Here is a 57671-nt window from a genome sequence, read left to right as displayed (position 1 = left end):
CGCTGATTCACTCGAGTGGATTAACGACCAAATCGAAGCACATTTGGCCTCAGGCCAATCCTTGGAACAGGGCGCAGCAGACGTTTTAAAACAAGTGATGGACCAACACGGTGCAGCCGTATTTGGGGGGGATGGTTATTCCGATGCATGGCATCAGGAGGCCACCGAACAAAGGGGATTAGAAAACCTGCGCAACACCGCCAACGCCCTTCCAGTACTGCGACGAGATGACGTCAAGGAACTGTTTCAGAAGCAGGCTGTGATCTCACCTGTGGAATTGGAGAGCCGCTACGAGGTTTACAGCGAGCAATACACGCTGGCAGTAGAAGTTGAAGCCAAGGTTGCACTCTCCATTGTTAGGACACAAATCAGCCCCGCTGTTCAGAAACATCTCGGCTCCTTGGCACGAAGCATCAGCCAACAACAAGCAGTAGGCCTGAATCCCGATCAACGAACTCTGCAACATGCAGCAGAGCTACATCAAAGGATGCAGGATCAAATCAATGCTCTCGACGATGAATTGCAGCAGCTGCATCACGGCGACACCACAGCATCGATGAACCATGCAGCTAACGTCCTGCTTCCACGCCTACTGCAGCTGCGGGATGTCGTAGATGGCTTAGAAGGCCTGGTGGATGACGATCGTTGGCCGCTTCCTTCGTATCGGGAGATGCTGTTCGTCAGTTGAGCGAGGAGTCCGTCATGGCATCAACCACGAAGGCAGTAGGTCGCAGCTTGCTTGTCGGCCTACTAGCGGGTGCAGCCTTACCCATCGTCTTGGCCGCCGAACAAGCCCATCCCACCCAGATCGTCACCGTACTGAAGGTCAACAATGGCCAAGAGGTGCTGGTAGAAATCAATGGAGAGGGAAGGGCGGTTCGACTGGCCTGCATTCAAGCTCCCCTCCACCAGCAAAAACCCTGGTCGCAGCAAGCGAAAACAACGTTGAGCAAGGCACTACCTCAGGGCTCTGTTGTCCAAATGGAGCTACGGGCTCGTGACGTTTATGGGCGTGTTGTAGCCAGGCTCCTGAAGGAGAAAATGGACATTGCTGCCCCACTCGTCAGCAAAGGCCAAGTGTTTGCCTATGACGGTTACCTGGGACGATGCGACGACCTGAACTATCAAAAGTTGGAGCGTGAAGCTCAAAGCAGGAAAGAAGGCGTATGGGCAGTGGAAGGAGGACTGACAAAACCATGGGACTTGATCGAAGCAAGTGGGAAACAGGCAGAACCCTAGATATTTGCAACTTTGTAAAAATTGCCACAACTTTGGTCTTAGCAATCAGGCTTTATGGGTCAATACCTGAAAAAATTACATGAGCTACGAACCTGGAAGTACCGATTGCCGACTCTTGATTGATGCAAAACACCATCTCGAGAAAGCGCTGTTGACCTTATATCCCATGCCACACACCGATCACATTCAAAGACAATTGAAAGCGGTGTATCGTCAGCTCGAAGGAATGCATGATCTCAAACGGGCGGGTGGAACTCAGGTGTCGCTTCAGACTGCAGATTGGTCTTCAGGATCCGTTCAGTCGTAACGCAACAGCAAGTATTCAAAAGAATTCATAATTTACAGCCATTGATCCGCCACAATTAAAGGGTTGCATCATTCACTCCATGTTTGAAAATCGCGATCGCCCCGCCTGGATGAACTGGTTGTTTCTAGCGATTTTTCTATGGAGCTCGTGGCAACTCGCCGGATTTTGGTTTGAACAACTGCATGGCTGAAGCCGCAACGTCTTCAGCCTTCACTTAACGTGAACTATAAATACAAAGATCACTATCAAATCTCAACACAACAATTAGAAGAAAAACTCGAAAACCATTTAAGAGTATATTGCAAACTTAAATGAATCAAAACTGCCAGAACAGTCAACGCTACATTCAGAAGAAGACCATATCTCTTGATAGATCGCTACCATCTTAACAAAAGCATCAATGATTATATAATCCAAGACCTGGATAAAGTGGAAGCAACCCAAAGACTCCATTGATACACTAGATTGTAACCAATAAATAGCTCAAGAGAGATCTGCAAGCATAGCATGAGATTAACAATGAAACAGTATGGCAATTCCTCCAAGAAGTTTCACAATCTCAACCCAAAACGCAAGAGTTGAAGGAGTCAGCAATCAAGCCATAGAAACAAATTCAGAAAATCAATCCGAGAAACTAATCAATGATTGTTACAGGCAAGTATTTTTCCACCTCTTAGAAAATGACAGAGAAGTCTATCTTGAATCACAACTCCGCAATAATTCAATAACTGTACGAGACTTTATTAGAGGACTGTTTTTATCTGACCGATTTCGACGAGGTTATGTCGAATGCAACAACAACTACAGATTAGCAGAACAAGTCGTTGCAAGAGCATTTGGCAGAAAAGTATATAACGGAGCAGAAGGCTTAGCACTATCGATAATCATTGCAGAGAAAGGATTTAATTATTTTATAGACTATGTCCTTGATAGCGACGAGTACATGAAAAGGTTTGGCTACGACATTCCTCCTAGTGAAGTCTCTCGTCTTTTGCCAGGGCGAGCAACAGGGTCAGTGCCCCTATATCAGCAATATCCAAGATACGATTTTGATTGGCAGAAAAAACTCATATCAAATAAATTAATGATGTCAATTGCCGATCATTTACTCTTCAGTAATAAAACATCAATAGAAAAACTACTTTACGACAAACCAACGGGAAGAGCTTTGAAATTATGGTTACTTACACTCGCGACGAGCATAGGAATTTCGATCTGGATAATATTAGCAATTTTCAGATCAACATTTACAATTAATTGATCCAAAGCAAAAATATAGAAGCCCAAACAAAATCAAGGATTATACAAATAAAAACAAAGACTGCATAAAACTACGACATTATTCCAGCAATTGATCAATTCGGGGTAGACCGCACACTTCTGTCTTTAGCATAAGAAGAGCCGATTAACCCAATAGGACCAAAAACCAACCCAGCAATCAACCATATCCAATATTGTTGATTTTTTGATGCTGCCAATGAAGCACTTAAAAACCCACAAGGCAACAACACAAAAAATATAATCATTAGGATGTAGCTATTCATGTTAGCAAGCCAGAGTCATACCTTTTATAGATTAAAATTGGAATAAGAGAAGTAATAAATGACCGAGGAGGTTGTACATCTAATGGTACAAGAAAGTATCATATTCGCTAAGCAATATAAAATGAATTTAGAGCTGCCAACCATCAGCAAATATAAAAAAGCAGAAATGTTTAAGCCAATATCTATTATAGAGAGCCTATAGATCACTGATCGGCCAATAGGACGATTTGCCTTATGGCAAAAAAGACATACTTAGTATTTTTTCTCTCTTTTGATGGTTCCTCGCGCAATCTTCATGCCTCCCATAATCTCAAGCGCCAAAGGCTGTGTATGATTAAACCACCGTTCGATCGCCTCAAGCTCTTCTTCCTGGTACTTACCCAGCAACTCAACTAGACGTAGATCCATCTATTTGCCTAAGAATTAATTCGATTATCTTATTCAAAGGAATGAGCCGGACAAGATTAATAATCACATTCTATAGTGATATATGAAAACAAGAACTGTATCTCAGCCAGAAAGCAGAGCATTGAAGAGAACTCGCACTAGGGCTTCCCTAAGGCGCCAAATAAATCATCAATATCGAAAGGATTTCACTTTGATCATCTGTCCTCTCTTTCCATCTTCATCCTTCCAAGCGCCTTCCTGAATCAGCTTATTTTCATAACCGACAAATAATTTAGCTTTTGGCTCATAATCACAAATACGCGAATTAACTTTGATCAACTTAGTAGGGTGACTAACAAGAAATTTTTGCACCGCTTTATTCCACTCATAGAGCCTATTAGCATATTTTAATTTGGAATATATTGAATCAGAGGAGGCAGATATGGGTACGGGGTGCTCAACAGTAAATTGTGAAGCCTCTTCGGCAATGTTGATATTTGTTTTAGAAACAACTACATTCCCCTTATCTTTCCATTCTTCACATTTCTCAAATGCAACGTTTCTTGATGAATAGAAGTCAGCTTCGTGGTCTAAATCAAAACCAGAAACACCGAAGAGCAACAAAGATGACGTGAAAATTTTCAACCACCTCATGAACGCCAAGCCTAGTTCATTATTAACTATACCTATCAGCACAATCAATGATCTACATCTGAATTTCTGCAATGATTAAGCAGCAGACCCTGATAGGACATTGATCAGGAGAATCTCAACCACGCCAAGGACGAGACCGATGATCTTTACTGCTGGCCTTTGGCTTAAGAGTGGAGTCATACGATATGAGCTAACGAGACCAGATCTTGATTCGGCGAAAAGAAAGCAATCTGCGTCTGAATCGGGATTGAGGCTCCAATGCAGCCCTTACCCAAAGGATGCTGAATGAGTGAAAGGACACTGGTCAGGTTTAAGAGCTAATAAAGACTTTCACATTCCACAAGTAACAACCACCCCCATAGACGTTGCAGACAACTCATTGGTGATAGTATTTATTAAATTAGCTGGAATAAGCAGAAAAAAGGTAAAATAGGCTTATTTAGCTTCTATTAACAACATTGTAAATCCTTATGATCCGAGTATGAATAACTTTGATCAGATCGAGAGAGTGACCCGCAACCAAACCATAAGAATCCCTAAAAAGAAAGCCAAATTCACCCAACTTGAATCGTCTTCTCCGATTGCGTGTGCTTCCTTCATCACTTCTTCAACAACCAGATAGATCAGAGCAGCGGTACCGAAAGCCAGCAAGCCCGTTAAGTAAGGGCCTGTTAGATATTTAGCCAAGATTGTGCTGCTGATGAGACCAACTAGATAGGTCAGTGCCATCAGTCCACCACCAAGACTGCTTCGCCACCGCTCCCCCCCTCGGCGCAGCAGAGTCGCAAGGCCAAGCGATGCAAGGCCCATTTCCAATGCAACAGCTACGGGTATCACCCATCCCTCTGGTCCAACATCAGGGCTAATCCCTACCACTAGTCCATCAATAAGGCTGTCAACTAAAAAAGGAACTAATATTAGGATTATTGGGCGAGCATTGTTTCTTTCAGAAATTTCTTGAGGATCTTCTAAGACGGCGTTTACCACTATTAATAATGAAAAACCGAGGCAGAAACCGATGACTAGTCCCAATGGATGATTGTCACGACTAGCTGCTGGCATCAGATCCGCTGCGGCCATTCCAAACACCAGACCTCCAACTAGGTGGGCAATCAAGCCCCGCAGGCGTAGTCCGGGGCGAAAGCGGCTCCCCAAAATGCCGCCGAGGGCCATACTGATCGCCGGGAGTATCAAAAGCAAAGCGAGCCTGTATCAGATGATTCTCAGCGTATTCTCATTTTTATAGTCAGTGGAGTCATTGCTTCAAATTGTCATCTTTTAGTGGTCAGCGAGGATGACATTTGAAGTGGGATAGTAGTCAGCTGATCCTGCTCAAAAGTGCCTTCCATGTCGTGCATTGATGGCTACAACGAAACGGTCAAAAAAGTAAAAGGGAGTTCTTGAATCTGAACTTTTCAAGGGGAAATGTACAGGGGTGAGGGCCAATGAAGCCTTTCTAAATCCACAAGATACCCATCACAACAGTAGAGGCTGCAGACAACTAATTGATAGCAGAATTGATGCAATTATCTGCTGCAATGCCCCTGGCTGACACCCTTATTTTAGCGATCTCGTTTTATCTAATTTCTGCTCGATTATGCTAAGTAGCGAAGGATAATATGGGCGGTTATCAGAGCTAGATGTTTGACGGTATTAAGGAGTTATTGAATCAATCGAATCCATTAGCTTGGATGGCCCCTTGATCATCAACACTTCCTTTCCCCTCTAATACTTGCTTTACATTTCCCTGTACAGAGCAAACTATATTAAATTCTCTTTTGCCATCAGGTTGTCTAGTAGTGCCAAACACAAAAATACCTTTTGTTTCGCATTCGAAGTCATCACCACCAAATATTATGTCATGCACACGGACATCCCGGTTTCTTGGCGATGATGTTAATGCATTGATCACAGGTTGTTGTTGAACTTCTTTGCGTTGCGCTGTTGTAGATGCACCACCAAAACGTACTTTTAAATCAGCTGAAACTCTTGTCTCGAATGCTTCGTCGTAGGAGATGTTCACTCCTGCTGTTAAGCCATTGCTGATCTCATAAGCAACCCGCCCGAGCACACCAGAACCATCAGCGGATCCAAGATCACCATTTTGGTAGTAGTAACCAACGGAAGCATTCAGCTCAGGAGTGATGAAATAACCAACATCCAGCCCGTAGGTGTTGAGTGCACCGCCTTGATAAAAGGAGTTGAGATCTTGCTCGGTATCACCAATCGGAATTAAGGCATAAGCGTTGAGGTTCCAGTCATTGGAAACAGCTTCCGCATTGACTACCACCTGCTGGAAGAACGCACTCTTCTCTGTGCCGCTGACATTGATGCCAGTATCGGTTCCGCCTGTATTCATCGGGCGGCTGTCGTAACCAGCATTCAGCCCATACATCCAACTGCGGTCACCATTCAGCCAGCGGTAACCAAGCCTTGATGAGGTGCTGATGGTGGTCCCAGCAACATCGGTGTTAATGATGCTGCTGTTGTTCTCGTAATCAGAGAAATTAGCGTTAGCGAGGGCATCAAGAAACCAGACGCTGTTCTCGCCAACAGAGAGAGGCAGGAAGCCACCAATGCCTGCCTGATTCGGAGTACCCGCTCCTTGCAGCGCCCCTTGAAACCCCCAGTTGAACTTGACTGCATCATTGAGACTGATCTCCTGTAGATCAAAGGCATCGTCTTTGCCTTGAGCAGAGCCGCTGATCTGAGCCTCGAGCTGTTCTTTGCGTTGCTTAAGTTGTTCAATTTGCTCAAGAAGCTTGTCGCGTTGCTGCCGCAATAAAGCAGCACCACCATCCTCTTGAGCAATGGCAGGTAGGGAAGCAACAGAGATGGCAGAAGCCAACAGCCCCAAGGAAAGATGACGCAGCATGGGACGTTAAATAGATGCCGCAAGTGTTCCTCACTTGGACTGGTGATGCCAGCTGCAATAGGCAGTTTCAGTTTTGCTGCTGATGAGCAGGCAATAAAAAACCCGTTCGTGGCGGGGCTGCCCGTGATCCAAAGATCCACATCCTCTTTCAGATCGCAGATATGGGTTTCGGCGTAATCCGCTGGGTGAATGCCGATCTGGTGACTCACATCCTGCCGAGGGATCCATAGCAATTATCAGAATCCGCAGTCTGTTGGCATAACAGCGATATCTCGAATACAGATGTGTTGTGGCTGCTGCCAGCAGAAAAGGACAATTTTTGCGAGTTCTGCCGGATCAATGAACGTCGGATTGCCAAGCATGTCGCAGTATTCCTCAAAGCTGATCCCCATCTTCTGATGAATGGCTGTTCGGATCAGTCCGGGCGCAAGGTTGATCACACGAACGTTGTGCTCAGCCTCAGACATATTCAGGCTCTCGCCTAATGAGCGCACGGCGTGTTTGCAAGCGTGATACACAGGTGCTCCAGGCGCAGGCTTTCGATCACCAATGGAGCTGATATTGATGATTGTTCCGCATTTGCGTTTTCGCATGCCTGGCAAAACATGGTGAATGCCATTTGTCACCCCTTTGATCATCGTGTCTACTTCCTCATTGACCTGCTCAAGGCTGAGGCTGTCCAGTCCGCCGATGTGAATCATCCCTGCGTTGTTAATCAGACAGCCTGTGGGCCCGTACTGACTCTCTGCTGATGCGATGGCATCCCCCAGCGCTTTGGCGTCGGCTACATCGAGCTGCCTGTAAATCACTTGCTTATTGGCCAATGTGGAATCCACCTCCTGGTTCCTTGAAATCAGCAAACAGGGGTGACCTGCAGACGAAAAGGCATATGCCAAAGCCTTTCCGATCCCTGCGCCCGCACCTGTAATCACCACCAGTTGTGCTGTCATCGCCTCGACCGACTGACTAATTGTTCACAGCTTGGCAAGAGACCCTTTTTCTTAGTGACTCATTAACTCTGGTGACCAACATCCTGCTGTGAACTCCAGGACAATAAAAAACCCCGCTCGTGGCGGGGCGATGGTCTTTGCTGTCCCCACCAAGCAGGTTGGAACATCCAGCCTTTATGGGTCCATCGCCAATCAGACCAACAGCGCATGGTTTCTAATCAAGCCGATTTAGGCATCAATTCAGAGACGGTTGGCATTGGATCCTGCTTCCCATCAGCAATTGCTCGGGCACGGAGATAAAACCAGCTTTCGGTGTCTCCACTCGCTTCCATCTTTTCTGCGATGGTTTTCCAGTTGTTGATTTCAGCTTGATCCATGGAAACTTTTAATTCCTACCAATTCTGGAAATCAAGAGAAGGTCCCGCGACTTCTCCATGTCGTAATGACCGTTACCCCGCTCCAAACGGATGAAGTGACCTTCGTATCAGATCCCTCCAAGCGTTAAAAGTGAGCAATGAATCAGCTGCTGATCAAGATCCGACTTGCTGTCGGCAGAATTCTTCTAACACCGCAAGAAATTCCGATTCCTCTGGTGGATCATCAAACCGTGTAGCGCATTGCACGCAAAACCTGATCCAAGTATTGGCTGGTGTGTCGCCTGCAGCGATGATCAAAGAATAGGCATTTTCAAACTCAGCACCATCCTTCAGTAGCTCCCCGATGCATTGATAAAGCACCTCCATGCCGCCAATTTGCGGATCAGCAAAAACAGCGCGGATCTCTTCTTTGCTTGCCATTGAAGCGATGACCAGTGAGTGCCATCCAGATTGTGGATGCTACCCGCTGGCTGGCACAACTAATGAGCTGAGGGCGAGTACAGAGCTGCGGTGAGAGTGGTGCGGATCATGTCAAAGGAGCCGATAAAGCTCAATGGTGTAATCGCCTGCATCTTTTCTGAGAGGCTTGATTTTCTGCCGATAAATCGGAGAGTTCCAGAAGTCAATTGCTGCACACTCTGAAGGGAAATTGATCAACAACGTCACATGATTTTGGTCTCGGTTACCTTCAAGAATGCGAAGAGGTCTTGGATCATTTAAGTAATAAGACCCAGCGTGTTGGTGGAGTCCAGATTCCTTAAGTGCTTGCCCATAAATTGTCATCTGCTGGCGATCATTGGTTACCCCATCAACCACCATGACCACTGGATTTTGACTGCAAACCCCAGAGTTATCTGATGCCATGGCTGGAACAGCTAAGGAGCCGAGTGCAAGAGTTGTAGCGGTGAGTGTGGTGCGGATCATGATTTCTTCTGAGAGTCGTTGGTCATATTGATGCGTTCTTGTTCTGCCATCGCTGGGTTCGCTTCTTTGGAGTGAGATCAGTCATATCCTGCTGCAGAAATGAGAGATTGAGTTACCTACGCGTCGGTGAATTTCGGCAGTCTCCAGTGGAGCTTGCAAATAAGCCTTGACCAAAAGAATCATCACGTTGTTCTTGCTGATGGCTTCATCAGCAACTCCAGCCATGGCACACCATCGTCATCAGTGGGAGCCCTATGACACCCATCACAACAGGGTGCATAAAAGGAGACCTTTCAAGGAAGAGGTCGTTACGAGCTACAGGCGTCCTGGCGAGAGAAAAGTTGTCAGAACTTACAGGAGACCTTTCAAGGAAGAGGTCGTTACGAGCTACAGGCGTCCTGGCGAGAGAAAAGTTGTCAGAACTTACAGGAGACCTTTCAAGGAAGAGGTCGTCACGAGCTACAGGCGACCTGGCGAGAGAAAAGTTGTCAGAACTTATAGGAGACCTTTCAAGGAAGAGGTCGTTACGAGCTACAGGCGTCCTAGAGGGAGAAGAGTCATCAGGACTTACGAGCAGCCCTTTGAAAGGGAGATTGTGACCGACTACAGGACACCAATCAGGTCGCCAATTAGCAAGGTTGATACCAACAGTTGTGTTGAGGGAAGCGTTTTGGGCGGCCTAATCGGTGCTGGCTTAGGAGCGGTCTTATCAAGAGGTGAGGGGCGCTGGGTTGGAGTACCTCTTGGTGGAGCTGCAGGCGCACTGGTTGGATGCCAAGTTGATGGAGGCTGAATCGTTAACGCTGGAATAGCTCCAAAGATGGAGTGAGCTAAGGCTTAGCTGACTCTTCGTATCGGTCATTTAACTGATACGAAGAGACTTGGTTAGCAAGATTTATGTTGAGCGACTAAGCAGCCATCAGCAACCAACCCTCAACCAAAACAGCTTGCGATGGCTCTCTTCCGAGCTGCTCGGTACAGAAGATTCGAACCCGGTTCGAGCAAGGTCAGAGACCTATTTGACTGAGGATCCCTTGTCCAGTCAGCAGTTCGGTGCCCAAGCCGATAACGAAGCCCAGCATTGCCAATCGACCATTCCAAGTCTCAGCGAAATTGCTGAAGCCGAATCGGGTTTGAGTTGAGTTAGTCATGTCATTGATTGAGTGGTGAAGCCTCACTCATGTGAGGCATTGATTGGCTGCGATCAGCCAGCTACAGCTGAAATGCTGTACGGAGCTTCAGGGGAGCTGGTGGGCATTGGGTCGAGCTTGCCCAGTGCCAATGCTTTGGCGCGGATGTACATCTCACTTGATGTGGCGCCAGCAGCTTCCATTGCTTTGGCGACGACGTCCCAGTTGCGTACTTCGGTAGACATTTGAAACTGTTTTGAAGATGGGATAACCATCGCCAGCCAAGTCGCTTTCTCGTGACGGTGAAATCCGCATAGTGACCGAACACGCGAAACGAGTCGGTTCTCGATAAGTCACCCGGGGCGAACCAGGTCAAGCTGGCATTCCTACAATTTCATGATTGGTGGGCTGGCGTCGTCGGCCGCTGTGCTGCCAGGGGGATCGCCTTGTTTCCGTAACCAGCGTTCAGCCCATACATCCAAGATTGATAAACATTGAGCCAGCGATAGCCAAACCGTGATGAGGTGGAGATGGTGGTGCCAGCCACTTCTGTATTGATCAGGCTGCTGTCATTGCCCTAATCAGCGAAGTTGGCGTTAGCCAGGAGATCAAGAAACCAAACGCTGTTGTCTCCAACAGAGAGAGGCAGGAACCCACAAAGCCTGCCTGATTCGGAGTACCCGCTCCTTGCAGCGCCCCTTGAAAACCAAAGGTGGGTTTGACCGCATCCTTCAGGCTGATGCTCATAACACCAAGCTCATCAGTACCTCCTTCTTTTTGAGCAATGGCAGGTAGGTCAGCAATAGAGATGGCAGAAGCCACAGCCCCAGGGAGATACGACGCAGCGTGGGGCGTTAAATACATGCCGTAAGTATTCCTCACTTGCACTGGTGATGCCAGCTGCAATAGGCAGTTTCAGCTTTGCTGGTTGAGCATCCGCACTTCTCAACATTCTAAAAACTTAGTGGCTTGCTATATCAGGCAGCAACAATTGCAGGAAGGCCAACATCTGACCAAGACCTGCAAGCTCTGGGCACCCCCCTGGCAAAGCACTGTCGGTTGGGCACCTGAGATGGGGTGAGTCAGGCAAGCCCCAACAGATCTTTCTGCGGGGGCAGTCCTGGTCCTGGACGGGATCCAAGAAACCTATCAAGTAGGTCTCAATAATGTTCTATCAAATTCGTGCAGCGATTGAAGTTTGCATGAAGACAAAAGGCGAAGTCCCTCAACCTCCCGCGGGCTTCTAAATCGCGAAAGATTGATGGTTGTGGGACTGTTGACCCCGTCCAAAGAGTCACGTCAATATTTTGATACCTGCTTGAGACTTGGTTAGTGCGAAAAGTTCTCAATAGCTGTGACCATTGAGCTTTTCGCATGAAAAACGGCGAATCTGACCCACCTTGCAATGGACGGCATCGCTGAACACGATTTAGGCAGGGCCGCAGTAACTTTCGGCGTCTGCCTTCACGTCTTGAGGAAAGATCTGCTGCTGATGTCCATAGCCATGGACCTAGAGCCTATGTCCACTCTGATGTCCACGGCCAAGAAGCTTGAAGCCCCTAAAGCCAGTCAGGCGATCGATTATTCGTAGGGGTAGTGATTAGGAACAAAGAACTGTTCATTCATGGGAGGCCTCTTGTAAGAGCCCTGTTTTGGCCTGGGTGGTAGGTCAATGGCTGGAGGAGTCATGTCTTCCCATGGCACTTTGCTGAGTACATGCCTTAGACAATTAAGACGAGCTCGCCTCTTGTCATCAGCTTCTACCGAGAACCATGGTGCTTCAGGAATATTCGTGCTTGCGAACATCACATCCTTTGCCTCAGAAAACTCCACCCAACGATTGCGTGCTTCAAGATCCATCGGACTGAGCTTCCAGCGACGGGTGGGGTCATCGATGCGTGATTGAAAACGGGTTTCTTGTTCTTTATCACTAACCGAGAACCAATACTTCAATAACAACACGCCACTACGAACCAACATTCGCTCGAACTGAGGGCAATCCTCGAGGAAAGACTCAACCTCATGAGGGGTACAAAACCCCATCACTCTCTCCACACCAGCACGGTTATACCAGCTACGGTCAAACACAACGATTTCACCGGCAGCAGGGAAATGTTCCACATAGCGCTGGAAATACCACTGCGTTTTTTGACGATCAGAAGGGGTTCCCAAAGCAACAACTCTTGCCCCACGCGGATTTAAAGGCTCCGTTAAGCGTTTAATTGTGCCCCCCTTACCAGCTGCATCCCGTCCTTCAAACAGGATGATCATGCGAAAGCCCTTTTCTTTGATCCAGTACTGCATTTTGACGAGTTGAGACTGGAGCTTTTCCAGCTCTGACTCGTAGATCTTTTTCTTGAGTCGTTCGCCATTGTGAGTTGGCCGCTCATGTCCATCCCCATGCTGTTCAGCCGACGCCACGCTGTTGGGATGGCTGCCATCAAGCTCATGCATCAGCGCATCAGTTAGGGGTTTCGACGAACTGGGTTGGTCTGTTCCTTTGCTTTTGCCGTTGTGTTTTGACTTTTTGTTCTCCTTGTGGCCCATGAAAAGGGATCAGCAATATTCCATTGGTGCCTCGCAAATCCAAAAAATGGGCAGAACATCAGCTTTTCGCAACGTTCTCAACCAAGAGCTCCATCGGCAATGACAAACGAATAGCGAATCGTCCTGGAACCTTCACATCATTCAAACCCTCGGCATAACAGCAATCGAGATGACCACCATGAAGACGCGCCACATGCACAACAATGGCTAAACCCAATCCACAGTGGCCCTGTCCTCCACGCGAAGAGTCGAGGCGGTGAAACGGTTGAAGGGCCTGCTCCCACTGACGCTGGGGCATCCCTTCACCCTGATCCCAAACTTCTATCGAACACTGATCAGCAGTACGCAGCAAGCGCAACACCACAGGGGCTTGGCCATAGGTGAAGGCATTGTCAATCAAGTTGGCAACAGCACGACTCAGGGCAACGGGCTTCACCATGACCTCAAATTTGTCCAACTCAAGCTGCAATTGATCGGCAGGATGACTGCTCGCCACCTCAGCCAGCAATTGATCCAAGGGAACGGGCACAGAGAGTTCTTCATCACCTCCACCGGCGAACAGCAAAAACTGGCCTGTGATGCGTTCCAGAGACTGCAAATCATTGGCACAACGCTCGCGTTCTTTTGCGCTGAGTTGAGGCATGGACAAACGAAACTGCAGCCGAGTAATTGGTGCCCGTAAGTCATGGGCGATTCCAGCGAGCATGGTGGCTCTCTCGTTCCGATTGGCCGCCAAACGTTGCACCATGGCATTAAAACGGCGCGTAAGACGCTGAACCTCAGGAGCACCACGAGCAGGAACAGCGTCAGGATCGATTCCATCCCCAACCCTGGACAAGGCCTTTTCCAGTCCACGTAAAGGAGCCTCAACCTCCACAAGGAGAAACAGGCCGCCACAAATCATGCCCGCCCCAACCAGTGATAAACCCAACAGGGTGGGTTCGGGCGGCCAGCTCATCGGTGCACGAACATTCACGCGCAACCAAATCGGTTCCAGCGGCGAAATCAGCTCAATCCAAATTCCGCGTTCGCCCTCGTGATCGCGATCCGCAACGACCATCGGGCAATGGGAGAGCCGTTCACAAAGCTGGATCTGAAGGGCTTTCGCCTGGCGTTGAAAGCCTGCTGACGGAACCTTTTGATCCGGCTTGGGGTGGATCGCAACAGTGAGGTCGAGACCGGTGAGTTCAGTCACCAGATGGGGGGGGTAACGCTCTAGCGCCAACTCCGTGAGCCTTACATTGAGCGCCAGATCACGGCCTAGCTGCACCGTTTGCAACTGCTCAAGCTGCTGTCCAAACAAGACCTGTAAAACCAATAAGCAAAACGCCCAACTGCCAAGAGCAAGGCCACTCCAACCGAATAGGGATCTCAGTCGAACTTGCCAAACCCGTGGGGTCATTCCAGCCCTCAACGCGAACGAGGTTGTCCATCAGGAACAAAGACATAGCCATATCCCCAGACCGTTTGGATGTAGCGAGGACGTGCAGGATCCGGTTCGACCAGTTTGCGCACCCGCGAAACTTGCACATCCATGCTGCGACTATCCGTATCAGACCCTGGTCCACGCGCTAGTTCGATCAGCCTTTCTCTTGATAGAGGGCGATGGGGGTGCTGCACAAAGGCTGCTAACAAGCTGAACTCACCACTGGTAATCACAACAGGCGACCCGTTGCGAAACAGAGTTCTGGCAGAAAGATCAAATTGATTCTCTCCAAAAGTCACATCACCTCCTTCAGCAAGGGGAGTGCCCGCAGGAATCGAACTACGCCTTCTCAGCACTGCTTCGATGCGTGCTGACAACTCACGGGGAAGAAACGGCTTCGCCAGATAGTCATCAGCGCCTTGCTCTAGGCCAATAATCCGGTCAACACCATCTCCTCTGGCCGTCAACATGACCACGGGTAGATCGTCACCGGCATCTCGCAAGCGCCGTAAGGCTGTTAAGCCATCATCACCAGGCATCATCAGATCGAGCACGATCAAGTCTGGGCGTTGAAATTCAAGCCTTGCCTCAAGCTGCTTGACATCACTCAGACAGCGAACGTCATACCCCTGATCAATCAAGTAGGTGCCCACCATCTGACGAAGCTCCGGGTCGTCGTCCACAACCCAAATCATCGAGACTTTTTTTGCGGGGGAGTTCAAGGCAGTGGAGGAAGGCTGGGTCATCGCCATACCATCCAAATCAACGAAGAACTCATCACCACTGTCGCCACATCAGTTGAATGCTCCGATCGTATGGAGCAACAAGCAAACTGTCTCGCTGAGGCGGACCATGTCACAGTTAATTGACGATCTGTCATCACTCAGACATCTCTTCACCGATCACACTCCATAGTCTTCTGTAATGGAGAAATGGGTCACTTTCACACTCGTTGCCCTGGGAGCTGGTCTCCTGCTGCCAGACCAGAGTGTGCAAGCTAATCCTGTAAGGCATTACGGCACCCGGATGGAAGCGTTATTCGTTCGGATGGATTCCAATCGTGATGGACGTCTAGAGATCAAAGAAGTTAATGGCCAGCCTTACCTCAAAAGGCGACTGCAACGCCATCCAACCCGAACCTATTTGTTAATTGAGGACATCAGGCCGTCGGCAACCCACCCAAGCGGGCTGCGCTTACAAAGACGCTTTCAACAAGCCGATCGAAATTTTGATGGTCAATTAGATCGCAAGGAGGTGGCATCTCTTCCCTGGCTTCAGCGCAATTTCGAAAGTTTGGACCGCAATGGTGACGGCGGCCTGACCTTGAATGAACTTTGGATGATGCAGCGATCACTCGCTCCACGAACCAGATCACGTTGAGGACCGCCTGAATTAACGGGTTCTTCTCAGCCGGCGGCGGCGAGACGAACGAGAGCTTCGAGAGAGACCGTTGGGAGATTGAAGTGCTTGTCGACGGGCTGATGATTTGAAAACAAAGACAAGCGTGCGCACAAATCGAATTAACCCTGAGATCAACGCCAGCAGACCCACCACCAGTAGTGCAGCAATCAAGATCACTGCCGACAAACCAAGAAACGCTTCCAATAATTGACTGAGGCCGCGAATTAAATCAGCAATCGCTTCACTCACAACAACGATTGCATCGACCTTTGTCGGCAACCAGCTCAAGCCAGCGAGAAGACCGCTACCAAGCAATAACAGAAGAACTGACTCCAACAACATCCTCCAAACAGGCAAGCGCTTGGACTGTCGTTTGCGTTGGCTGAAAACGCGACGTTCTCTCTGAGTACGAGGAAGACGGGGAATGTTTTTCGAAGTCATGTCACTAACGAAAGCTTCACGCGACGCATCCAGCGTTCAAATTCAATGAGAACCAACTCATTGGGGCAGTCGATCAAACTGAGGTCGCCAACCGTGCAATCTCCATAACCACTGTGATGAAGAGTGAGTTGATAATCAGAACCACTCAAGCCACAAACCTCTGGATCACTGCGTACAACGACATCCAAGGAGGCTCCAATCCTTGCGACGCGGCGTCTCAGATCGGACCAACTAGCGGACATTGAAGACAGGCAATCGAGGCCAATATATGGGCGACAACCGCGAGAGGGTCAACGCGATGGATCAGCTTGTGAAGGATCGCCAACTGGGTCTGGGCTAGAAGCCTCTACGGGATCAATAGGAGCCTTGGTCTCCTGGTTGGGCAATGGAACAAAAATGGCCATCACTCCGACCACAACCAGCGCAACACCACCAAACACAGGCGCAACTAAACGACGAACCAAGGGAACCCGCTCGACCAATTCACGACGACTCAAGGGGTGATTGATGATCTCGGGCCAAGCGATGGACACGCGATTGTCAGAGCGAAGCGCATCGAGGCAGCGCAAAAGATCAGCTAAATCAGCATCATCCAATTTGATTGTCAAAGGTGGAACATCGGGCTGACTGCTCGTGAGTTCCAATTGATGCCCACCATCCACAGAACGAATGCTCACTGGGTGGTGAGACCATCCTTCGGGCCTCGAAACCCCGGAGATTTGATGGCGTGAATAGGGAAACACAACAGCCATCAAGGCTTCTAGGTGATCGCGTTTCCCCTCTAATTCAGGAGCACCAACCAATTGAAGACGCCAAGCCGACAGAATCCCAATCACACCTTCGCCATGCCCAGACGAAAAGTCGGGCAGTCCATCCACCTCTAGCCTGGCCGCCGTTTGGTCGTAGCGATAAGAGAGCTTGAGCATCGAGGTCATCAGGGTGTTGGGTCAAGAAGACTGGCCCGAAGGCGATCAACTCCACCAGGACCCGCAGCCAGAGCCAGGGTCAAAACAAGTTGTCGTTGAATCGACGAGGAATGGTCGGAGCTGAGCAAGCGTTGCACTGCACCGCGTCGAAGATTGAAACGCTCAGCAATCAAATCACTCAAACGTTGGTCAACCAAGGCCCAGCGCTGCTTGCTGAGGTCAGCGGGTTCACGACTCGACAGGAGTTGGTGAAGCATCGGATAAAGCCGATCAGCCATCGCACAGAGAAGACTGATAAGAGCCTCTGTGTCAGCCGCACCAAGTCTTCCACGACGCGTGGAGCGTCGCAGCGGGTTATGGCATCGACGCTTCCAAAGCTCCACTCGATTAGGGAAAAGACTTTCGAAGCCGAGTTGTTGCGTAGCCCAAAGCATGGCCTCACCACCATTGAAATCCAAGGACTCCACAGTGAGTAAAAGGAGATCGAGTCGCTCCATCCCACGACGACCAAGCACTGCAGCTGGCAAAGACGCTTCTTGGAGAGGAGTGACTGTTGCTTCAGTCATGGCTTAGTGGTGTACCGACTCGAGTCATACCGCTTCGACTTCAATCAAAACAAGCTTGGTTGCAGTGCTAACACACGAGCAGGAAAGGCGGGAAGCAGCCTGCTGTTTAGCAACCAACAATGATTGACCTTATCTAGACATCTAACTCTAAGGCTTTAAACAATTCTTTCAAGGGAAAGGAGGCTACAGCTGAAATTGACACAAGATCAGAGCCAAACAAGAAACGAGAGAAACAACAGCTGGGGATTGCGACGCATAAGACAAAGCAGGAATTACTCGAGAGAAGCTCAGATAAAAACTAAACCGCAGCAAAGCAACAACAAATCAAGCTCAATTCACCTCAAAAGCAGTGCATATCACCACGAATCAATCAGGAATATCAATGCTATCAGTAACACTTTCAACAAACTTTTGAATAACCATCGAAACCGTAAGACGGTTTAGAGAAGCTGAAGCACAACACAACTCAAAATGATCTATCGCCATATCTGCGATGATGACGCTCAAGTCTCACAAGCATGCGTCCTTGGATCTTCATCACTACGTTCAAGATATTCCGGACTTTCCAAAACCAGGAATTCTGTTCCGCGACATATCCCCGATGTTGCGTGATCCCGTGGGCTGGGCCGAGGTGATGGATCGTTTAGGTGTGCTGTGCGATTCGTTGAAGCCAGACCTGATTGTGGGAATAGAAGCCAGGGGTTTCATCGTGGGAATGGGTTTGGCAACGCATAAGAAGCTTGGGTTTGTTCCAGTCCGCAAACCAGGGAAACTCCCCGGCAAGGTCTATGGAATTGATTACGCCCTGGAATACGGAACTGATCGGCTCGAGATTCATGCCGACGCCATGAGAGGCCAACCAAGAATTCTGGTCGTTGATGATCTGTTAGCAACAGGAGGGACCGCCTCGGCCACGGCTGATTTGGTCAAACAGGCTGGCGGTCAACTCGTTGGTTGTGCCTTCATCGTGGAACTCACAGAATTAAAAGGACGAGGACGCCTTCCCGGTGATATCCAGGTTGAATCACTCATTCACTACTCCTGAGATTGCTGCCAGTCCAAAACATCTTGGTATCCCTGCAAGCTCAGAAGACCAAAACTCCAGAGCACCACAGGTAGGGGTGCCTGTTCCAATTCGGATTGGCGCAAACCAAGGTTGATGGCATTGGCACTCAATCCAAGCTTGCCCTGCAAGTAGGCCAGCAATTCTGCGGATGGCTTGGGTTGTGGGTCACTGCTAATGACCATCAAAAACAATCAATTGCACTCACTCTGGCAAGTGATTCAGAAGCGTGCATGGTCCATCAGACATCGCCTGAAGCGAAACACGGCGAATCAAGGGAGAGTGCTTGAGCATGAAGAGCCCAAAACGCCGTACAAGAAGTAGTCCTAACTGACGATTGGAGAATAATCGAACAAGAAGATCGGTGGCAAAGCCAACAGCTAACAAATCAAAATAACGACGCCTCGTGTAACGACGAGGAATTGCTTTTAGACCCCGCCGAATGGAGGAAGCAGAGGTCAGCAGCTGAAGAAGAGTTTCAACATCACGCCAACAAAGGTTGAGACCCTGCCCTCCCACAGGGTGACAGCGATGGCCAGATTCACCAACGAGAACAACATTATCTCGATGCAGTTTTGGCGCCAAGCTAATTTCTAAGGGGAAAGCTGCGGGTGAATCGAGCAACGCATCTGGCTCAAGACCATGGGGAAGGATCGTACAAAGCTGGTCTAAAAAGGCCGATGTTTGGAGACCAGCCAGCTGACGACATCGATGAAGAGGAGCACTCCATACAACTTGAAAGTCTGCATTTCCCAGCGGAAGAATGGCTAACGGGCCTTCTGGCCTAAAGCATTCAAAAGCCTTTTCAGAATCAATATCTCGAAAACGTACTTTTGCAGTTAAACAACCCTGCGAGTAAGAGTGTGACCACCAAGGAAACCTGAGTTGTGTTCTCGTGGGTGAGCGAGGACCATCAGCTGCAATCACCAATCCAAAATCGTGAGTGGAATGAAGAGATTGATAGGAAGCTTCGCCGAGGTGAAGTTCCACATGGGTGGATCTCTCAAGTCTGCTCATCAAGAGCTTCATCAAGACAGCGTGATCCAAGATCCATCCAACCGTACGAGATGATCGATTAGATGAATGAAGATCTGATTCTGTAAAATTTACAGATTGATTGATACCACGATCTTCAAGACTCAAGGTCTTAAATGGTGATAAGAAAGGAAATAACTCATTCCAAAGGCCTAATCGCGTTAGGAGACGTCTAGAGGAATGAGTTAAAGCATAAGCCCTACTTCGAGAACAGATTTGATCTGCACTCAGGGGATCAAAAAGATGAATTGGATACCCAAAATTTGCAAGGCCAATGGCAAGCAAACTTCCCGTTGGACCGGCTCCGTTAATCCGAATCGGAGCGAGGTAGCCGGTCATTACTGTGATCAGCCGATACCAAGAAGTCCACGGGTGAAAGCTTCACCACTCATGGCCAATTCGGTTGCAAGCAAAGCAATGAAACCAAGCATAGCCATGCGGCCGTTCAGCTTTTCTGCACGCTCATGGAAGCCCCAACCACTCTCAACGTCCACAACTTGCATGCGTGGCTCAGTAGCAAAAGCATTCAGACGACCACCATCTTCTGTGGTTACGGTTGCGCCGCGGATGGTTGCTGCGTTTGTAGAGGCCTGAGTCATGAGGAACTTGCCGGTGTTTTAAGAAGTGTAACCCATTTGTGAAGAAACGTTGCGCAAGCGCATGCGGCAGAGGTCTTCGAACGCAGGTCGAAGCAGGTATGGGTACTCTCCGATCCACATCCGAAGACCAGGAAGCCAAGCATCAGTAAGAGCGCCCAATCTCGAAAAATCGTTGCGGTCACTCAGCACCACACAGCGGATCAACACTCCGGCGCGAATCGATGCATGGTTCTTCGTCATTGGAAAGGAGATCCGTCCGAGATAGCCGTCTTCATCAGCGAGCTCCAGCACCATCCACGTTCTTCGGTTTTCAATTAATTCGAGCTGGCCACGGGCATCAGCCTGCTCCCGTTGATTTTCCACTCGCTCCTGCCGATAGGCCTTAACGATCTCCCCCTCAAAAAGAGCCGCCGAGGGATACCGGCGTAAAACGGCATTTTTTTGACCGGCTTCCACAATCGGCCCCCACAGCACATAGAGCAAAAACACAACGCCAATCATTAACAAGATCGAGCCCCATCGACTGGATAACTGGCTCTGACTGATTAACAGAGTGATCACTCCCCCAATCGTGGCAATCAGCACTCGCTGGAGAACTTTTCGTGGATTGCCAAGGGCTGCTTTGAATTGTTGACCGGTGGCAACAGCGGGTATCAACCGATGCAACTCACCGGGACGAAGCGGAATCAACATCCTGCCAACCCCTAAAGAAGACGCTCGAGGCCGTAAACCAGCGCCTGTAGTTGTCGCACTTTACGGATGCAAAGCAACACGCCTGGCATATATGCAGCCCGATCAATCGTGTCGTGCCGCAGGGTGTAGGTCTCACCTGGAGAGCCAAACATCACTTCTTGATGAGCCACCAGGCCAGGCAATCGCAAAGAATGCAACCGCAGTCCACTCGGACGCTGCCCACCTCGGCATCCAGCCAGAGATTCATGTTCATCCACTTCTGATTCATTAAATTGTTTTCCGAGTTCCTCCATCAGTTCGGCTGTTTTGATGCAGGTTCCGCTAGGAGCGTCGGCCTTGCGGTTGTGATGGAGCTCGGTCAGCTCGGCGTGGTCATAAAACCGGGCAGCAGCGGCAGCAGCCTGCTGAAGCAACACCATTCCCACAGAGAAGTTGGGAATCACAGCCCCACCAATGGATGCCTTGTCGGAAAACGATTGGAGATCCTCAAGTTGGGCGGGTGACAGCCCCGTGGTCCCAATCACGGGATGCACGCCATAGGCGATCGCGGCTCTGGTATTGGCATACACCACAGATGGGTGGGTGAAATCCACCATGACGGCACCTTTCCCAGGCCCGGCATCTCGAACGGCCTGACTCGCAGAGCACAAGCAGCCTTCTAGATCCGCAGTAACAGCCACCTCAAGGGATTGAAGCCCCAGTAATTCGCCCACGTCATGCCCCTCTTTGCCGGGTGTGTTGTCCACTGCACCCACCAGATGGCAATCGGGAGCCATTTGAACTGCTCGAATCACTTCAGCACCCATTCGACCCAGCGCACCGGTCACCACAACAGGGATCGAACCGGTCTGGATGTCGCTCATGAACGTGTTGCAGATGGACTCAGCCTATGGGGCCAGGCGCGGATGTAACACGAAATGCAGATCTCAGGCAGAGCGTCACAGACACCCGTAAGCTTCTTTACATTGCTCATATGTGCTGATGTTTACGCAGGTCCGTTCCGCTGATCGTCGGATTGTTCCTGCTGAGAACAACAATCATCAATCGGTCATGAAGGCCGTCTACGTCGTTCTTGAACCGCAATATCAAAGTGCATTAACACAAGCAGCGATCAGTCTCAATGCGCAAGATGGTCCGATTGGGATTGAACTTTGCGGTTATCTCATTGAGGAACTTCGTGATGAACATAATTACGCAGATTTTCAAAAAGACATCGCTGAAGCCGACGTCTTTATTGGATCCCTCATTTTTATTGAAGATCTCGCCCAGAAAATTGTTGATGCAGTCAGTCTTCACCGCGATCGACTGAAAGCAGCAGTTGTCTTCCCCTCGATGCCTGAGGTGATGCGCCTGAACAAGTTAGGCAGCTTCTCGATGGCTCAACTCGGGCAGAGCAAAAGCGCGATCGCCGGCTTCATGAAAAAGCGAAAAGAAGCTGGTGGCGCGGGTTTTCAAGACGCAATGCTCAAGCTCTTGAATACGCTCCCAACAGTGCTCAAGTATTTGCCTGTTGAGAAGGCTCAAGACGCTCGCAGCTTCATGCTTAGTTTTCAATATTGGCTGGGTGGCACTCCAGACAATCTCCGAAATTTTCTGTTGATGCTGGCTGATAAATATGTTTTTCCTGCATCAGAAGGTGATGGACGTCCTGAACTAGCTGTTGCCGATCCAGAAGTTTTTCCTGATCTAGGGATTTGGCACCCACTAGCACCTCAAATGTTTGAGGATTTAAAGGAATATTTGAATTGGACGGCGAGTCGCCCAGATCTCAACGACAAAGCCCGCAAGGGACCAGTGATTGGTCTCGTGCTCCAGCGAAGTCACATCGTGACTGGAGACGACGCCCACTACGTGGCAACGATCCAAGAACTTGAATTCCGAGGTGCACGCGTCATTCCGATCTTCTGCGGAGGTCTTGATTTCTCAAAACCTGTCAATGCGTTTTTCTACGACCCGCTCAATTCAGAGCAGCCTTTGGTGGACAGCATTGTTTCTCTTACAGGTTTTGCCTTAGTTGGAGGTCCAGCGCGTCAGGACCATCCCAAAGCCGTTGAATCTCTGAAAAAACTCAATCGGCCTTACATGGTTGCCCTGCCATTGGTCTTTCAAACCACGCAAGAATGGGAAAAAAGTGATTTAGGGCTTCACCCAGTGCAGGTAGCACTGCAAATCGCGATTCCCGAATTAGACGGCGCAATCGAACCGATTGTTTTATCTGGTCGTGATGACGCCACGGGTAAAGCTCATACCCTGCAAGATCGCGTGGATGCGATTGCTGAGAGAGCCATCCGATGGTCATCATTACGCCTGAAACCACGGCAAGAGAAAAAGCTAGCTATCACCGTTTTTAGCTTTCCCCCAGACAAGGGAAATGTAGGAACTGCAGCCTATCTCAATGTTTTCGACTCGATTCACAGGGTTCTTCAAGAGATGAAGGCCAAGGGATACGACGTTAAGAACTTGCCACGTGATGCGAAAGCACTCATGGAAACGGTGATCAACGATCCAGAAGCACTTCAAGGATCACCAGAACTCTCGATCGCGCATCGAATGAGCGTTGAAGAGTATGAAAGGCTCACTCCTTATTCAGAACGTTTAGAAGAAAACTGGGGAAAACCACCGGGCAACTTAAATAGCGACGGACAAAATTTATTGATCTATGGACGTCATTTTGGAAATATCTTTGTAGGAGTTCAACCAACTTTTGGTTATGAAGGTGATCCTATGCGCCTTCTCTATTCACGCAGCGCGAGTCCTCATCATGGTTTTGCAGCCTATTACACGTACTTAGAGAAGGTTTGGGGAGCCGATGCAGTGCTCCACTTCGGCACACATGGCTCACTTGAATTTATGCCCGGCAAGCAAATGGGCATGAGTGAAAGCTGTTACCCAGACTCCCTGATTGGAGCCTTACCGAACCTCTATTACTACGCAGCCAATAATCCATCAGAAGCAACGATCGCAAAACGGCGAGGTTATGCATCCACGATTAGTTACCTCACACCACCAGCTGAAAATGCTGGTTTATATAAAGGACTCAAGGAGCTTGGTGAGTTGGTGGGTTCCTATCAACAACTGAGAGAAAGTGGTAGGGGAGTTCAAATCGTGAACGCGATCGTAGAAACAGCACGCTTATGCAATCTTGATAAAGATGTCACGCTGCCTGACGAAGATTCATCTGATCTCAATCTCGAAGAGCGCGACGCCATTGTTGGGGCGATCTATCGCCAGTTGATGGAAATTGAAAGTCGCCTGCTTCCCTGTGGCCTTCATACCATCGGTAAGCCGCCCACGGCAGAAGAAGCGATTGCAACACTGGTGAGTATTGCCGCCTTGGAGCGTGAAGACGACGGGCTTCGTTCTTTACCGGGACTACTCGCTGAATCGCTTGGACGCAAGATCGAAGATATCTATCAAGGCAACGATGATGGCGTTCTTGAAGATGTGGAACTCAATCGCACGATCACAGAAGTTTCACGCGCTGCTGTGGGATCGATGGTGCGTTCGCTGACAGGAAGCGACGGTCGCGTCAATATGCGCGAAAGCTTTAGTTGGTTCCTGAATCTGATCGCTCGGTTTGGATTCAAACTGCAAACACCTTGGTTCAGAGCCTGTTCGAGTGGTGGTTTCGCAAACGTTGACAGCACTGCGCTTGACACCCTGTTTACCTATTTGCGTTTCTGCCTCCAACAAATTTGCGCAGATATGGAAATGGAAAGCCTGTTAAGGGCTCTCGATGGGGAATACGTTCTGCCTGGCCCCGGAGGAGACCCAATCAGGAATCCAGGGGTACTGCCGAGTGGCAAAAACATTCACGCTCTTGATCCTCAAGCGATTCCTACCAGAGCAGCAGTGGCTGCAGCCAAAGTTGTTGTCGACAAATTGATCGAACGACAGAGAGAAGAACAGGGCGATTGGCCGGAAACCATCGCTTGCGTGCTCTGGGGAACTGACAACATCAAAACCTACGGAGAATCACTCGCTCAAATCCTTTGGTTCATCGGCGTGCGACCTGTTCCCGATTCTCTAGGCCGGGTCAATAAGCTCGAGCTCATTCCCCTGGAAGAACTAGGGAGACCAAGGATTGATGTTGTTGTGAATTGTTCGGGTGTGTTCCGAGACTTATTCATCAATCAGATGGCGCTAATTGATCAAGGCGTGAAAATGGCTGCTGAATCGGATGAATCTATTGACCAAAACTTTGTTCGAAAGCATGCTCTTGAACAAGCAGAGAAAGAAGGCACAAGTCTTCGTGATGCTGCTTGCCGTGTGTTTTCCAATGCCAGCGGTAGCTATAGCTCAAACGTAAACCTGGCTGTAGAAAACAGCACCTGGGAAGAAGAGGGAGAGCTTCAGGAGATGTACCTCTCTCGCAAAACTTTTGCCTTTAACGCCGACAACCCAGGCGAAATGGATCAAAAGCGTGAAGTCTTCGAATCCGTGATGAAGACAGCAGACGTAACCTTCCAAAATCTCGACTCCGCTGAGATTTCACTCACTGATGTAAGCCATTATTTCGACAGCGACCCCACCAAGCTGATTCAGGGACTTCGCGATGACGGAAAATCACCAACAAGCTACATCGCAGACACAACGACGGCGAATGCTCAGGTTCGCTCCTTAAGTGAAACAATTCGCCTGGACTCGCGCACCAAACTGCTCAATCCAAAGTGGTATGAAGGCATGCTCGACTCTGGTTATGAAGGAGTGCGCGAAGTTGCGAAGCGCCTGAACTTCACGCTTGGATGGAGTGCTACTAGCGGATCTGTTGACAACTTTGTATACGAAGAAGCCAATGAAACATTCATCAATGATCCAGAAATGCGTAAACGCTTGCTGGAACTTAATCCCCATAGTTTCAGGCGAATTGTTGGAACATTGCTTGAGGTGAATGGACGTGGGTATTGGGAAACCTCCGATGAAAACATTCAGCAACTGCAGGAGCTTTATCAAGAGGTTGAGGATCGAATTGAGGGAGTCAAAGATTCATAATCAACTCGATCATCAATCGATGCAAAGAGATCAGATCGGATTAGCGCGAACCGATAATACTTGCTTAACTACTTCAAGATATAGCCGACACCTCGAACAGTCTGTATCAGTTTTTCAAGTTTGGGGCGCTCAATTTTCTTACGCAAATAACGGATATAAACGTCAAGAAGATTATCGTCTCCTGTCCAGCTTTGTCCCCACACATTGTTCATGATTGTTTTTCGAGCCAATACCATTCCTGGATTTTGTAGAAAATAAACCAAGAGGTCATACTCTTTAACCGTGAGTTTGGCTGAGATCCCATCTCGGATCACTTCACGTGTATCGGTATTCAGTTCTAGATCTGTATGACGAAGCACTGTGCCATCGAGATGGTTTGCCCCCATCGATGCACGGCGGAAGAGCGAATCCAAGCGGGCATCAAGCTCTTCGTAAGCAAAAGGAAATGACAGGACATCATCAGCACCAGCCTGGAGTGACTGAACACGTGCCAAATAGTGATCATCCCTAACCAAATTAATCAGAGGCACAGATATTTTCTTGGAGCGAATTAGTCGAATCAGCTGAAGTGAAGCTTGAAATTGAAAGTGACTGACATCAATAAGGATTAAATCAGGACGATCCTCAAGGCTTGAGGATAACCTTTGATCTGTAAATTCGTCAATCAACAGAATATAGAACTGAGAAGACTTTAGATGTTTAAAAACAACAGAAGTTGATGGTGGCTGATCAGAGAACAAGAGAATTCGCCGATCTGAATTAAGCATTGAGTCGCTTCGAGGTCTCTTGGCATTAATGGAATGAGCTTAGACATCGAGGCCGTCAAACCCATCTGACATCATAGATGGAAGGTTAAGGTCATCAACCGCGCTAAGGTCTAGATCAATGGCTGCCATAACCGACTCGGCATCGTAATTTCCTTGATCATCGGCACGAAGATCAAGCGAATCATGATGGTCGGAGTCGAGAATGAGCTCTTCAGCTACTGAATTGAGAACCTGCTGTTCGAGAGAATTGTATTCTTCGGAAGAAATCTGATTCTGATCAAGAAAATCACTGACCAAGCTATCCAGCTCATACATCAAACCAGCTTGACGGGTGGTAGATCCTGGAGAATCAATCTCGCTGGTTCGTGCCATGTCGAGGAATTGACTGACCACATCAGTGATCGATCCTCCAATTTCAGCTCCTGCAGAAGTGATATCAATCATATTTAGGCAAGAACGGAATAATCCTCAGCAACATCAAGTGGCATCTCATCCATGGAATCGATTATAACCATATCTAAATCTACATCGATATCGAGTTCGTTTTCGTACTCCTCGTTACCAATCGATAAGTCTTCTATGGCAATATCAGAATTAATAATGTCTGAATCGAGATTACTGTTGATCATTTCATACACCTCTGCGATCACATCATCTTCTACAGGATTGGATTCGAGGTACTGACCCACAAGATCCTCTGTGCTGAAATCATTGGCTTCTTCAAGCTCGTTGGACTGGGTTAATTCTGTGCTTGTAGTTGTTAATGGAGTGCCTTCATTGCTCTCTGTATCTTGATCAAGATTAGTGCTTGAGTCTTCAGCCGCAGTCGATGAGTCTCCTACAGGCGTATTGGAATCAATGGTTGTAGTTAACAAATCAATTTCGTTATTCCCAAGCTCATCGCCTGTGGTTTGTGTCGGATCAGGATCTATCTCATTGGCCTCAGGGGAGAGTGCTTGTGTTTCATAGGCGGCAGCTGTTTGTGCTTCTGCCTGTTGCACCGCTTCGCTGTTGAGCCCATTGTCTTCAGCGATCTGGTTGAGATTGTCCGTCAGATCCAGCAGAGCACCACTACTCAACTCACCATTAGCGACCTGAGCCAGCATGCCAGCGTATTCACCCTGAGTAAGAACCTGCACGGCGCTGACGGCATCCACCGCATTGTCATCAGGTGTCAGGTTGAGAATCGAACTCTCAATGGCCAGTTGGCTGGAGGAGAGGAACTCCAGAACATTGGCATCGATGCCATCAAGGCCGAGTTGTTCGGCTACATCGTTGATCAGCGCCTTGTCTGCCAGTTGGATTGAATTATCTTTTCCGTTGGCCACGATCTGGTCGGACAGCGCAGTGAACACCTCAAAGGACACCTCTGCAGGAGAGATCTGCTGCTGAACAGCGCTGAGTTCGGCCAGTTGAACGGCGAGTGTCATCACGCCTGCCGTGGTGGCGAACACCTCGGCTGTGCTGGTCATTGGGTTCAAGGATGTGATCGCCGTCTCTGAAGGCAGATCGAGTGCTTGTTGCAGCTCGGACTGCGCCGTCTCCCGATCGTCACCGTTTTCGATCCGTGCCTGCAACAGACTGGTGAGTGGTGTGATCACATTGCCTGCGGCTGGCCCAAACAGATTGATGGCGTAGCTGAGGCCTGTTTCGGTGTCTGTTCCGCCGGTCTGCACGGCCCGTGCTTCACCGAGAGTGAAGATGCCGTCTTGATTGACATCGAGGTCTGCCAGGGGGATCTGCCATGCGACTTCACCGTTTGCATCGGTGACCCCGATCAGTTCATTGGCGTCGATGGATCCATCGAAGTCTTGATCAAGGAAGAGTTGTGCACCTGCGATGGGCCCATCCAAGGTTGCGGAGTTTGCTGCGATCGTGATGTTGCCATTCAGGCTTCCTGTGGGGAGATCAACGTAGAAAATATCGTCGCTTTGATTCGTGTAGCTGACATTGATTTCGTAGACGATTCCTCCAATTGATGATGTGAGACCTGAGTTCGTGGCTGATACGCCGCTAATATTGTCTCCAACGATTTCAATTGTGTCTGATCCGGTCTGGCTGGGTAGATTGAAGTCTGTGATGACATCGATGCTTGAGATTGGATTGACGATGTCGATTGAAATGTTGTCGAAATAGATTTCATCCTGGTCTCTCCAATTTCCGCTCGATTTAAATCGAACCTTGAATGAGCTGTTGCTTGCGACATAGCTGGTTAGATCCAGTGTTGTGCTCCCCGAATTTGAATTTCCTGTGACCCTAAATCCGCTGCTTGTTTCAAAGCCTCCTTGATTCACATAATATACTTCAACGTATCTAGTGGTGCCGCCTGCGCTTTCATTCCAATCGAATGACAATTCAACAGTTCCACCCTGGTTTATCTGTGATTGGTTGATGGTGATCAGATCACTTGTCAGGGACCGGTTGTTGTCAGCATTGTCGAATTCAATGGCTGTGCTGTTGATTGGTCCACCATTGCGATATGCACTTTTGATAAGGCCAGTGTTTGCATTTCCTCTGCCGCCGAAGTCCCCAGGATTGTTGTCGCCGGTTTCAGTCCACTGGCTCCAATTGCTTCCCGATAGTTGTGTTCTGTCGTCAAAATTATCAAAGAATGCGTTTTCTGTAGATTCTCTCCCCTGCCCTTTGAAGAACACGAACTGATCATCACCATCCCCGCCGGTCATCGTGTCGTCACCAGTTCCTCCAGCAATCCGATCGTCTCCTTCGTCTCCAGCAATCGTGTCGTCGCCTTCCTGGCCATAAATCGTGTCGTCGCCACTTCCGCCACTGATATTGTCGTCGCCCCCACTGCGCGTTGTGCCATCGTTTAGCACTGTTTCTTTGGCTACTTCATCAGAGTTGTTTCTGATGTAGTTGACCGTATCTTCTCTATCCCAGTCGCTCTGGCTTTCTAGAGCTTCAAAGACTTTCCAGCCATCACCAATCACCAAGTTATTTGATGGGACCTGTACTGTTACGCCTGCTGTGTTTTGTACAGTGTTTCCGATCAAATCGTCTGTATAGGTTACATCGCCAAAAATAAGGTCATCCCCATCATCTCCGTTGATTACGTCGTTGCCTACATCATTGAGTTCATCCAGGCCTGTCAGTTGGCCGAGGACATCCTCAAGCTGCTGCCCTGTTGTAATTGCTGTTGCTTGACCCCTGATTTCGACTTCACTTAGTCTGCTGGTAGCCGTATTGCCTGTGGCAATTCCAACTGCTTCGATCGAAAATTGCTGATTCTCGATCTGTAGCCTTTCGTCAACGGTGTCGTCCGGTCCACTACCGTTGTAGTTTCCTTGTATGTGATCTATTGCGGCTTGACTAAAAGTATTTCCAGGCCCATTGACCTCTTGGGTGTCATTGCCTCTATAATAAAAAGATGGCTCTCCATCCGATATGAATATCACCTTATCTTTATCCGTTTGATTAACATTTAACGGTGTATTGGATGTAATCCCACCGCTGATCCAGTTCAGGGCAGTGACCAATCCTGCTTCGTAGTTTGTCCCTCCGCCTGCCTGGAGGTCATCGATGTCTTGGAAAGCTTGGTTTAGAACCGTTTGATCGTCGCCACTCGTAAAATTGTAGTATCCTACATCACTCCCTTCGGTTGAGTATTTAACAATTTGCACTTTTGCTGTTGCGCCACTTTGAGCTATTTCGCTCAACAAGTCTTTTGTTGCGGTTTGCAATGCACTAAAGCGCGTTACTGACGCATTGTTGAAGTTGATGTTACTCAGAATCATGCTGCGCGATACATCGAGCACCAGTGAAAGATTTATGCTTTGGTTTACTAGTGATCCGCCGCCGACGTCTCCGATTAATATGTCTTCGCCATTAGTTCCTTCGATTGTTCCTGACCCTGTTGGGATTATGTCAGATTTGCTCACTAAATCGTAATCAACTTTGTAAGGAGTAGTTGAGCTTGCGACGTCACTTATATTTTCTCCGACTTTTAGCACTGCCGGCGATGGCGCCCAAGTTACTTCAAAGTCGCCGTCAACAAAGTCAAGATCTTCGTCTGTTAATTTGACATCATAATTCAATGTGGTATCAGTTGTTCCGTCGATTGTTGCATATTCTTTGACGGTGTAATTTGACTGGCTTGGATCAAGTGTGATTGTAAAGACATAGTCAGCAGCGTTCGGATCGGCCTGATCGGTCGGCGATAGGCTATTCCACTCGGCGAGTGTCTTTGTCGATGCAATTAGTTCTGTTCCATTGTTGATTAGGTAATAGCTGACCGTATTACCGCCACTTTTTATTAAAGCGTCGTCGCCATTATTGATTCCAGTAAATGTAAGTGAGCCTAATTCGTCTGCCCCAGGCCTAAGCGCTGTTGGATTCAACGTCTCCGTTACTTCATCTGATCCGTCATTATCGAGTGTCGCGTTTGCAGGTGCAAAATCTGCTGGGCCGTCATCAAAGAATTTGAAGCCGTCTGCGATGTCGCCGGTTGAGACGGCCTGAATGACGTAATCACCATCGGAATCGGTGGTGCGGACATCAGCGGAGACGGAGATGTTGAGAACGCCGAGGTCGACGGAGTCCCCGGAGTCCCCGGTGGCCGGGTCGATAGGTGTTGTGCTGTAGGTGCCGCTGGGAACGGTGCCGACCCCAACGGTGCCGGTGCCATTGGTGATCAACGAGTGTGCGAAGGCCTCGTTCTGGGTTTGTGTGATCGCACCGGTGGCCTGGTCGATGGTCAGGGTGAAGACCGAATCGCCATCGGTGCTGCCCGTATCAGCGGTACGGCCGACGATGGTGCGGCCTGAATTGGTGAGATAGGCGTAGACCTGCGTACCCGCTACACCGACACCATCAGACAGGGTGAGTTGTGTATCGACCGCGCCGTTGGCATTGGCTGACGAGGTATCGAGGTCGAAGGTGAAGCCATTACCAGCGGTATCGATGGTGACCTCTGCGGGAGGTGCGTCGATGTCGGCGCCGTAGTCAGGAGTGACAGCACCCGTGAAGGTGTCAGCGAGAGCGGCAGAGGTGACAGTGGCAGGAAGTGCCTTGTCATTGCCGTCTAAGAGACCACCATCGCCGGTGTTGAGGCTGGTCAGCAGAGCGGCTGAGATGGTGGGTGTGGCAATGGTGCCTTCTGCTGGGCCGTCATCAAAGAATTTGAAGCCGTCTGCGATGTCGCCGGTTGAGACGGCCTGAATGACGTAATCACCATCGGAATCGGTGGTGCGGACATCAGCGGAGACGGAGATGTTGAGAACGCCGAGGTCGACGGAGTCCCCGGAGTCCCCGGTGGCCGGGTCGATAGGTGTTGTGCTGTAGGTGCCGCTGGGAACGGTGCCGACCCCAACGGTGCCGGTGCCATTGGTGATCAACGAGTGTGCGAAGGCCTCGTTCTGGGTTTGTGTGATCGCACCGGTGGCCTGGTCGATGGTCAGGGTGAAGACCGAATCGCCATCGGTGCTGCCCGTATCAGCGGTACGGCCGACGATGGTGCGGCCTGAATTGGTGAGATAGGCGTAGACCTGCGTACCCGCTACACCGACACCATCAGACAGGGTGAGTTGTGTATCGACCGCGCCGTTGGCATTGGCTGACGAGGTATCGAGGTCGAAGGTGAAGCCATTACCAGCGGTATCGATGGTGACCTCTGCGGGAGGTGCGTCGATGTCGGCGCCGTAGTCAGGAGTGACAGCACCCGTGAAGGTGTCAGCGAGAGCGGCAGAGGTGACAGTGGCAGGAAGTGCCTTGTCATTGCCGTCTAAGAGACCACCATCGCCGGTGTTGAGGCTGGTCAGCAGAGCGGCTGAGATGGTGGGTGTGGCAATGGTGCCTTCTGCTGGGCCGTCATCACCGAATTGAATATTGCCTCCCAAGTCAACAAAGGCTGTAGCGCTGAGGACTTGTCCTGAGCCGTAATCGTCTGTGACTCTTGCTGTCAGCTGAATCTGGTTATCGGCCAAAAGCATCCGATCCAGAATTGTTGCTGCATCACTTGTGGTGGTGTCAATGCTATTGACGTGCTGTATGGGTAAAAATTGTTCAAATGTCAGAAGTCCAGTGCTGGAGTCAATAAAGGTTCTGAAAACCTCATTGCCGCTAACAGTCGTGGGCGATATTGACCCAAAGATGGTTCCATTGACTTCAAAAAGATAGATGTCGTTAGTGCCACTCTTCAACACTGCTGTTTGATCAGCCAGGTTGTTGGCGTTGAGCGTTGTTCCTTCTGGAACTTCTAACTCCAGGCCATAAGTGATTTCGCGGGATACCAGTCCTGCACTCGGGGCTGAAACGGTGAAATTGCTAGCAAAGCTGACTAAAGCGATTGCGCCTAGACCGCCGGGTCCAACAATTGATGGATCGAATTTGAGTAGGTCTTCGGCTGATTGAACACCAACGAAATTTCCATTGTTCAGCCCACCATCAAAAACCAGTACGTCGCCGAAGTCCTCGACTGAGATGGTCGGTGGAACTGGATCGGGGTCTGGAGTTGGTTCTGGTTCTATCTCAGTGTCTGCAGGTGGTTCAGCATCGGGAGCAAAATCTTGCGGTTGAGGAATATCTGCATCTGAAGATTCTGCAAGAGGCGCTGTTAAAAGATTTGTAGGAGAAACAGCATCAATCGTGAAGGCTTCTTCTAATCCCTCAAAAAATGGATTGGCATCAGCACCTAAACCACCAGCATCTACAGGAATATTGCCTATATCACTAGTGACTTGCTGGCTGGGGGGTGAAGGGTTAGCAACTTCAACAACAGGAGTTTTAATTTCAACGTCATTAAATTCAGTGACTCCTTCAGGATTATCTGCGACTCCAGCACCCTTATAGGACTGACGATTGGGCACAAAATTATTTTTGTTTTCCTCAGCAACAGACGCTTCATCAGTAGAACCATCAACGACCGGTGAAAAATTATCCAAACGAACCCTGTGCAACTGTTTGAATGGTAATTACCAGTTGCGATTAAAGATCAAACCAAGAAAGCATTTGGCCTAAGCCCTTCACAGAATAGAGCTGCGATAAACCGAAAGTCGTTGCACAGCAACGGGTTCAGAGAACTGAATGCAAACTGAGAATTTCTTGAATCACTCATTCACGCATCGCCCCATTGAGCGTTCGAACGAATGGATGGAAGAGATACTGCAGAACATTACTGCGCTGCCCTTTTATATCTGCAACGATGGGCATTCCAACTTGAACAGGGTATTTTTTATTAGAGGAATCAAGGTACTGCCGATCAAGTTCAATTGTTGCATTGTAATAAAACTGGCGGTCATCGGGGTTTTGAACAGTATCCCCAGAAATTGACGTTAAACGTCCAGGAATAGTACCGTAAACAGAGGAATCAAAAGGCTGAAGATTGACATCAACATCTTGTCCAATATGAACAAATCCAATATCTTGTGATGGGATACGAGCTTCAACTAATTTTGTGGTGCCAGCTGGTACAACCGACGCAACCACAGCTCCAGGTGCAACAACAGCTCCGCGGGCAGAAAAACGAAGGTCACTAACTGTTCCTGATACTGGCGCTTTTACAACCATTCGTGAAAGCTGGAAACGGACTTTCTTGATATTTTCTGCAACAACCGATTCCTCATTAACCAAGGCTGCTATTTCTGAATTTTGTTCGAGTACTAAGCCTGATTGAAGACTTTGAAGATTAGCTTTTGCTTGAGCCAGTGCCTTTGTAGCCTCATTGCGTGCACCACGAATTTCCTCAACCTTCGCTTGAGCATTAACAAGTTGAAGCCTTGAGCTTGCACCATCTTGTGTTAGTGAAGCCCACATGTCTCTTTCTTCAATCAGTAGTTTCAACTGTTTATTGAGACCATTGATTTCTGCAGATTTCTCAGCAACAACGGCGCTAGCAGATTTCAATTGATCTGATGCATTCGCTAATCGACTCGTTAGAAGATTCTGTTGTGCATCACTTACTTTAATTTCACTTGGATTTAAAACGTCAATGTTATTTTGACTGGGCAATACATCGTCTCCGCGAATTGCGGCGCGCAACTGTTCTTGCTGGATAATAAGAGCATCTAGTTTAGATTTTGTAGCCGAAAATTCACTACCAACCATTTGCGGATTTAATTGAAGCAAGGCTTCTCCCTTACTGACTGACTGACCATTTTTGACGTTGACAGATGAAACAATACCACCCTCTAAATGCTGAATGATGTTAACGGAACCTTGAGGTATAACTTCACCGGAAGCTTCTATAACCTGGGTAATCGGCGTAAGTGCGGCCCACGGGAAAAAGATAAGAGCTGCTGCACCTAAGACATAAAGGCTTCTTCTAACGAATAAATTATCCTGCGGGTCTTCGAGTTCTAATGCCTGAGCTAATCTATTTCTACCTAATAATGTATTAGAGTCTGATGCTGACAAACCAGGAAGTTGACTAAGAAGTGAATCGGCTGAAGTAGAAACCTTTGAACTAGAATCGGGAGCGATTCCATTTGAGCTAGAACCTGGAGCGATTCCATTTGAAGTTGAGTTGGTCATGAAAACGAATGAAATTAGAGAAAAGTCAGAAAAATAATTTAGTGATCTAAGTTTTAGATTGAACCAAAACTTCGAGCTCTTTTTGTGTTCCCTGGAAAGTAGACACACCTTTATCAATAATGCAAATATTGTCGGCTAATTCAAGCATTTTATTATTAGACGTTGTCAGGATAATACATCGCTCTTGCTTTGAAAACATACATTGTTTAAGTTTAGGAAGCGCATCAACAATTGCCTCGAATTGTACAGATGTTAAGCCCTGGCTAATATCATCAATAAGAAGAATTGGTGAGTCCTTAATCAGAGCCTGGGCCAAGCTAATAAGTTTTTGTACTCCGACAGGAAAGTGATAACTCATATCATTATTCAAGTAAGTGTCAAAACCTTCTGGAAGATTGGCGATGAAATCATAAACACCAATCAATTGGCAAATTTCCTTAACAGCTTCAAAAGAAGCATCAGGATTCATTGCTGTAAGATTTTGCCATAAACTTCCTTTTAGGAATTGACTATTGTTCATTACATATGAAATATTGCGTTGAATGTCTTCATTCGTAAACTGACGGTAATCTTTGCCATCAAACGAAAGGGTACCATTTGCAATTGGATAAAGTTGTGCAATTACGTTGAGCAATGTTGTTTTACCACATCCTGATTTACCAGTTATGGCGTAAATTGTACTGGGCACAAACCTAAGGTCAACTTTTGCAAGTAATAGCCTTGAAGTGCTAGGAATACGACAAGATAATGAATCCAATTGAATGGAACCATATAATCTTGATTTGGTGTTAATAGATGGTCTGGTTACAGAAGAATGATTCCTTAGTTTTAGAAAACGATCAAGCTGGCTATATTGATTTTTAATCGTGTCAAAACGAAGCAATGCATTCATTAAGGATTGAAAGGGGGTAAAGACACGCCACACAATAAACATTGCGGCAATTAAGTTTCCAAGAACATTATTACCATCAGGACTTGTAAACATTAGCCAAGCTCCAACTGCAAGCGTTAAAGTACCTGCCATTTGAGATGAGGTTGAGGTTAGTATTTGAAGAATTCCTGCTTGCTTATTGAGAACCAAACCACTTTTAGTGCTCTCACCAGATAATGCACGAATACGCTGTACCCAAATTAATTCTAGATGTGCAAGTTTTATTTCTTTAAATCTTCTCACTAATTCTAACTGTGCTTGCAATATACCAACGCTTGTTTTTATATTTAACTCTTCCGCTCCACTGTAAAACTTCGATAAAACTAAAATTATTGAGCCACTTATCAACATGATTACAATCGGTACAAATACAAGATTTCCAGCAAGAAGACCAATTGCAATCAGGTAAATTATAATGAAAGGGAAATCAAGCAACGCTAAAGCTAATGGTCCCTTTAGATAATTAAGCATCGCATCTAAATTTCTGATCCTCGTGTTGTAGTTACTTAGATTGATGCTCTTAAGTTGGGAGTAGTCAAGTCCTAGGAATTTCTGAGTAACTCTCATTCCAAAAAGTGAATCAAGCTTTCCAGCCATCTGACTTATTAGATTTGAACGCCACTGACGCATATTGAATTCAAGGATAAATAAAGCTCCAATTCCAAAGAATAACAATAATGATGATATAAATGCTTCCCCTGGAATGGCAATATTGTAAATTGCTCGCAAATAGAGTGGTAGTGACAAGGCGAGCAATGATATTCCAAAACTAATCCAATAAAGTGCAGAAATTTTATTGGAGAATCGATAGGCTATGTGTTTGATAATTGATACATCTTCATTGGACTTTATTTCGTCAAGTATTAAAAGAAAGCCACCTGGCTCAATCTTTTTAAGATCAAAACGACCTTTTGCATTTCCGGCTATAATTGAATCTTGATCTTCTACAAATAGAACAAAAGGTTGATCACTTGGGTCAATATATAAAGCTGGTAATGTGTGAATGTTGATTGATTTAAAGTCTTTCAGCTTTTTCAGTTGAGAATTATAACCAAGTCGTAAAAATAAATTTCTTGTATCTACAAGATCTATTTCTTGTGGATCTCTTCCGATTATATTTGCTATTTCGTTAATTGATCCTGTCCATTGAATCTCTTGTAAAAGAAGCCTAATACAAAAGACAAGCGGTAAATCAGGGCTGAGAGATAGATCTCGTATCAGTGGTGTATTTTGTGTGTGTCCCACAATTGTTGAATTTTTATTCGAAGTTTTCATTGAACACCTCCAACTTTAGTCATTGACAATGTTTGAATCGTTTGATTGCATATTTTGCCCAAAACAGGACTTGTACCTGCTATCACTAAGGTTGTACGACCGTTACAACAACTTATGATCGTCTGTATACCCTCAATAAATGGCTTTCCGAACGTACATCCATTTAAGTCGATTAGAAGTATGAGCGGATTTTTAGATAGGCCAGAAATAATATGAAGTAATTTTTCATCATCTGAAGATAAGCCTGAACCCATTTGACTTCCTATAGTTGTATCGTAGCCAAGTGGTAGAGTTTTTATCTTTTCATCAATCCCTAATAAATATGACCAGAAAAGAGCGCTACGTTTATACTTTGAAGGCTCAAAACAGCTTAAATTTTGGATTAAAGAACCATCAAAGGATCTGAAGGATGGATTTACATACGCTATTTTATCAATGATCTCTAATCCAGAATATTCACTTAGCGGAATATCATTCAGCAGAATTGTCTGATCATTTTCAGCTAAAACAATATTTTCAAACATTCTTGTTATCTCCATACCATTTGAATTGGAATTAATCCAATGACTTTCATTGCGGTGGATCTTTAGCGTGCCGAGTTCTGATGTTGTAATTGTGAATATGTCTGTATTCGTTGGAGATATTGTATTTACTGATTTAGTGTTGTTGACCTCGATAATTGGTGTGCTCATTAGAGCTTGGTATTCATCCTGTGAATGCACTAAGCTTCGATAACTGCTCCATAATGTGGAAAGCCTTTGCCAAGGATTGAAGATTTTACCGATGAGTAAAATTGCTGCAGCCAAAGCACCAACCAATAAACGATCGTTGATGACTAAAATTGCACCGAGAGTGGCTACTGCTGCAAGTGTTGCCTGACTCACTAGATTGCCGAACGCTTGGTGTTTTAAAAGGTATTGATTATTTTTCATTCTTCGCCAAGATAGGCGTTCTTGTAATGGCTCTAGAGAAGTTAAATACTGCGTGTTTAATCCGTTCGCTTTGATTAGATCTACAGAATCAACCGTATCAATCTGGGTGTTTAATCGCTTGATCTCTAGTTGATCTTGTTCTTTGCTAACATCTTCAAAGTCTTTAGCAAATGATAGGGATTTAAAGAAGAATACACTAATTCCCACCAAAACCGGTAAGGCAATAATCCCACCCACCATGAATAAGATTACAATGAATATCAATGAAAAAATTAAATCAATTGCTGTTGTTAAGGACTGCAGTGCTGAGTTGTCTTTCAATAAATTAATACTATTGAGTCTAGATATGTGTTCTGAGGGTGATGATTTTAAAAAACTTCGTATTGGAATAGATACAAAGTGACTAATCGCATTGACTCGTTTCTCATGGGTCACTCTTGCACTATCTTCACCGACCAAATCAAGCCTCATTATCTTTAGCCAAACCGAAATCATCATTAATACGACAACTAGTATTGTCAGCAAGATTAAGCTTTCAATTGCTTGCCTAGGAAGAATTACAGAATAAACAATATTAATATAGATAGGTGCTGATAGCTCTAACAGATTTATCAATACGGAAGCAATAATTATTTGTCCGATTCGATATTTTTTCCAATCAAATTGCCTTAAGGATTGAAAGTATCGATGATGGGATAGCTCATGCAAAAGTTGTTTGTATTTAAAGGCTTTTCTTTTGAAATAACTATTAGGATTGAATTGTAGTTGTTTCACGGCTAGACAATGAGTGAATCGAATATTTAAAGCATAGTAATTTTTCTTGCGCTGTCAAAACTTTTTGACCCCAAAAGTGCAAATTCGTTGCATCTTGAATGCTTTTTTTAAATTTTCATTATACTTTAAGCGTAATCTTAGAAGTCACTCATCAATCTCTCAGTATCCTTGCGCTGCACACGAATAATTGTCGATATACTGCATATTTAAGATCAATACCGTGTCCGTTAAACTTCTTTTAAAAAGTGATGTGACTCGAGTAGAAGTTCTAGGTCAAGGAAACACTTTTCCCCTCAATTTTTCTATTATTGCTCCCTTCACGGAGACTTCATTCGTTGAAGAATTAATTATTCAAAAGTTTGGAACGACACGTTTAGATCCTAATCAGTTATTTACCTTCCTATCATCAGATCCGTTGGTGCAAAGTAAGTTTGATGGACCTGAGATTATTTCGGGGAGTCTGTCTAATGAAAATCATATAAATCAATCTGTTGATTTCAATTCTCAGGCTTTAGGCAGAAAACTGGTTCTTTGTGGTTTGCTTTCTGATCAAGATCTTGATGAATTGCTCGACAGATTTCAGCCATTTTCCAATACACAGCGATTTGGTGAATTTCTTCGGCTTAATTTGAATATCCCCTTCCAGATACTTGATTTCTTTCTCACAAAAAGTCTTGCTAATCTAGATTTTAACAGTTTAAAGCTTGGCGAAAGACTTGTCAGTCTCGGGTTGGTCTCCCAATCCTCCATAGATCAAGCACTTGAACGTCAAAGTATCAGTGGTGGCCGGATCGGCGACATACTTGTCAGCAATAATGATATTAATCCTCAGTTGACAGATTTTTTCGCACAACTACGGCTCAATGAGTCTGGCATGTTCGTTATTTAAATTATTTCAGGATTGTTTGATTCATTTATTTTGTTGCCTAAGCTTAGTCTTTGTTCAGACAACTTTATTTCGTTTTGATCAGGCTATACCTTAATAGCGAATATTTCAAACTGGTTTATAAACTTAATATTGATTTATTGTCCTGCTTTCATGTGTCAACAGTTGATACTGAAGCCAAGCTAACTGATGTTTGATATGCGCTATCATTAAATTTTCAAGCAATCAGAAAGTTCAAACGTCTTTAGGCTCATCATATTTCAAGCTTTGTTTTCTTGAGTATGCAATCAATCATATTATTCATTTCGTTTGCATTCACATAATTCATTGAGACTTGCCCGTCCAGTGATTCGTAAACGTTGTGCAGCCCATAGTGCATAGATTTGATCAATCAATGTTCCAATCAAGGGCCATTGGGTTGGGGCATAGATCCAACCGAGTCCCACATGGCGATACGCCTCTCGGAACACAGCCACGTCCTTTAAAACTTCTCCGTTCGCCCGAATGGCATGGATATTTGTCATCGCTTGTTTATACGTAATTCCCTCCCATTGAGCAGGGTCATATACGTCTTGATCAATGTCTACAAAAGCAAGTTTTCCGTCACGATCCCGGCGTTTCAAAAACTTCACTTCACGAAGACATAACGGACATCCACCGTCGTACAAAAGAGTGAGGCTTGGGCTTGGTTCACTCATGCTGCGGTTCTCTAAGCGAATAAAGTTCTAGCGATTGGAAGCAATTGCGGAGGCCATCGTTACCACTTGGTGAATAGGCCCTACGTCGTGTACACGCAATATCGCCACACCTGCATCCACCGCCCGTGCGCACACCGCAGCAGTCCCCCATAGTCGAGCATTGGCTCGTGGCTCGTCCAAAACAGCCCCAATAAAACGTTTTCGGGAAGGACCTAGCAATAGAGGAATTCCTTCAGCAACGATGCTCTCAAGCTGTTTGAGTAGGGCTAAATTTTGCTCGGTTGTTTTGGCAAATCCGAGACCTGGATCCCAGATCAACTGATTTTGATTCACACCTGCTTTTTGAGCGTGCTCTGTAGCGGCTCGTAATTCATTAATGACTCCTTTCACAACTCCAGTCCTGCCGTAGTCGGTGCAGTGATCCATTGTTTGACTATTCCCTCGACTGTGCATCAGCACAAACGGGCAGCCTGCGCTTGCAATCAGCGAGAACATTTCTGGGTCCCGACGCCCACCGCTCACGTCATTAATCCAATCAGCACCAGCCTCAAGAGCCTGATTGGCGACCGCAGCAAGAAAGGTATCCACCGAGATCAAAACCTCAGGGTGTTCTTTACGAATAGCTCTCAAGGTTGGTAACAGCCGCTTGAGCTCTTCTTCCGCTCCCACTTCCATGGCATTTGGCCTGGTGCTTTGGGCTCCCAGATCCAAGCAATCCGCCCCAGAGGCAATCTGACGCGACGCCTCAGCCAATGCCCTATTCAATTGGTTGAACTGACCACCATCGCTAAAGGAATCGGGAGTGAGGTTGATCACTCCCATCACGGCAGTGCGCGTGCCCCAATCCTTCGGCCAGCGCATCGAACGTCAGCTCTTGACGTAATTCGCGATCCGCCCAAAACCTTCAGGATCCAGGGAGGCGCCGCCAACCAAAACCCCATCGATATCACTCATGCCCATCAACTGATCAATGTTGCCTGGTTTCACCGAACCCCCGTACTGAATGATCAAATCTGGTGAGCCAACCCAGCTACGAATCAATCCGCAGATGCGATTGGCTTCACTCGCCTCACACGTTTTGCCGGTACCAATCGCCCAGATCGGCTCATAAGCCACAACCAACTGGCTGGGGTCCAGACCTTCTAAGCCCTGCTCAACCTGACGACGGATCACCCGCTCAGCTTCACCCCGGCTGCGCTGCTCGTCGCTTTCACCAACACAAACAATTGGGATTAATCCATTGGTTTGAGCTGATCGAGCCCGATGATTGATCTGTTCATCACTCTCGCTGAAGTACTTGCGAGGCTCACTGTGGCCAACGATCGCGTACTGGACGTTGTGCTCCTTGAGCATGCTCGGGGAAATCTCAGCGGTGTAAGCGCCCTCTCCCTCCCAGTGCACGTTCTGGCTGGACAGTTCAAGGCGGGTTCCTTCGCTCAGCTCAGCAAGCGTGCTGATAGCCGTAAATGGCGGAGCCACCACCAAATGTCGGTCATTGGGAAGCTCTGCAATGAGAGGAAGAAACGTGCCAATCCAGGCCCTGGCTTGTGCACAGGTCATGTGCATTTTCCAGTTTCCAGCAATCACCGGTTTGCGCACGCTTCAGTCCTCTGCAGCTCAGCAGCTGACAACTTAAGGCCCAGCCTGAAAAGAATCCGAAACTTCGGCAGAGTCGACACCCATTTGGACGCGATCGCCAGCTTTCAGTTGACGACCACGCCGTTGCTCAAGGTCGCCATTAACGAGCACCTCACCCCCCTGGATCCTCAACTTGGCTTCTCCACCCGTCGCGACCCAGCCCATCCATTTAAGGAATTGATCAAGTCTCATTCCTGCACCAGTCAGTCCTATCGCCATTGATAGTCTGACCTGATGCTGAAGCCATCAGAAGCGGGATTCCGCAGGTTGATTCCACTGCTGCGACCTCACAGGCGGCTCCTGACGATCGGCACTCTCTGCATGCTGGTTTTTGTCGGCAGTCAACTGGTGTTGATGCGACTGATGGGCAGGCTTTTGCCCGATGTGGGATCGGGTGATCTCAAGCGAATTCTGCCGGTCATCGGCCTCGTTCTGTTGGTCTTTGCGATCCAAAAACTGGCACAATTTGGTCAAGACTCTCTGCTTGCAGGTCCTGCGTTACAAGTCAGCCAGTCGCTAAGAAGAGACCTCTTTCAAAGGCTTCAGAAGGTGCAGCTCGGTGCCTTGGAGAAAATGTCGTCCGGGGATCTCACCTACCGGCTCACAGAAGATGCTGATCGTGTGAGTGAGGTGATTTACAAGACCCTCCACGACAGCATCCCAAGTGCTCTGCAATTGGTGGCCGTACTTGGCTACATGCTTTGGCTTGACTGGAAATTAACGCTTGCGATCCTGCTGCTCGCCCCCTTCGTTGCGTGGCTGATCAGCCTGTTTGGGGCAAGGGTGATGATCGCCACTGAACGAAGTCAAAAAAAGGTCAGTGAGCTGGCAGGTCTGCTGGGAGAGGCCATTGAAGGCCTACCTCTCGTCCGCGCCTTTGCCGCGGAGCCCTGGTTGGAACGCCGGTTTGAAGAAGAAATCGATCAGCACCGGCAAGCTCGCTACAACACCTATCGCCTTGTTGCCCTTCAACATCCCGTAGTCGGGATCATTGAGGTACTTGGTTTCGCCACAGTCCTGGTCTTAGCAGCGATCAGAATCAGCAGCGGTGATCTTGCAGTTCCTGAACTAATCAGCTACCTCACTGGCTTGGTGCTGCTGATCGACCCGATCGCCCATGTCACCGCGAATTACAACGAATTTCAGCAGGGACAATCCTCACTGCGCCGTTTGCGTGAAATCGAAAAGGAACCCTCGGAACCGGCAGATCCTGTGCCATCGATTCCCCTTGGTCGCCTGCGCGGAGATTTGAACTTCGATCAAGTCGAGTTCTCTTACATACCAGGACAACCCGTTCTTCAAGACTTCAACCTCTCCATTAAGGCCGGACAGGTGGTGGCCCTTGTTGGACCTTCTGGGGCTGGTAAAACGACGCTTTTTTCTTTACTCCTGCGGTTTAATCGCGTTAATCATGGTCAGCTTCTCTGTGATGACAAAGATCTGAGCCAAGTCAGCGCGCGCGACCTCAGACAACAAGTGGCTCTTGTTCCCCAACGCAGCAGCGTTTTTTCTGGAACGATCGCGGAAGCGATTCGATTTGGCCGACAAGCCACACAGGAACAGCTCCATCAAGCTGCAAAGCTTGCCAACGCCCATGACTTCATCATCCGTCTCCCTGACGGCTACAACACCCGTCTTCAGGAACGAGGCACCAACGTTTCAGGCGGACAACTCCAACGCATCGCCATTGCAAGGGCAGTGCTTGGCAATCCAGCCGTGATGCTGTTGGATGAAGCCACCAGTGCACTTGATGCAGAGGCGGAGGCCGCTGTTCAACTTGGGCTCAAGCAAGCCATGCTTGGGCGAACCGTGATTGTGATTGCCCATCGTTTGGCAACGGTTCAGGAAGCCGATCTCATTGTTGTTCTCGAACATGGTCGAATTTGCCAACAGGGCAGCCATGACGATCTGATGAGTCAGGGCGGCAGATATCGAGAACTGTGCGAACGACAATTCATCCGCATCAACGAATGAATGGTTTCAACCAACGCAACAGCCAATAAGATCTTGGCGTTTGCTTGCCGTTGATGACCAGCTCTTCCGTTTCCCAAGACCAGAATCCAATTCTGACCTTTGAAGGCAAACGCTACGACCTCAATAAGCTCCCAGATGATCTCAAAGAGCTCGTTAGAGGAATGCAGGTTGCTGATGCCCAACTCCGTATGCATGAGGACACCCTCAAAGTGCTCGCAGTTGGACGCCAGTCAATGGCCATGCAGCTCAACGAACGACTCAAGGAAGTCACTCCCCTAGAAGACGCAGCCTGATCTTTCAAGCATCTGAGTCTGACCCTTCAGACAAAAACAGCCTCCCGGTCGTTCCGGAAGGCTGTTTTATTGCGAAGAAAACTCTTATTAGTTCCAAATAGATAGCGAAGGAATCAACATTCTGAATCACATTGTAATTCCAGCAAAACCATCAACTGAGCGTGGTTGATTGCTGACGAGTCTTGAAGTCGTAAGAACGTGTCAATCGGAACACTACTGGGGAAAGCAACAGCAAGCCGATCAGGTTGGGGATCGCCATCAGACCATTAAGAATCTCGGCAATCGTCCAAATCACACCCCCCGAAGCCACCGCACCAAAGACAACCACAGCAACCCATACCAACCTGAAAGGTCGAATTGCCTTCACCCCAGCCATATATTCAAGGCACTTCTCGCTGTAGTAACCCCATCCCAATATTGTTGTCAAAGTGAAGAAAATTGTGCCAAAAACAACAATCCAATCAAAACCAGGAAGTGCAGATCCAAAAGCATTAATTGTGAGAGACACATTCTTAGCCCCGGAAACATAATCCGCCTGGGAGTACAAACCGCTAATAATGATCACAAGAGCTGTCATCGAACAGATCACGATAGTGTCGATGAACGTTCCAATCATCGCCACAGAGCCTTGGAGAACAGGATCACCAGGCTTCGCAGCAGCCTGAGCAATCGGCGCCGTTCCCAAACCTGACTCATTCGAGAACACACCACGTGCAATACCACGCTGAATCACCACACCGAGTGAACCACCAGCAGCAGCTTCTCCATTGAAAGCATTGGAAAAAATAAGACCAAAAGCTCCAGGAATCTGTTCCAGATTTGCAGCGAGAATGACTAAGGCTCCAATGACATACACAGCTGCCATCAGCGGTACAACAATCTGAGTGACCTGGCCAATCCTTTCAATTCCTCCAATCAAAACCGCCAAGGTGATCGAAGCCACGACGATGCCGGTCAACAACGGCGGGATCCCAAACGACACTTGCAAGGCTTCAGCCATCGCATTGGCTTGAACCCCATTACCGATCCCAAATCCAGCAAGGGCTCCAAAGAAGGCAAACAACCAGCCCATCCAGGCCCAGTTTTTACCAAGTCCATTGCGAATGAAATACATAGGACCGCCCACGTGCTCACCAAGCTCATCCACTTCGCGGTAATGAACTGCCAACAGCGATTCGGCGTATTTCGTAGCCATACCCACAAGGGCGATCATCCACATCCAAAACACGGCCCCAGGGCCACCAACCGCGATTGCTCCTGCAACGCCTGCAACATTTCCGGTGCCAATCGTCGCAGCCAACGCAGTCGTCAGACTTTTAAAAGCACTGACATCACCATCACCACTGCTACTACGGATGGATGCGATCGCTTCGCGAAAACCAAATCCAATACGGATTAGGGGCTGAAATTTCAGCCCCAACATTAAATACAAGCCAGTGAGGCCAATTAACCAAAGAGTGAACGGCCCCCAAACGAAGCCATTGATTTCGGAAAGCAGAGAATTCACTAAACATCAAAAGCTTTGGGCAGTATGCCCAGCTTTTGGTGTGTCATGCCAGAAGCTGCAAATCTTCGAACAAAAACGTTTGCTCAGAGGCCTCTGAGCCAGGGCCGGCAGCCGTAGTGATACGACGTGAGGCAAGGGTCCAAGGACCATTTCCTGGAAGAGGGGCAAACTGATCCTCAAACGTACTTTTTCCACCCTTTGACTCACCCGTTTTGGGATCGGCATATTCGCTGGTGTACGTATGGCTTAGATAACCATTTCCAGTGTCAGTTGTGCTCATGGTGTGAATAGTGACCACCGTTCCATGAATGTGACGGTGGACCATGGTGACAATATCATCTTTAATCCGATATTTATCCCCTTGACCTTTTCCGCCAATGATGACTTCGAGGCCTTCATCGGTGTAATCGCCAGCTGTAAATATATTTTCAGAATGGGTCTGTTCAAATGTGCGACGCACACGATGAATACAAACTTCCCACAATTGTGAAGCAAATGCTTTTTCAACTTCAGGATCAGAGACCCCCTCAACCTTGGCTTTTAAATCAGCGCCAACACGGAAGGTTCCTTCAACAGAACGGTCGCCTTGTAGCCAAATGCAGCGACCTGAATATCCAGAAAATCCTGGATCCCAGGTGTAGCGGTTTTGATAAGCAGCACGAAAAGCATCCCGGCAATCGCTGCCTGGAGCAATCACTGTCGCGGAGGTCGAGGTCAAGGGATCAGCAGCAAGCTTTTAAAACCCTACTGGCCAGAAAGCGATGCGTGGACGTCTTGCAAAGCATGAATCACGATTGTTCGAGTTTGTAAGGCCTCAATCGCCTCTACAGCAGCACGTGCACCAGCCAGTGTGGTGAGGGTAGGAACGGAATAATCGAGCGCAGCCCTGCGCAAATAGCGATCATCATGCGCAGCCTGGCGTCCAATTGGTGTGTTGATCACCAGCTGCACACCACCAGAACGAATGAGGTCTTCGATATTGGGGCGTCCCTCATGCACCTTAAGAACGGACTCCACCTGCAACCCTTCATTACGAAGTGCTTGAGCGGTTCCAGAGGTTGCCATCAATTGGAAACCCAATCCGATGAGCTGGCGCGCCACGGGCACCAAAGCCGGCTTATCGCGATCGTGCGTAGAAAGAAAGACCGTTCCAGTGGTTGGAAGCGCTTCACCTGCAGCTAGTTCTGCTTTGGCGAAAGCCATACCGAAATCGGATGCAGAACCCATCACTTCACCAGTTGAGCGCATCTCGGGGCCCAAAAGAGAATCAGATCCAGGAAAACGTCGAAATGGAAGCACCGCTTCCTTCACGGTCTGCAAAGGAGGGACAGGCTCTTTCAGCAAACCAACCTGGCTCAGCGTTTCACCAGCCATCAAACGCGTTGCAAGGCGTGCCAAAGGAACGCCTGTGGCTTTGGCCACAAAGGGAACAGTGCGAGAAGCACGAGGATTTGCTTCGATAATGAATACTTTTTCTTGTCCATCTGCAGCCCTTTGAACCGCAAATTGCAAGTTAATCAATCCTTGAACTTTCAACGTGATCGCTAACGCCTCACTCCAACGACGAATCAGAGATAAAGCATCTTCACTAAGGGAGATGGAAGGCAAGCAACACGCTGAATCTCCGGAGTGAATTCCTGCAGGCTCGATGTGTTCCATCAAGCCACCAATCACAACCGTGCCCTCATGATCACAAAGGGCATCAACATCAACCTCAACAGCATTCTCCAGATATTGATCAATGAGTACAGGATGATCTGGCTCAACTTGAACAGCTTCTTTCATATAACGATTGAGCTCTTCCTCGTCGTACACAACTTCCATGGCACGCCCTCCTAATACGTAAGAGGGACGAACAACAACGGGATAGCCAACGTTGCCAGCAATCGACCGCGCTTCCACTTCACTTCGGGCCAAACCATTACGAGGTTGACGAATCTCTAGTTTCCGAAGAATGGCCTCAAACTGTTCGCGATCTTCTGCGAGGTCGATGGATGCTGGTGAGGTTCCCCAAATTTGAGTCCCAGTCGCCTTTCCTTGCGGTGTGGAGAGCCAATTTAAAAGAGACAATGCGAGCTTGAGAGGTGTTTGCCCACCGAATTGAACAATCACTCCATTCGGGCGCTCTGCCTCAATCACATTGAGCACATCCTCGAGCGTTATCGGCTCAAAATAAAGACGGTCACTACTGTCGTAATCCGTAGAGACTGTCTCGGGATTGCTGTTTAACATCACCGTCGCAAAACCCTGATCCTGCGCAGAAAAAGAGGCGTGGCAACAACAGTAATCAAATTCAATACCCTGCCCAATCCGATTAGGTCCACCACCCAAAATCATCAACTTTGGCCTCGTCTCCGTAGCAACCTCAGTGGATGGAGCCATGGGCTGAAGTAGCCCATCTGGCTTCAAACGAAAAAGGGGACGTTCATAGGTTGAGTAGTGATAAGGAGTGGAGGAAGCAAATTCAGCAGCACAGGTGTCGACTGTTTTGAAGACAGGTGTCACACCCAACTGGTCTCTGCGCTCTCGAACATTCAATTCTTTACTATCAACAAACCAGGCTATTTGCCGATCGGAATAACCCAATGTCTTGAGCTTAAACAATATTGTCTCATCAAGATCTTCCAGGCTTTTGCCCTTCAAAAGATCAGACTCAGCATCAATTAATCCTCTTAACTTTGCAAGGAACCAGGGATCAATATGACTTAATTCATGAATATGCGCATCGGTCATGCCTGACAACATGGCGCTGCGGACAGCCAAAATTCGATCGGGGGACGGTGTCCGTAGTGAGCGTTCAAGATCGGTTTTGGAGCACGATGGCTCCGGTCGGTCCCCCCCCCATCCGGACAGGCCAGTCTCCAGTGATCGCAATGCTTTCTGGAACGACTCTTCGAAACAACGACCGATGGCCATCGCCTCACCAACCGACTTCATCGCGGTTGTCAGAACAGCGGGAGATCCACGGAACTTTTCAAATGCAAAACGAGGCACTTTCGTGACCACGTAGTCAATGGTGGGCTCAAAACAGGCTGGTGTCTTTCCAGTGATGTCGTTGAGGATCTCATCGAGGGTGTACCCGATTGCCAACCTCGCAGCGATCTTGGCAATCGGAAATCCAGTGGCCTTACTCGCTAGTGCAGAGGAGCGACTCACCCTTGGATTCATTTCAATCACCACCACTTCACCGTCAGCAGGATTGATGGCGAACTGGATATTGCTTCCACCAGTAGCCACACCAATCTCACGAATGATCGCGATCGATTGGTCTCGCAGCCTTTGGTATTCCCGATCAGTGAGCGTTTGAGCCGGTGCAACGGTGATCGAGTCACCGGTATGGACCCCCATTGGATCCAAATTCTCGATGCTGCAAACAATCACCACGTTGTCTGCTAGATCACGCATCACCTCAAGCTCAAATTCCTTCCACCCGAGCAGAGATTTCTCAATCAAGATCTGAGAAACAGGACTGGCATCAAGACCCGTCTTGCAAATAGCGCTGAACTCCTCAGGGTTGTAGGCGATTCCTCCACCGCTTCCCCCGAGCGTGAAGGCAGGTCGAATAATGCGTGGATAGCTGCTAATCGAGGCACCAACCGATTCCGCTTCTTCCAAAGTGGACGCGATTCCTGAAGGGCAGACGTGAACACCAATGCGCTCCATCGCCTGCTTGAACAGTTGCCGGTCTTCCGCTTTTTGAATCGCTTTGAGATCGGCACCGATCAGCTCAACGCCAAACCGATCCAGCGTTCCATCTTTGGAAAGGGCAACCGCCAGATTCAGGGCAGTTTGCCCTCCCATTGTGGGGAGCAGGGCATCGGGACGCTCGAGTTCAATGACGCGAGTGACAACGTCCGGCGTTAGCGGCTCGACGTAAGTGCGATCCGCCATTTCCGGATCCGTCATGATCGAGGCCGGATTTGAGTTGATCAAGATCACCTCATAGCCTTCTGCCCTCAGGGCTTTACAAGCCTGAGTTCCTGAATAGTCGAACTCGCAGGCCTGTCCGATCACAATCGGTCCGGAACCCAACAGGAGGATGCGACGAAGATCGTTCCGCCGGGGCATGGGCCTTCAATACAGCCAAACCAGCCAATACTCCCATGTGGAGCACTTGAAAGATTTCATCAGCAACCTTTCGGGTCGGTTGGTCGCTAGCGTTAGAGCAAAGGAGTCCTTAATCCACCATGAGTGAGCTCCAGCGACTGAAAGGGTTGCTGCCACCAGAGATGCAGAGCTGGGTGTTCGTGGAAGCTGCTGCTGCTGTGGAACCTGCTTTGATCACTCTTGAAGAGATCGGCAGAGATGAGGTCGAGATTCAGGTTGATCTTGATCTGTGGGACCGCTTTGCGCTTGATCACAGAAACCTTCTGTTTTGGCACGAGGTTGGTCGGATCCAAAACGACACCATTCCTAGAGATGGTTGGGAAATGGCTGCTTTAGCCATCGGCCTGGGCGGTGCGATTGGTGAGCTTTGGGTGCAAGACGGTTTGCTGTTGTTGATGGCCCTGGGCTTGTCTGGGTTTGCTGGCTATCGCCTCTATCTCAAAAACAATGCCGAAAAGCGTCTTCGTGATGCGATCTCAGCCGACGAAAGGGCGATTGATCTGGCTTGCCGATTTGGCTACAGCGTTCCGAATGCCTACAAAAGTCTGGGTGGAGCTCTGAAGGAGTTGGTGGAACAGACACGCAAAAAGAAAAAGAGGAGCTTTTACGAGGACCGGCTTGAGGCACTACGCAAAAGCGCAGGAAAAGCAAGAGCAGAAATGGCTCAGCAGCAGGGCTCCAATCAATCCGTTACCAGCGAGAACGTTTATGGATAGTGAACAGCTGGCCGAGCTTGCAGCGGATGCTTGCGACGATCGCAAGGGTGTAGATATCCAGCTCATTCGGGTTGATGAGGTTTCAAGCCTCGCCGATTGGTTGGTGATTGCAGGTGGTCAGAGCGACGTTCAAGTCAAGGCAATGGCCCGATCGGTTGAAGACCGTCTGGAAGAAGAAGCCAAACGACTCCCCTTACGCAAAGAAGGGATGAACGAAGGTCGCTGGGCCCTGCTCGATTACGGCGAATTGATTGTGCACATCCTTCAATCAAACGAACGCAGCTACTACGACTTGGAAGCGTTCTGGAGTCACGGTGAACGCCGTCCCCATCTAGCTTCTGAAACATCGGTAGGCCTCTGAGACCTGTTCGTATGGCTGCGACTATCTCCTGTCCTGTTCCTCCCGACCAACGTCCTCAGGAAGAGTTCACCCAGCTGAGCCAATCGTGGTTTTTTGCCTGGCCGCGTCATCGACAAATTGATTTAGACAAGGCTTTGCTTTTGAGTTGGCTTCTGATCGTTCCTCTCACGGTGCTGATTGCAAGCGGTAGTTGGAGCTTGAGACACGATCCAATCCGTCTTGTCCTCGCAGGTGCTGTTTCTGGGCTCGTTTTGCCGATGTTGTTATTGGTACGTCAATGGTTGGGTTGGAGTTACGTCCACAAGCGTCTTCTTTCTGAACGGGTGGAATACGAAGAATCGGGTTGGTATGACGGGCAAGTTTGGGAAAAACCCTTGTCCTGGCGGGAGCGAGATCTGCTGCTTGCTCAGCATGAAGTTCGCCCGATCCTGGGACGGCTTGGCAGAGCCATGGCCACAACAACAGGGCTGATTCTTGGTGGAGCCAGCCTCTGTCAGGCCCTTTAATTTCCCTGACCTTCTTTCACTGATACTCCCTCTATGACACTTCCTCCTGGCTACGGCAGATCGACCAGAAATTCCGGCTGTCCTGCTTTTGAGGTCGTGCTGAAAAGAGGTTCATCGGTGGAATCAGTCCATCGCGTGCATGCCGTTGTCTGTGATTCAAAGGGAAGAATCCTGATGAAAGCTGGGCAGGCCAATCATGAAACCTTCGTGAGATCAGCACTCAAGCCCTTTCAAGCCTTGCCTGCTCTCAGCAGTGGCGCCTCTGGAAGCTATGACTTTGGTGATCGAGGCTTGGCAATTAGTTGCGCCTCGCATGCAGGGACTGCCGAACACGCAAGGGAAGCGTTCCGACTGCTTTGGAACGCCCAACTGGAAACTGACGCTCTCCAGTGCCCAATTCCTGGATGGGGTCATAGTCCCCTGGAGCACAATTGCTCCGGCAAACATGCTGCATTCCTTGCCACAGCAAGAAAAATGGGGTGGCCCTTGGAGAGCTATCTCAAGGGAGATCATCCACTGCAGCAAGAGATCAATCGACGCGTTGGAGAATTCCTCGGACTACCTGCTGAGGAACTCGTCGCAGAGCGCGATGACTGCGGTGCGCCCACCCTGCTTTTGCAACTCTCCCAGATCGCTTTGCTCTATGCCCATCTCGGCTCTTCAACCCATGCCGAACTGGAGCAAATCAGCAGAGCCATGCTCGCCCACCCCAAACTTGTTGCAGGAGAAGGCCGTTTCGACACCGAGTTGATGTCCCGCTCGCATCAGCAGGTAATCAGCAAAGGTGGCGCCGAAGGCGTTCAGTGTCTCAGCAGAACAGGAGATGGCCTGGGAGTGGCGATCAAAGTGGAAGATGGCTCTCGCCGGGCCAAACAGGCTGTAGCGCTCCATCTCCTGCGCCAACTGGATTGGATTACTCAGGGGAGCCTGGACGATCTGGAGGACAAGATGTTGATCATGGGTCCAGGAGTGAGACTTGAAGTGAAGGGAGAACTACGCGCGTGAACCCTCACAATCGCTGGAGTTGCGAACCCCAAGTTGTATAGTTTTGGAGTCAGCGCGGGGTAGAGCAGTCTGGTAGCTCGTCGGGCTCATAACCCGAAGGTCGGGAGTTCAAATCTCCCCCCCGCCACCAAATCAAAGCCCCTCTTTATGAGGGGTTTTTTGATGCCAGATTCTCTCAACACCTTGAGAATCCAAGAATCGTGCCAAACCCGGCATCCTGAGCAAGCAGGATTTTCAACACTTAAAAAGAATTCGAATCAAAAAATTATTTAACAAATACAGCCCTGAAACAAAGCCAAACTAAAAATATTAGCGTCAGATCATCAGTTGCTCAAAACTAGATCCCAAGCAAGCCAGTTAATCCAACAGAACCTCCTCCACGTAGCAGATAAGCGGACAAGCCTCCTCTCCTATTCGCAATCAACATCAGTATTAAAGGCTAAGAAAGCCATCAGCTACTACATCGAAATACCCATCATGATCAACAGATTGAACCACTCCTGATTAATCAGACTGATACCTACTTAGGCAAATCAGGGCCCTCAAACCATGTCAATTCAATCAACTGCTTGAATCATCGAGACGTTGACATCCACTCCGATCAAACGATCAGCGGGCGAAGAGGGAAACTAAGAACAGGTCATCGCTCGAGCTGTGCCGCTGAAACCCTTCGAAGCCATCGTGATCGGTTCAGGTGCAACCGGAGGTGTAGCCACCCAAACGCTTGCTGAAGCAGGGATTCGCGTCTTGGTGGTGGAATCAGGCCCCGACCTGAGCGCTCAAGAAGCCCTGGGCAGCGAACCCATCAACAGCATGAGACGCGTCCGTGGCCTGCTCAGCGGTCAGCACCGAAACCAGGCCCAGCATCCCGGCTATTGGAAACACAATCCACGTCTCTATGCCGATGAACGGCGCTATCCCTACTCCACACCAAAAGATCAACCTTTCCTCTGGACACAAGGGCGCCAAGTTGGCGGCAGGAGTTTGACCTGGGGTGGAATCACCCTGCGACTCTCTGATCTGGAATTCAAAGCTGCAGAGCGGGATGGCCACGGACACTCCTGGCCTATTTCCCATCAAGATCTAGATGCTCATTATTCCGCTCTGGAAAGGCAATTTGCCATTCATGGCAACAGAGATGGACTCGCACAACTCCCAGATGGTTGCACTATCGCACCCCTGAGTTTCACCCCAGAGGAACAACAGTTGGCTGCCGCCCTCCAGGGCTCGGCTGACATCGAGATGATTCACTCACGCGGTTTTTCAGCGCATCAACCATCCCCAAAGTGTCCATGGCCGCCATCGAGCAGTCCTGGAAGCAGTCTTAAAACGGCCCTCTCCACTGGACGCGTAGAGGTGCTGTCAGGGCATCTGGCAGAACGCCTGCTGATGAACCGTGATCGAAGTCGTGCCAGCGGAGTCGTTGTGATCGATCAACGCAATGGAGAGCGAATCAAGCTGGAGGCCCCTTTAGTGGTTCTGTGCGCTTCCACAATTGCGTCCCTGCGATTTTTGTTGCTCTCAGAACGGTCAGCGACTGAAGGAGGTTTTGAAGACCCCTCCGCAAGCCTGGGACGTCACTTGATGGATCACGTCTCAACGTGTCGCTTCTTTCAAGTCCCAAGCAGGAGTGGCCGTGAATCTCTCCAAGAACTTGATCCCACCAGCCAGTTGTCGGGAGCTGGAAGTTTTTTCCTTCCCTTTGGAAGTCTTCCACCACAACGCTCTGGAGCGCTGCCCTTTTCCAGGGGGTATGGACTTTGGGGCGCGATTAATCGCTTTGATCCACCTTGGTGGTTAAAAAGGAATCCCGACTGCCGCTTGGGATTTCTGATTGGTCATGGAGAGGTTCTTCCCTCCCATCAGAACAGGGTGACCTTGTCGGAAACAGTGGATCGCTGGGGAGTCCCCATTCCACATATCAGCTGCCGATGGGGAACGAACGAGACAGCAATGGTGGCTCATATGCACACCTTGATGAATGAGGCCATTGCCCTAGGCGGAGGGGAAATTCAACCCTTAACCGATCTGGTCATGATGCCGCTGATCGAACCCATTGTCGGCAATTTGGAAGCGATGAAAGCAGGCGCTCCTCCACCTGGTTATTACGTGCATGAGCTGGGTGGAGCTCCGATGGGCAATGATGAGAACGACAGCGTTGTGGATTCCTGGAATCGACTCTGGCGCTGTCCGAACGTCTTAGTCGTTGATGGCTCTTGTTGGACCACTTCGGCGTGGCAAAGTCCAACATTGACGATGATGGCCATCACGAGGAGAGCTTGCCAGCAGGCTCTCAAGCCTGAGAACGCATGAAAAGATCGTCGAGATAGCGTTCGGTAACTGCTCGGTCAGTACAACCGTTTTGAACTAAAAATTGAGCAATTGCAGAGCTGAGCAAACGGTATTGATCCCAGCGTGGATTCAATCCAATGAAATCTTTCATTCCGCGATAAAGCAGTTCAGGGATTTCTGCTTCCATGCTCACCAATGAAAGTCCTACGTCACTGAGTGATTCAGCCAAAGGAGTGTCGCAGTGCTCAAGGTGATATCGATCCATGGAGTGGGGGGAAATCCTCAGCGGTGAACACCACCTAGGAAGACACACGATGGGGGTAGCCGTCAAAGCCGAGGCAATCAGCCCGTCTTACGGGAAGCACTGTTGAGAATCATTCCAGCCCAGTGGGTTTCGATAATCATGGAGCAGTTTTTGAAAGCGCAAACGGACTTGCAAAGCGGTGTCAAGTTCAATTGAATCAAAATTGGAAAACCCACAGCCCCTCAGCAACGAGCAAGGATCAAGCCCAAAAGCCGGTGGAAAACGAAGCAATATCTGTGGAAAAAGAGGGAACAATAAGCTCAAGACTTGATTGATTAGCCTCGCTTATATTCACAAGTCTCATTGGACTTGCGTGAGACAAGACGATTGGAGTTCGTTGGTCTGAGCAGTTCTTCATGGTTCAGAGGCGTCCGTCTTCGAATCTGCAAGGCGACCACGAAGGGTGCTGGGACCTAAGGGATGTTCAGCATGCGGGTAGGGGTGATGCCCATGGTCATGGTCATGGGCGTGGTCATGGGAGTGGTCTCCATGCGTATGAGACTGATGCCCACCACCCAGCGGAATTGGGACACCATCGGGCTGACAAGCACCAGTGCATTCGAGCTCACACAGATCGCAGCCATCGGTCAATCCCTCCACGTGGTGATGGTGGCTGGCCTGGGCTAAGCCCACCTCAGTCTCAAAACCCAGCACCTGTGCTCTGTATTTACAGAGCGAGCAATTCATCGCTGTCTCACCACCAAGAACTTCATCGACCCGCTCGATAAACGTGTCTTGCACCATTGCGTGATCTCCGAGATAGGAGGCATGCAGAAATTCCACTTCGGGGTGATCGTTAGCGACGCGTTCACTGTGCTGGCGGATCCTGGTCACAAGAACACCAGAAAACAGGAAATAGGGGAACACGATGATGCGCTTAAAACCGAGGCGCACTACATGTCGCAGCCCTGGCTCCACCAACGGGAACGTCACCCCGGAGTAAACGGTTTCACCCCAGCCGAAGCCAAACCCTTCCACCAACATCCGTGCGACCTTCGCGACGTTGGAATTGGCATCGGGATCCGATGACCCCCGTCCTACAACCACCAACATGGTGTCGGACAAGGGAACGTCTGGATTGGCATCCAACGCCTCTTGGATCCGAGCGCCTGCGGCTGCAATCATCAATCGATCAACACCTAGTTCTCTGCCGTACTCGATCTCCAAGCCCGTTTCAGCGCTGTAGGTATTCAGCACTGAAGGGATGTCATTTTTGGCGTGGCCTGCTGCAAACAACATGGCCGGAATCGCCAACACCCGCTCCACCCCTTGCTCTCTTAAGCGATCCAAACCATCCCTAAGGATTGGATTGGCAAATTCCAAAAACCCGTGTTCAACAGAAATAGGACTCATGCGCCGGCGCAGACCGATCGCAAGACGTTCAAATTCTTCAACCGCTAAACGATTCCTGCTCCCATGACCACAAATCAAAACGCCGTAGGGCGATGGTTGCGACGCAATCGGCTCTGAACTCACTCGGTTCGTTCCACTCCCACGACACTATCCTCGGCATTGTTGATTCGCGCTTGATGGTCTTGCCACGACCACCGGCTTGCATCGGAGTCACAACGTGACAAAGCATGCTGCGCTTTGGAATCCACTGGCGGACGATTCACATCCAGCCGGTTGGATCATGTCTGATGGAATCACCCTTTCCAACCAGATACGCCAAGGAGTCCAGCCAACCCCACTGTTGATTTGCGCAGGGGGCACCAGCAGTCGCTGTGCTGCCGATGGGCTCTGGACACTCGACTTAAGAGCGGGCCATCGCCAGCTGATCATCAGCGAAGAAACAGATGAAGTGGAGATTGGCACAGGGCTCACCATGGCTGAAGTTTTAGAAGGTCTTCAAAACCGTGGACGCTCGATCCCGGTTGGCTTATCCACCATTCCAGGGTGTGGCTTTGTCTTAACTGGTGGCATCGGCCCACTAACCCGATCCCAGGGTCTCGCCATGGATCACATCGTGGGACTGCGAGGTGTCTGGGGAAACGGAGACAGCTTCGACCTTTCAGACCCGGCCAACCGAGCAAGCGTTGAAATCGACATTGACAACGAAGCGCATCAACAGTGGAGAGGACTGCTCGGTGCCGCTCCATTCCTGGCGGTTGTCACTGCGATTCGACTGCGTACTCAGAAACTCAC

Annotated in this window: 56 protein-coding genes, 1 tRNA gene and 2 pseudogenes (2 of these 59 cut by a window edge); 21 read left to right on the top strand and 38 right to left on the bottom strand. The window is 48.7% G+C overall.

Going from position 1 to position 57671, the window contains the following annotated elements; translation table 11 throughout:
• The 4 genes from SYNC_RS05805 to SYNC_RS05785 form a co-directional block, all read left to right on the top strand.
• Positions 1 to 688, top strand: the final stretch of a protein-coding gene (locus tag SYNC_RS05805) for a glutamine synthetase III (RefSeq protein ID WP_041426499.1). 1484 nt of this gene lie to the left of the window's left edge; 688 of the gene's 2172 nt are visible here — the last part of the coding sequence; its start codon lies off the left edge, out of view; it ends in the stop codon at positions 686 to 688.
• Between the two features lie 14 nt (positions 689 to 702).
• Positions 703 to 1239 (top strand): thermonuclease family protein, encoded by a 537-nt coding sequence (locus SYNC_RS05800; RefSeq protein WP_011619182.1) that lies wholly within the window; start codon positions 703 to 705, stop codon positions 1237 to 1239.
• 79 nt (positions 1240 to 1318) lie between these two features.
• The gene (locus SYNC_RS05795) at positions 1319 to 1546 is read left to right on the top strand and encodes a hypothetical protein (RefSeq protein ID WP_011619181.1); all 228 of its coding nucleotides are present in this window, start codon (positions 1319 to 1321) and stop codon (positions 1544 to 1546) included.
• A 529-nt stretch (positions 1547 to 2075) separates the two neighbouring features.
• Positions 2076 to 2807 (top strand): phycobilisome rod-core linker polypeptide, encoded by a 732-nt coding sequence (locus SYNC_RS05785; RefSeq protein ID WP_011619179.1) that lies wholly within the window; start codon positions 2076 to 2078, stop codon positions 2805 to 2807.
• A 535-nt stretch (positions 2808 to 3342) separates the two neighbouring features.
• On the opposite strand, the gene SYNC_RS14655 is transcribed toward SYNC_RS05785, so the two are convergent.
• The 4 genes from SYNC_RS14655 to SYNC_RS05770 all read right to left on the bottom strand — a co-directional run bounded on the left by SYNC_RS14655 (position 3343) and on the right by SYNC_RS05770 (position 7006).
• The gene (locus SYNC_RS14655; protein ID WP_011619178.1) at positions 3343 to 3498 is read right to left on the bottom strand and encodes a hypothetical protein; all 156 of its coding nucleotides are present in this window, start codon (positions 3496 to 3498) and stop codon (positions 3343 to 3345) included.
• A gap of 168 nt (positions 3499 to 3666) precedes the next feature.
• Positions 3667 to 4122, bottom strand: coding sequence for a hypothetical protein (locus tag SYNC_RS05780; RefSeq protein ID WP_148201863.1), 456 nt, complete (start codon positions 4120 to 4122; stop codon positions 3667 to 3669).
• A 504-nt stretch (positions 4123 to 4626) separates the two neighbouring features.
• A complete protein-coding gene (locus SYNC_RS05775; protein WP_011619176.1) occupies positions 4627 to 5331 on the bottom strand; it encodes a membrane protein in 705 nt (234 codons plus the stop codon).
• Between the two features lie 469 nt (positions 5332 to 5800).
• A complete protein-coding gene (locus SYNC_RS05770) occupies positions 5801 to 7006 on the bottom strand; it encodes an ABC transporter C-terminal domain-containing protein (RefSeq protein ID WP_011619175.1) in 1206 nt (401 codons plus the stop codon).
• A 125-nt stretch (positions 7007 to 7131) separates the two neighbouring features.
• On the opposite strand from SYNC_RS05770, the pseudogene SYNC_RS14300 reads away from it, so the two are divergent.
• Positions 7132 to 7236: pseudogene (locus SYNC_RS14300) on the top strand (DUF3104 domain-containing protein); the annotation flags it as partial.
• Positions 7237 to 7242: 6 nt separating this feature from the next.
• On the opposite strand, the gene SYNC_RS05765 reads toward SYNC_RS14300, so the two are convergent.
• The 4 genes from SYNC_RS05765 to SYNC_RS05755 form a co-directional block, all read right to left on the bottom strand.
• The gene (locus SYNC_RS05765; RefSeq protein ID WP_011619174.1) at positions 7243 to 7956 is read right to left on the bottom strand and encodes an SDR family oxidoreductase; all 714 of its coding nucleotides are present in this window, start codon (positions 7954 to 7956) and stop codon (positions 7243 to 7245) included.
• A gap of 218 nt (positions 7957 to 8174) precedes the next feature.
• Positions 8175 to 8333, bottom strand: a complete 159-nt coding sequence (locus SYNC_RS14650) for a hypothetical protein (RefSeq protein WP_011619173.1) — start codon at positions 8331 to 8333, stop codon at positions 8175 to 8177.
• 153 nt (positions 8334 to 8486) lie between these two features.
• Positions 8487 to 8753 (bottom strand): hypothetical protein, encoded by a 267-nt coding sequence (locus SYNC_RS05760; protein ID WP_011619172.1) that lies wholly within the window; start codon positions 8751 to 8753, stop codon positions 8487 to 8489.
• A gap of 111 nt (positions 8754 to 8864) precedes the next feature.
• Complete coding sequence (locus SYNC_RS05755) at positions 8865 to 9257, bottom strand: DUF1330 domain-containing protein (protein ID WP_011619171.1); 393 nt, start codon at positions 9255 to 9257, stop codon at positions 8865 to 8867.
• 223 nt (positions 9258 to 9480) lie between these two features.
• Between SYNC_RS05755 and SYNC_RS15260 the strand changes: the two genes are divergently transcribed.
• Complete coding sequence (locus SYNC_RS15260) at positions 9481 to 10050, top strand: glycine zipper 2TM domain-containing protein (RefSeq protein WP_041426497.1); 570 nt, start codon at positions 9481 to 9483, stop codon at positions 10048 to 10050.
• Between the two features lie 214 nt (positions 10051 to 10264).
• On the opposite strand, the gene SYNC_RS15010 is transcribed toward SYNC_RS15260, so the two are convergent.
• Entirely contained in the window at positions 10265 to 10408 is a 144-nt protein-coding gene (locus SYNC_RS15010; RefSeq protein ID WP_071813685.1) for a chlorophyll a/b-binding protein, read from the bottom strand.
• Positions 10409 to 10423: 15 nt separating this feature from the next.
• On the opposite strand from SYNC_RS15010, the gene SYNC_RS14645 reads away from it, so the two are divergent.
• Positions 10424 to 10636, top strand: coding sequence for a hypothetical protein (locus SYNC_RS14645; RefSeq protein WP_167897102.1), 213 nt, complete (start codon positions 10424 to 10426; stop codon positions 10634 to 10636).
• A 196-nt stretch (positions 10637 to 10832) separates the two neighbouring features.
• On the opposite strand, the pseudogene SYNC_RS05735 reads toward SYNC_RS14645, so the two are convergent.
• The 4 genes and pseudogenes from SYNC_RS05735 to SYNC_RS05710 form a co-directional block, all read right to left on the bottom strand.
• A pseudogene (locus SYNC_RS05735) lies at positions 10833 to 11232 on the bottom strand (carbamoyl-phosphate synthase); the annotation flags it as partial.
• A 736-nt stretch (positions 11233 to 11968) separates the two neighbouring features.
• Positions 11969 to 12841, bottom strand: coding sequence for a polyphosphate kinase 2 (ppk2, locus tag SYNC_RS05720; RefSeq protein WP_011619164.1), 873 nt, complete (start codon positions 12839 to 12841; stop codon positions 11969 to 11971).
• A 151-nt stretch (positions 12842 to 12992) separates the two neighbouring features.
• Positions 12993 to 14336: an ATP-binding protein gene (locus tag SYNC_RS05715; RefSeq protein WP_041426493.1), complete on the bottom strand. Its 1344-nt coding sequence runs from the start codon at positions 14334 to 14336 to the stop codon at positions 12993 to 12995.
• Between the two features lie 8 nt (positions 14337 to 14344).
• Positions 14345 to 15055 (bottom strand): response regulator, encoded by a 711-nt coding sequence (locus tag SYNC_RS05710; protein ID WP_041426967.1) that lies wholly within the window; start codon positions 15053 to 15055, stop codon positions 14345 to 14347.
• Positions 15056 to 15284: 229 nt separating this feature from the next.
• On the opposite strand from SYNC_RS05710, the gene SYNC_RS05705 reads away from it, so the two are divergent.
• The gene (locus SYNC_RS05705) at positions 15285 to 15740 is read left to right on the top strand and encodes a hypothetical protein (protein ID WP_041426492.1); all 456 of its coding nucleotides are present in this window, start codon (positions 15285 to 15287) and stop codon (positions 15738 to 15740) included.
• A gap of 12 nt (positions 15741 to 15752) precedes the next feature.
• Here SYNC_RS05705 and SYNC_RS05700 read toward each other — a convergent pair whose 3' ends face one another.
• The 5 genes from SYNC_RS05700 to SYNC_RS14640 form a co-directional block, all read right to left on the bottom strand.
• Positions 15753 to 16202, bottom strand: coding sequence for a hypothetical protein (locus SYNC_RS05700; RefSeq protein ID WP_011619160.1), 450 nt, complete (start codon positions 16200 to 16202; stop codon positions 15753 to 15755).
• Positions 16199 to 16444 (bottom strand): hypothetical protein, encoded by a 246-nt coding sequence (locus SYNC_RS05695; RefSeq protein WP_011619159.1) that lies wholly within the window; start codon positions 16442 to 16444, stop codon positions 16199 to 16201. Before SYNC_RS05695 ends, SYNC_RS05700 begins: the two co-directional genes overlap by 4 nt.
• Positions 16445 to 16492: 48 nt before the next feature.
• On the bottom strand, positions 16493 to 17128 hold the full coding sequence (locus tag SYNC_RS05690) for a DUF4335 domain-containing protein (protein ID WP_041426966.1): 636 nt from the start codon (positions 17126 to 17128) through the stop codon (positions 16493 to 16495).
• Positions 17129 to 17136: 8 nt separating this feature from the next.
• A complete protein-coding gene (locus SYNC_RS05685) occupies positions 17137 to 17694 on the bottom strand; it encodes a DUF3038 domain-containing protein (protein WP_011619157.1) in 558 nt (185 codons plus the stop codon).
• A 366-nt stretch (positions 17695 to 18060) separates the two neighbouring features.
• On the bottom strand, positions 18061 to 18201 hold the full coding sequence (locus SYNC_RS14640; protein WP_167897191.1) for a hypothetical protein: 141 nt from the start codon (positions 18199 to 18201) through the stop codon (positions 18061 to 18063).
• Positions 18202 to 18220: 19 nt separating this feature from the next.
• On the opposite strand from SYNC_RS14640, the gene SYNC_RS05680 reads away from it, so the two are divergent.
• On the top strand, positions 18221 to 18739 hold the full coding sequence (locus SYNC_RS05680) for an adenine phosphoribosyltransferase (RefSeq protein ID WP_011619156.1): 519 nt from the start codon (positions 18221 to 18223) through the stop codon (positions 18737 to 18739).
• Here SYNC_RS05680 and SYNC_RS05675 read toward each other — a convergent pair.
• The 5 genes from SYNC_RS05675 to dapB are packed head-to-tail and all read right to left on the bottom strand — an operon-like array spanning position 18730 to position 21947.
• Positions 18730 to 18942: a DUF2949 domain-containing protein gene (locus tag SYNC_RS05675; RefSeq protein WP_041426491.1), complete on the bottom strand. Its 213-nt coding sequence runs from the start codon at positions 18940 to 18942 to the stop codon at positions 18730 to 18732. The two genes, SYNC_RS05680 and SYNC_RS05675, sit on opposite strands and share 10 nt — an antisense overlap.
• A gap of 19 nt (positions 18943 to 18961) precedes the next feature.
• Positions 18962 to 20131, bottom strand: coding sequence for an FAD-dependent monooxygenase (locus SYNC_RS05670; RefSeq protein ID WP_011619154.1), 1170 nt, complete (start codon positions 20129 to 20131; stop codon positions 18962 to 18964).
• Positions 20132 to 20139: 8 nt separating this feature from the next.
• A complete protein-coding gene (locus SYNC_RS05665) occupies positions 20140 to 20391 on the bottom strand; it encodes a hypothetical protein (RefSeq protein WP_011619153.1) in 252 nt (83 codons plus the stop codon).
• A gap of 18 nt (positions 20392 to 20409) precedes the next feature.
• On the bottom strand, positions 20410 to 21084 hold the full coding sequence (locus tag SYNC_RS05660) for a hypothetical protein (RefSeq protein ID WP_011619152.1): 675 nt from the start codon (positions 21082 to 21084) through the stop codon (positions 20410 to 20412).
• Positions 21085 to 21095: 11 nt separating this feature from the next.
• A complete protein-coding gene (gene dapB / locus SYNC_RS05655) occupies positions 21096 to 21947 on the bottom strand; it encodes a 4-hydroxy-tetrahydrodipicolinate reductase (RefSeq protein ID WP_011619151.1) in 852 nt (283 codons plus the stop codon).
• A 118-nt stretch (positions 21948 to 22065) separates the two neighbouring features.
• Between dapB and SYNC_RS05650 the strand changes: the two genes are divergently transcribed.
• Positions 22066 to 26076 carry a magnesium chelatase subunit H gene (locus SYNC_RS05650; RefSeq protein WP_011619150.1) on the top strand — a complete coding sequence of 1337 codons (4011 nt, stop codon included), beginning with the start codon at positions 22066 to 22068 and terminating at the stop codon, positions 26074 to 26076.
• A gap of 68 nt (positions 26077 to 26144) precedes the next feature.
• Here SYNC_RS05650 and SYNC_RS05645 read toward each other — a convergent pair whose 3' ends face one another.
• The 6 genes from SYNC_RS05645 to SYNC_RS05620 all read right to left on the bottom strand — a co-directional run bounded on the left by SYNC_RS05645 (position 26145) and on the right by SYNC_RS05620 (position 39239).
• Positions 26145 to 26816 (bottom strand): response regulator transcription factor, encoded by a 672-nt coding sequence (locus tag SYNC_RS05645; RefSeq protein ID WP_167897189.1) that lies wholly within the window; start codon positions 26814 to 26816, stop codon positions 26145 to 26147.
• Between the two features lie 66 nt (positions 26817 to 26882).
• Positions 26883 to 27287, bottom strand: a complete 405-nt coding sequence (locus tag SYNC_RS05640) for a hypothetical protein (RefSeq protein ID WP_011619148.1) — start codon at positions 27285 to 27287, stop codon at positions 26883 to 26885.
• Between the two features lie 2 nt (positions 27288 to 27289).
• Positions 27290 to 33754 carry an S-layer family protein gene (locus tag SYNC_RS05635; protein WP_011619147.1) on the bottom strand — a complete coding sequence of 2155 codons (6465 nt, stop codon included), beginning with the start codon at positions 33752 to 33754 and terminating at the stop codon, positions 27290 to 27292.
• 154 nt (positions 33755 to 33908) lie between these two features.
• Positions 33909 to 35327, bottom strand: a complete 1419-nt coding sequence (locus tag SYNC_RS05630) for an HlyD family type I secretion periplasmic adaptor subunit (RefSeq protein WP_148201862.1) — start codon at positions 35325 to 35327, stop codon at positions 33909 to 33911.
• Positions 35328 to 35373: 46 nt separating this feature from the next.
• Positions 35374 to 37533: an ATP-binding cassette domain-containing protein gene (locus tag SYNC_RS05625; protein WP_011619145.1), complete on the bottom strand. Its 2160-nt coding sequence runs from the start codon at positions 37531 to 37533 to the stop codon at positions 35374 to 35376.
• Positions 37530 to 39239, bottom strand: coding sequence for an ABC transporter transmembrane domain-containing protein (locus SYNC_RS05620; protein WP_011619144.1), 1710 nt, complete (start codon positions 39237 to 39239; stop codon positions 37530 to 37532). The genes SYNC_RS05625 and SYNC_RS05620 overlap by 4 nt, the downstream gene beginning before the upstream one ends.
• A 220-nt stretch (positions 39240 to 39459) precedes the next feature.
• On the opposite strand from SYNC_RS05620, the gene SYNC_RS05615 reads away from it, so the two are divergent.
• On the top strand, positions 39460 to 40128 hold the full coding sequence (locus SYNC_RS05615) for a hypothetical protein (RefSeq protein ID WP_148201861.1): 669 nt from the start codon (positions 39460 to 39462) through the stop codon (positions 40126 to 40128).
• A gap of 293 nt (positions 40129 to 40421) precedes the next feature.
• On the opposite strand, the gene SYNC_RS05610 is transcribed toward SYNC_RS05615, so the two are convergent.
• From SYNC_RS05610 to SYNC_RS05595, 4 genes are read right to left on the bottom strand one after another with little or no spacing between them, the layout of a single operon-like run.
• Positions 40422 to 40823, bottom strand: a complete 402-nt coding sequence (locus tag SYNC_RS05610; protein ID WP_011619142.1) for a thiol-disulfide oxidoreductase DCC family protein — start codon at positions 40821 to 40823, stop codon at positions 40422 to 40424.
• Between the two features lie 27 nt (positions 40824 to 40850).
• Positions 40851 to 41684, bottom strand: a complete 834-nt coding sequence (gene folP / locus SYNC_RS05605; RefSeq protein ID WP_011619141.1) for a dihydropteroate synthase — start codon at positions 41682 to 41684, stop codon at positions 40851 to 40853.
• 6 nt (positions 41685 to 41690) lie between these two features.
• Entirely contained in the window at positions 41691 to 42422 is a 732-nt protein-coding gene (gene tpiA / locus SYNC_RS05600; protein WP_011619140.1) for a triose-phosphate isomerase, read from the bottom strand.
• Positions 42423 to 42455: 33 nt separating this feature from the next.
• Complete coding sequence (locus tag SYNC_RS05595; protein ID WP_011619139.1) at positions 42456 to 42680, bottom strand: RNA-binding S4 domain-containing protein; 225 nt, start codon at positions 42678 to 42680, stop codon at positions 42456 to 42458.
• A 15-nt stretch (positions 42681 to 42695) separates the two neighbouring features.
• Between SYNC_RS05595 and SYNC_RS05590 the strand changes: the two genes are divergently transcribed.
• Together SYNC_RS05590 and SYNC_RS05585 are read left to right on the top strand one after the other, a co-directional pair.
• Entirely contained in the window at positions 42696 to 44435 is a 1740-nt protein-coding gene (locus tag SYNC_RS05590) for an ABC transporter ATP-binding protein (RefSeq protein WP_041426489.1), read from the top strand.
• 53 nt (positions 44436 to 44488) lie between these two features.
• Entirely contained in the window at positions 44489 to 44728 is a 240-nt protein-coding gene (locus tag SYNC_RS05585; RefSeq protein WP_041426488.1) for a DUF6447 family protein, read from the top strand.
• Between the two features lie 151 nt (positions 44729 to 44879).
• Here SYNC_RS05585 and SYNC_RS05580 read toward each other — a convergent pair whose 3' ends face one another.
• Genes SYNC_RS05580 through carB form a run of 3 tightly spaced genes read right to left on the bottom strand, consistent with a single transcriptional unit; the run spans position 44880 to position 50303 of the window.
• Positions 44880 to 46235, bottom strand: a complete 1356-nt coding sequence (locus SYNC_RS05580) for a sodium:alanine symporter family protein (protein ID WP_011619136.1) — start codon at positions 46233 to 46235, stop codon at positions 44880 to 44882.
• Between the two features lie 43 nt (positions 46236 to 46278).
• Positions 46279 to 46953, bottom strand: coding sequence for a DUF3386 domain-containing protein (locus SYNC_RS05575; protein ID WP_011619135.1), 675 nt, complete (start codon positions 46951 to 46953; stop codon positions 46279 to 46281).
• A gap of 26 nt (positions 46954 to 46979) precedes the next feature.
• The gene (gene carB, locus SYNC_RS05570; protein WP_011619134.1) at positions 46980 to 50303 is read right to left on the bottom strand and encodes a carbamoyl-phosphate synthase large subunit; all 3324 of its coding nucleotides are present in this window, start codon (positions 50301 to 50303) and stop codon (positions 46980 to 46982) included.
• 119 nt (positions 50304 to 50422) lie between these two features.
• On the opposite strand from carB, the gene SYNC_RS05565 reads away from it, so the two are divergent.
• From SYNC_RS05565 to SYNC_RS05540, 6 genes are all read left to right on the top strand, one after another.
• Positions 50423 to 51058: a DUF3318 domain-containing protein gene (locus SYNC_RS05565; RefSeq protein ID WP_011619133.1), complete on the top strand. Its 636-nt coding sequence runs from the start codon at positions 50423 to 50425 to the stop codon at positions 51056 to 51058.
• Positions 51051 to 51419 carry a ribosome silencing factor gene (gene rsfS, locus SYNC_RS05560; protein WP_011619132.1) on the top strand — a complete coding sequence of 123 codons (369 nt, stop codon included), beginning with the start codon at positions 51051 to 51053 and terminating at the stop codon, positions 51417 to 51419. Before SYNC_RS05565 ends, rsfS begins: the two co-directional genes overlap by 8 nt.
• 11 nt (positions 51420 to 51430) lie before the next feature.
• Positions 51431 to 51925 (top strand): CGLD27 family protein, encoded by a 495-nt coding sequence (locus tag SYNC_RS05555; RefSeq protein WP_011619131.1) that lies wholly within the window; start codon positions 51431 to 51433, stop codon positions 51923 to 51925.
• Between the two features lie 33 nt (positions 51926 to 51958).
• On the top strand, positions 51959 to 52930 hold the full coding sequence (locus SYNC_RS05550; RefSeq protein WP_011619130.1) for an asparaginase: 972 nt from the start codon (positions 51959 to 51961) through the stop codon (positions 52928 to 52930).
• A 53-nt stretch (positions 52931 to 52983) separates the two neighbouring features.
• A tRNA-Met gene (locus tag SYNC_RS05545) sits at positions 52984 to 53060 on the top strand.
• Between the two features lie 524 nt (positions 53061 to 53584).
• On the top strand, positions 53585 to 55243 hold the full coding sequence (locus tag SYNC_RS05540; RefSeq protein ID WP_011619129.1) for a GMC oxidoreductase: 1659 nt from the start codon (positions 53585 to 53587) through the stop codon (positions 55241 to 55243).
• On the opposite strand, the gene SYNC_RS05535 is transcribed toward SYNC_RS05540, so the two are convergent.
• A complete protein-coding gene (locus SYNC_RS05535; protein WP_011619128.1) occupies positions 55224 to 55487 on the bottom strand; it encodes a DUF2811 domain-containing protein in 264 nt (87 codons plus the stop codon). The genes SYNC_RS05540 and SYNC_RS05535 overlap by 20 nt on opposite strands.
• Positions 55488 to 55609: 122 nt before the next feature.
• On the opposite strand from SYNC_RS05535, the gene SYNC_RS15005 reads away from it, so the two are divergent.
• Complete coding sequence (locus SYNC_RS15005) at positions 55610 to 55801, top strand: hypothetical protein (protein ID WP_148201860.1); 192 nt, start codon at positions 55610 to 55612, stop codon at positions 55799 to 55801.
• Positions 55802 to 55880: 79 nt separating this feature from the next.
• Here the strand turns inward: SYNC_RS15005 and SYNC_RS05525 are convergent, their stop codons facing one another.
• On the bottom strand, positions 55881 to 57002 hold the full coding sequence (locus SYNC_RS05525) for a sirohydrochlorin chelatase (protein ID WP_011619126.1): 1122 nt from the start codon (positions 57000 to 57002) through the stop codon (positions 55881 to 55883).
• Positions 57003 to 57096: 94 nt separating this feature from the next.
• On the opposite strand from SYNC_RS05525, the gene SYNC_RS05520 reads away from it, so the two are divergent.
• Positions 57097 to 57671: the 5' end (the start) of an FAD-binding oxidoreductase gene (locus SYNC_RS05520; protein WP_011619125.1), read on the top strand. It continues 718 nt past the right edge of the window; only the first 575 of its 1293 coding nucleotides appear in the window; it begins with the start codon at positions 57097 to 57099; its stop codon lies beyond the right edge, outside the window.

The sequence above is a fragment of the Synechococcus sp. CC9311 genome (assembly GCF_000014585.1).
In the GTDB taxonomy this organism is placed as follows: Bacteria; Cyanobacteriota; Cyanobacteriia; order PCC-6307; family Cyanobiaceae; genus Synechococcus_C.
This window is presented reverse-complemented; position numbering and strand designations above follow the sequence as displayed.

Bases quoted from the DNA above. Each gene is read 5' to 3' on its own strand.
- carB (WP_011619134.1), bottom strand. From the start codon at position 50,303: ATGCCCCGGCGGAACGATCTTCGTCGCATCCTCCTGTTGGGTTCCGGA.
- SYNC_RS05650 (WP_011619150.1), top strand. From the start codon at position 22,066: ATGTTTACGCAGGTCCGTTCCGCTGATCGTCGGATTGTTCCTGCTGAG.
- SYNC_RS15260 (WP_041426497.1), top strand. From the start codon at position 9,481: ATGGCACACCATCGTCATCAGTGGGAGCCCTATGACACCCATCACAAC.
- folP (WP_011619141.1), bottom strand. From the start codon at position 41,684: ATGCGCTGGCCGAAGGATTGGGGCACGCGCACTGCCGTGATGGGAGTG.
- SYNC_RS05770 (WP_011619175.1), bottom strand. From the start codon at position 7,006: ATGCTGCGTCATCTTTCCTTGGGGCTGTTGGCTTCTGCCATCTCTGTT.
- SYNC_RS05665 (WP_011619153.1), bottom strand. From the start codon at position 20,391: ATGACTCAGGCCTCTACAAACGCAGCAACCATCCGCGGCGCAACCGTA.
- SYNC_RS05785 (WP_011619179.1), top strand. From the start codon at position 2,076: ATGGCAATTCCTCCAAGAAGTTTCACAATCTCAACCCAAAACGCAAGA.
- SYNC_RS05565 (WP_011619133.1), top strand. From the start codon at position 50,423: ATGAGTGAGCTCCAGCGACTGAAAGGGTTGCTGCCACCAGAGATGCAG.
- SYNC_RS05695 (WP_011619159.1), bottom strand. From the start codon at position 16,444: ATGTCCGCTAGTTGGTCCGATCTGAGACGCCGCGTCGCAAGGATTGGA.
- SYNC_RS05715 (WP_041426493.1), bottom strand. From the start codon at position 14,336: ATGACCCCACGGGTTTGGCAAGTTCGACTGAGATCCCTATTCGGTTGG.
- SYNC_RS05610 (WP_011619142.1), bottom strand. From the start codon at position 40,823: ATGAGTGAACCAAGCCCAAGCCTCACTCTTTTGTACGACGGTGGATGT.
- SYNC_RS05755 (WP_011619171.1), bottom strand. From the start codon at position 9,257: ATGATCCGCACCACACTCACCGCTACAACTCTTGCACTCGGCTCCTTA.
- SYNC_RS05625 (WP_011619145.1), bottom strand. From the start codon at position 37,533: ATGAAAACTTCGAATAAAAATTCAACAATTGTGGGACACACACAAAAT.
- dapB (WP_011619151.1), bottom strand. From the start codon at position 21,947: ATGAGCGACATCCAGACCGGTTCGATCCCTGTTGTGGTGACCGGTGCG.
- SYNC_RS05705 (WP_041426492.1), top strand. From the start codon at position 15,285: ATGGAGAAATGGGTCACTTTCACACTCGTTGCCCTGGGAGCTGGTCTC.
- SYNC_RS15010 (WP_071813685.1), bottom strand. From the start codon at position 10,408: ATGACTAACTCAACTCAAACCCGATTCGGCTTCAGCAATTTCGCTGAG.
- SYNC_RS05675 (WP_041426491.1), bottom strand. From the start codon at position 18,942: ATGGTCATTAGCAGTGACCCACAACCCAAGCCATCCGCAGAATTGCTG.
- SYNC_RS05795 (WP_011619181.1), top strand. From the start codon at position 1,319: ATGAGCTACGAACCTGGAAGTACCGATTGCCGACTCTTGATTGATGCA.
- SYNC_RS05585 (WP_041426488.1), top strand. From the start codon at position 44,489: ATGACCAGCTCTTCCGTTTCCCAAGACCAGAATCCAATTCTGACCTTT.
- rsfS (WP_011619132.1), top strand. From the start codon at position 51,051: ATGGATAGTGAACAGCTGGCCGAGCTTGCAGCGGATGCTTGCGACGAT.
- SYNC_RS05535 (WP_011619128.1), bottom strand. From the start codon at position 55,487: ATGGATCGATATCACCTTGAGCACTGCGACACTCCTTTGGCTGAATCA.
- SYNC_RS14655 (WP_011619178.1), bottom strand. From the start codon at position 3,498: ATGGATCTACGTCTAGTTGAGTTGCTGGGTAAGTACCAGGAAGAAGAG.
- SYNC_RS05710 (WP_041426967.1), bottom strand. From the start codon at position 15,055: ATGATTTGGGTTGTGGACGACGACCCGGAGCTTCGTCAGATGGTGGGC.
- SYNC_RS05590 (WP_041426489.1), top strand. From the start codon at position 42,696: ATGCTGAAGCCATCAGAAGCGGGATTCCGCAGGTTGATTCCACTGCTG.
- SYNC_RS05690 (WP_041426966.1), bottom strand. From the start codon at position 17,128: ATGCTCAAGCTCTCTTATCGCTACGACCAAACGGCGGCCAGGCTAGAG.
- SYNC_RS05595 (WP_011619139.1), bottom strand. From the start codon at position 42,680: ATGGCGATAGGACTGACTGGTGCAGGAATGAGACTTGATCAATTCCTT.
- SYNC_RS05765 (WP_011619174.1), bottom strand. From the start codon at position 7,956: ATGACAGCACAACTGGTGGTGATTACAGGTGCGGGCGCAGGGATCGGA.
- SYNC_RS05670 (WP_011619154.1), bottom strand. From the start codon at position 20,131: ATGACCGGCTACCTCGCTCCGATTCGGATTAACGGAGCCGGTCCAACG.
- SYNC_RS05630 (WP_148201862.1), bottom strand. From the start codon at position 35,327: ATGACCAACTCAACTTCAAATGGAATCGCTCCAGGTTCTAGCTCAAAT.
- SYNC_RS05700 (WP_011619160.1), bottom strand. From the start codon at position 16,202: ATGACTTCGAAAAACATTCCCCGTCTTCCTCGTACTCAGAGAGAACGT.
- SYNC_RS05550 (WP_011619130.1), top strand. From the start codon at position 51,959: ATGACACTTCCTCCTGGCTACGGCAGATCGACCAGAAATTCCGGCTGT.
- SYNC_RS05660 (WP_011619152.1), bottom strand. From the start codon at position 21,084: ATGTTGATTCCGCTTCGTCCCGGTGAGTTGCATCGGTTGATACCCGCT.
- SYNC_RS05640 (WP_011619148.1), bottom strand. From the start codon at position 27,287: ATGATTGATATCACTTCTGCAGGAGCTGAAATTGGAGGATCGATCACT.
- SYNC_RS05685 (WP_011619157.1), bottom strand. From the start codon at position 17,694: ATGACTGAAGCAACAGTCACTCCTCTCCAAGAAGCGTCTTTGCCAGCT.
- SYNC_RS05760 (WP_011619172.1), bottom strand. From the start codon at position 8,753: ATGGCAAGCAAAGAAGAGATCCGCGCTGTTTTTGCTGATCCGCAAATT.
- ppk2 (WP_011619164.1), bottom strand. From the start codon at position 12,841: ATGCATGAGCTTGATGGCAGCCATCCCAACAGCGTGGCGTCGGCTGAA.
- SYNC_RS05800 (WP_011619182.1), top strand. From the start codon at position 703: ATGGCATCAACCACGAAGGCAGTAGGTCGCAGCTTGCTTGTCGGCCTA.
- SYNC_RS05555 (WP_011619131.1), top strand. From the start codon at position 51,431: ATGGCTGCGACTATCTCCTGTCCTGTTCCTCCCGACCAACGTCCTCAG.
- SYNC_RS14650 (WP_011619173.1), bottom strand. From the start codon at position 8,333: ATGGATCAAGCTGAAATCAACAACTGGAAAACCATCGCAGAAAAGATG.